Genomic DNA, 57,671 nt, shown 5'->3' with positions numbered 1-57,671 from the left:
TAGCGACCAGTCCGAATGCGGCGAGGTATGGAGCGATCGGCGGATACGAACCGCTGACGCTCCTGTCGGCACTTGCTGTGGTCACTAAGCGAATCGGTCTGATCGCGACTGTGTCCACGAGCTTCAACGAGCCATTCAATCTGGCCAGGCGGTTTGCTTCTCTCGACCATCTTAGCCGCGGTCGCGCTGGCTGGAACATCATTACGTCAGGAACGGATGCGGAAGCGCAAAATTTTAATTATGAGCAAATCCCGGAACACGCTGTACGCTATGAGCGAGCGCGGGAGTTTTTGGACGTAGCTACGAAGCTATGGGATAGCTGGGAAGACGATGCTCTTGTCCGAGACAAAGAAGCGGGCATTTTTGCGGATAGCTCCAAGGTTCACGAGCTTAATCATAAAGGGGACCACTTCTCCGTGAAGGGGCCCCTCAACATATCCCGTGGACCGCAGGGGCGGCCGCTTCTTGTTCAGGCCGGCTCATCGCAGAATGGCAGGCAGTTCGCTGCGGAGTACGCGGAAGCGATTTTTACGGCTCAGCAAACTTTTGAGGAAGCGGAGTCCTTCTATAGAGATATGAAGCAGCGCGCGGTTCAATTGAACCGGTTGCCGGAGCATATTGTCATCCTGCCAGGAATTTGCCCGATTATCGGGCGCACCGAGGAGGAAGCCAAAGAGAAGGAAGCGAAGCTCGTCGAGCTGTCCAACCCGGCCCACAGCTTGTTAATGCTGTCCAATCGAATCGGCTTTGATCTGACCGGTTATCCGCTGGACGGCCCGATGCCGCAGCTGCCCGTTCAAGAAGTGAGAGGCCATCAAAGTCGCACGAACTTGATCGTCGAGCTGGCTCATCGAGAGAATCTGACGCTGCGTCAGCTGCTAAAGCGTCTTGCCGGAGGACGCGGTCATCGGACGATAACAGGCACGCCTCAGCAGATTGCCGATGTGATGGAGCATTGGTTCCAGAACGGAGCCGCCGACGGGTTCAATATTATGCCGCAGCTGATGGCCGGAGGGCTAGAGGACTTCCTTGAGCTGATTGTTCCTGAGCTGCAGCGCCGAGGATTGTTCCGAACGGAGTACACGGGTACGACCCTTCGCGATCACTACGAGCTTCCCTATCCAGGCAGTCAGTTTGCCGAAGCTCCGCATTCGACGAATGAAATGAAGGGGTACAGCGCTGTAGCCGAATTCTAAATTTAATTTGAGGAAGTGCGTCCTAAAAATGGAGTCTGGGACCCGTATAGGGTTTACCTCAACAACAGCAGCAACATTAACCCTAGTGCTAAATACAGCAGACGGAACAAAAATCAAGATAGACGGAACAAGCTACGCCATAGCAAATGGCATTGTCAGTGTATCGTTTGCCCCTGGCGCACATACCGTTACAAAAGATGATGTTACAAATCTTTATTACATGAAGCTAGAGTAGATAGCTGTAATCACTACCAGGAACTATGACCCCTCATAGTTCCTTTTTTTTGTGTTAAAATATAGGCGAAGGAGTGATTGAAATGGCGCGTGTATTATTTATTAATGGTGGCTCAGAGGGACATATCAATCCAACTATTGGAGTGGTGCAAGAACTGATTTCGCGTTGAGAAGAAGTCGTGTACTTCTGTAGACAATCAGGTGGGTATCAGCAAGCTGTCGATGAGATTTTCAAATTCAAAAGCCAGTAGGCATATTCGAGGAACGTTAGTAAAAAACAAAACCAGAGGCTGCCGCGTGCAGCCTTTTGTGCGCAAAATATTGTATAATAGAAGCAGAATAGAAAACGCTTACAATCGGGGTGTGCGAAACGTGAACATCTTTAAGAAAATGTCTTACTTCAAAAAGCTGCTAATTTCCTATATTGCTGTCATTCTCGTGCCGGCTGTCATCTTAAGCGCTGTTTATTTTTACTATTATTCAGCCCAAGTAGAGGAAGGGATGAAGTCGGAGTCCCAGACTAATCTGCAGAATTATTCCAGTCTTATTCAAGCCATAACCTCGGAAATGGACCGTGCATCGCTTCAATTTTCTTTAATTCCACAGTTGTCATTGATTTTGAAAGACGCCAATTATAATGCTTACGATTACCGAATCCTACAGAATACAATGCAGACTTCTATTTCTTCTAATTCCCTATTTCATTCGGTATATCTATTTACCAAAATAAATAGCAGAGTCCTAACGACCGGGGAAGGGATTTATCCAATCAATGAATTTTATGATAAAACCGTTATAGACGAAGCTTCAAATAATGAGAATGTGGCCCAGTGGCATGAAATTCGCACTTTGAAAACAGGTGAAGAGGTCATTACATTCAGCAGGCGTGTACCAACTGCGTCTAAGGAATCTCTCGGTATTTTTATTTTTAACATCCGTAAAGACATTTTCTTTGAAACCGTTCAGTTGATTCAAAAGGACGAACCGCAGCCTATATTTGTTATGGATTCCTCGAAAAGAGTGGTGTTTCCCCTTGCCAATCAGCTATCCGATGATCTTGCCTCCTTTTACAAAAAGGGTGAGGTGAATCAGCAAGGTTGGACGAGGGTCCAGTTGAACGATAAGCGTTACTTCATGAGCTCAATGAAATCCCCAATGCTAGGTTGGACCTACATCCGACTAGTGCCAGTTGAGAAATATAACGAGCTTGTTAGCCGAAAATTAGTAGAGGTCCTAATCGTAATTCTTGCCGTTACTTTATTGTTCACAGGCATGGCGTATCTGCTCTCCCTGATGATGTATTTCCCCTTCAAACGTATTATATCTGGCATCAAAGAGCGACTGAAAAGCTCAGATCCGTATGATAAAAGAAATGAGTTTGATTTTGTGGAAAATGCACTCCATCAAATTTTAAGTGAAAATGAACAAATAAAAACCTCGGTTCTTCAGAATCAGCCGATCATCAAAGAACGGTGGGTGAATGCAATTTTTAACCGGATCATTCATCCTGACGATGTGATGTCGGCCGAGCATATGAGGGAAACAGGCATTGATTTCGCCAAAACGCATTTCATGGACTTGACGGTTATTATGGATCTGCGTTCTCACACGGAAATTGAGAGGAACAAAATCAGGCTTTTCATTTTCTCAATGATTGAAAATGCCTTCTCACTGGAGTTTGGTATCGCTGGCACGATTCTCAATGATGACAGTTTCGGTTTTATTATAAATACGAATCATGCCTGCGTGGACAATGAATTTCGTCAAGTACTACAAGAGATAAGCTATCCAATCATAGATCTTTCACAAACAGAGCTTAATATTAATTTACAATTTATTTATGGATCTCTGCACAGTTCACTCGAAGAATTAAGCTTGAAGAGAACATCAGCCAAAAATCTTCGATATAACGCCATTATCAATGAAGTTGATGTTGTCATTATGGAGGACCTGAAGCAAAGCGATACTGTGGGATACCCTGCACAATTTGTACAGCTATTGCTAATGTGTATCCGATCAGGTGATCAGCAGAAAGCCCAAGAGTCGGTCTCACAGCTTTTTCAAACTTATGTGTATCCGACTAAATCATCCCACGACAAGCTTGTGGAAATGCTAATGATGTTATTGAGTGTGATTGTCCACGAATTAAGGCAAGAGAATGAGTATTTTAATGAACTTGCGGATGAAAATTTGCTACATCTAAATGATGCCCACAGTAAGCAGGAGCTGGAGTCTTTAGTCTTGAGATTTGTTGACAAATTGGTATTTAGCCAAAGCACGGGACAAGATGATAACCGAAATGTACATATGATTCGTGCTTTTGAGTATATCAAGGGAAATTACCAGAAAAATATTTCAATAAGCGATATTGCGCATTACTTGCAGATAAGTCCAAGCTATTTAAGTAGAACCTTTAAGAACGAATGCGGCAAATCGCCATTGGAATATTTAACGGAGTTTCGGATGGAACGTGGAAAGGCTTATCTAGAAGATAATAAGTTATCTCTTCAGGAAATAAGTTCTTTGATTGGTTATAACGATTCTCACAGTTTTATTAGATACTTCAAGAAGTATACGGGAACAACACCGGGAGAATACCGGGTTAGGGTAATGAGACGTTTGTGAACTTCATGTTGTATATATGAACAAACAAGATCCTTGTTCAAGGATCATACAGAAACGGCAAAACTTTACCGTTTCTTTTTTTTGTGCTTCATGCCAATAATGGAGGCGGATACAAGAAAGCGAGGGCTGTGAAATGGCGTTATCGAGATCAAAACATACTTGGATGAAAGACTTTCAAAAGGCCAAATATTATTATCTGCTGCTTATACCAGGAATTCTATACTTCCTTGTTTTCAAGTACATTCCAATGGGCGGCGTTATTATGGCGTTCAAAGATTACAAGGTTAGCACAGGTATCTTGGGAAGCGAATGGGTGGGGTTGAGATGGTTCGACATGCTCTTTCAACGAGCTGACTTCTGGCAAGTTCTAAGGAACACGATCCTCATTTCGTTCTATAAAATAATATTTAATTTCCCTGCGCCAATTATCCTTGCCATTCTAATTAATGAAGTCAGGCATCAGGTGTTCAAAAGAAGCGTTCAGACGATCATTTATTTCCCGCATTTTGTGTCCTGGATTGTTATTGGCGGGATTCTAATTACCGTATTGTCACCTTCAAGCGGTTTAATAACGGCCCTCGGATTCGAACAATCTCCACTCATTGTTCCTGAACATTTCCGAAGCATGCTTGTACTTTCTCAGATGTGGAAGGAGACCGGCTGGGGAACCGTTATTTATTTGGCAGCCATTATCGGTATTGATCCAGGATTGTACGAGTCAGCAAAAATTGACGGAGCGAATCGCTTTAAACAGATTCTACATATAACAATCCCTGGTATATCCCAGACGATTGTTTTGCTGCTGATCTTAAGGATGGGTTTCATTCTAAGTGCCGGTTTCGATCAAGTATATATTCTGCTTACACCACTGGTAACAGGGGTAGGAGATATTCTGGATACCTATGTTTATCGGGTAGCGTTTAGTAATGGTCGTTATTCATTAGCGGCAGCGGCGGGGTTATTTCAATCCGTAGTGGGATTGTTGATGTTAGCTTTTACCAATTGGGTTGCGAAGAGGATTGGGAAAGAAGGCTTGTGGTAAAGAGAAGGAGAGCTTCTGCAATGCATTGTAGATTCCAAGGAGGAGCACCATGAACACGTTCATACAACCGATCTCAACACGGAAAACGAGGATATTCCCAAAAAACATAGGGACTTTCCAGATGCTAAACGGCTTATTTTTACTCCTTTTTTCTTTAGCCACCTTGTATCCGTTATGGTATGAAATTTCATTATCCTTCTCATCAGCGGATCAAGTGACCAAAGGAGGTGCGTTTCTTTGGCCGAAGGAGTTTACGTTAGATGCTTATCGAACGCTTGTGAGTACGAATATGATTTGGCATACCTATTTGAATACAGGATTCGTTACTTTAGTCGGAACGCTTCTAAGCGTTATACTTACAGCTTCGACCGCTTACCCTCTCACAAAGTCTCAGGTACCCGGCCGTAAATGGATGATCTTCGGTATTTTATTTACAATGTTGTTTAGCGGAGGAGTTATCCCGACTTATCTGGTGGTCAAGCAATTGGGACTATTAAATTCGCTCTGGTCTCTTATCTTGCCAGGAATGATTTCAGCTTACAACACCCTGGTAATGATGAGCTTTTTTCAGACGATTCCAGCAGAAATAGAGGAATCAGCAGAAATGGACGGCGCTAACCCAGTGCACATTTTTGTGAGATTAATACTGCCACTCTCCATGCCAGTTCTGGCAACAATCTCATTGTGGGTCGCTGTAGCTCATTGGAATGAATTCTTCACAGCACTCCTGTATATCAACGAGAGATCAAGTTATACGTTGTCCTTATTGCTAAGGGACTTGATTAGTGGTCAAGACTACGCCCGTTTCACAGGTGAAATCTCAAACACTTCAACAGAATCTGTGATTGGCGCGACGATTGTTGCCACGATTCTACCGATTTTGTGTGTCTATCCTTTTCTACAGAAATATTTTGTGCAAGGGGTTATGATTGGCTCTATAAAAGGGTAATTTCATGCGTTCGAGGCATGTTGTTATAGGTTACAATGATAATAAGGAGGGTTTCTATGTCACCGAAAAGATTAGGACGTACTCTTATCTGTTGCAGCGCGTTAAGTATGGTGTTAATTTCCGCTGGATGCACAAAAACCGGGAGTGAAAGCGAGGGGAATAAGTCTACTGGAGGTCCTGTTACGTATAATATGTTTCGAAATGCCGCTTATATCGTGGGTTATCCGGATGATGGAGGGCCTTATAAGAAGACCATTCTGGAAGCTGCAGCGAAAGCAGGCGTTACTGATGTTGATTACAAAGTGAGCATTTCTGGCGGAGCTGAGTATTTCACTAAATTAAATGTCCTGTCAGCATCCGATAATCTTCCGGATTATTTCTCTGTGGATATTCAGACTATGATCAAATATGCGGACGAGGGGCTGATCCTGCCGCTCGATGATCTCATGAAGAAAAACGCTCCGAACTTGACCAAACTTCAGAATCAAGGCGAGTTGGATGCGCTTCGCTATAAAGGGAAGACTTGGGCGGTATTTCCGGGTTACAGACCAGAGGCTTTCAATGGTCCATCTGTTGTTGGCTATAATATCCGAACGGACTGGCTGGATGCGTTGGGAATGAAAATGCCAGAAAATCTTAGTGATCTCCACAACTTGTTGAAAGCGTTTACCGAAGGAGATCCAGATAAGAATGGTAAAAAAGATACCATCGGACTTACAAGTTCCAAAACGGATTCTTCTGGCAGACAGGAGATATTCAGCAATATTTTTGGCGCATTCGGTATTCAGCCGACGTTCTGGATAGAGAAAAACGGTAGGTTGCAAAAAGGTTTCACTGTACCTGAAACAAAGGAAGCCTTGAGGGTTTTAAGTGATTGGTATAAAGAAGGAATTATTGATCCGGATTTCCCTGTTAATGAAGCAAAGCAAGTAGATGAGAAGGTTGCCAATTCCAAGGTCGGCGTATGGCTGGGCAGCGCTTTGGATGTCAATCCAACAACGCCACGAGCATCTGCACTTGCCAAAACAAATCCGAATGGGAAAATTGGCTTTTTGCCTCCACCAACTGGACCACAAGGACTCCGAGGCGGGGCCGAGACTTCTCCCGGTTACGGTGATTTAAGAGCCATTTCAGCAAAAGCGAAAGACCCGGACCGCCTAGTTAAACTGATTGATTGGTCTGCGGATCAGAGTGATACCGGTGGCTTTGCACTTGTTACCTATGGAAAAGAAGGCGAACATTACACCTATGATAAACAGTCAAACGTTCTCACGCAGAAAGCCAATATCTTAGACTTGTATAAGCAGGGTTTAGGTAACCCCGTGCGCTTCGTTCAAGTTGTTGATCGTCGTTGGGTACCTTCCGAAGATGCACGAAAAGCAATCAGTGTGAGCAATCAATACATCACGAAAAATGCTTACTGGAAAACAACGCCAACCATGTTTGATTATCCGGATCTAGAGTCGAAGCTTTGGCCAGAATACGCATTGAAAATCATTTTAGGCCAATTGCCCGTAGATGCGTGGGATGAATTCGTTAAGAAGTATTACGAGCAAGGCGGCAAAGTGATTGAAGATGAAGTAAACAAGACATGGAAAGCTGAGAAATCTGAGAAATCTGCGAAATAAGAAACAACTAAGGCTAGGGAGTGAGTTGCTTTTATGAGCAAAAAAAGAGATGGTCAACCCAATGTCATCGTGTTTTTCACTGATCAGCAGCGCTGGGATACGACTGGTGTGCATGGTAATCCTTTAGAATTGACCCCTAACTTCGACAGAATGGCAGGATTCGGAACGCATGTTTATAACTCTTTTACATGTCAGCCTGTGTGCGGTCCTGCACGTTCCTGCTTCCAGACGGGGAAATACGCAACGACAACAGGATGTGTAACCAACTACAACCCATTACCTGAGAATTCTAGAACATTAGGGCATTATTTCAAGGAAGCAGGGTATCAAACGGCCTATATAGGGAAGTGGCATTTGGCCGGTGAAGAACCAGTACCAGAGTCGAAGAGAGGCGGTTACACGCACTGGCTTGCTGCTGAACTTCTAGAATTTTCGTCAGATGCTTACAATGCGGTGTTATATAATAATGATAATCAGGCCGTCAAGCTTCCAGGGTATCGTGTAGACGCGCAGACCGATGCTGCTATTCGGTTTATTGATAACAACCAAGATAATCCCTTCTTTATGTTCCTTTCTTATCTAGAACCGCATCATCAGAATCATATTGATGATTATCCGGCTCCAGATGGCTATCGAGAACGTTACTCGGGGAGGTGGACGCCTGCGGATTTAGCCGCACTCGGCGGAACGGCTTCTCAGCATTTAGGAGGTTATTATGGCATGGTGCGCCGCTTGGATGAAGCGTTAGGGAGGCTTCAGGATGCTCTGAAGAGCCTCGATTTATCCGAGAACACCATCATCCTGTTTAGCTCAGACCATGCCTGTCATTTTAAAACACGAAACAACGAATATAAGCGTTCATGTCACGAAAGCTCAATTCGCGTGCCAACAGCGATTACAGGACCGGGATTTGACGGTGGAGGACGAATTCAGTCATTAGTGAGCCTGATCGACCTTCCTCCAACCCTTTTGGATGCGGCCGGAATTCCCGTCCCTGAGCATATGCAGGGGAGATCCATTATGCCGCTGCTGCAAGGTGGGAAGCCGAGTTGGCCATCTGAAGTGTTCATTCAAATCAGTGAGAGCCAAGTGGCGAGGGCAATACGCACCAAACGTTGGAAATACAGTGTTCATGCTCCTGATAAAAATCCTGTTCTTGATACTTGTTCAGATGTATACGTAGAGCAATTTCTGTATGATATACAAGCAGATCCGCATGAACTCACGAATTTAGCAGGATACGAATCACACAAGGAAATATCCGCTGTATTACGCGAGCGTTTAATTGAACGAATGGTCGAAGCGGGGGAAGAGCCGCCGTTGATTACACCAGCAGTACCAATCCCAAGTGGGCAGCGAATTGTCCATAAGCATGAGTACACATTATAAGATCATAGAAACCTAAAGAAGTTGTCCCCAAAAGTTCAAAAGAGAGGCTGTCCGCGGTCATTGGAAGACTTGGGACAGCCTCTTCTTTTATGGAGTTGCTTTGATTAGCGGGAAAAATTCCCGTTATTTCAAGTAATTTCGGTTTAGAAAAACAAATAACTGGAAATAGTACCTTTAATTCACTTAAATTCCCCTGCTTCCTGGCTCAATCGTCCCCATTAACAGGAGAAATTCCATTTATTCACTTAGTAGCAGTGTTATTCAATTAAATAACGGTAGTATTTCCCGTAAATCTAAGGAGGCGCTCCCAAACGTTCAAAAAAAGCCTCATCCTCGGCCATTTGATGACTTTTAGGACAACCACTTCCACAAAACAGCAGTGGTCTCACGAATCGAATGGATTTAGTCTTCTTCCGGTTCTCCAGGGTTTGTCGGTGTAGTCGGAGCACCGCCTTCAAGGCCATCTTCCCCAATAACAAAGCCAATGCGACCACCCGCAGCAACACTCCAATAAGAGGTATGGTTATCAAAGCTAATGTTAGCCGCTAATTCCGGGCTGTCGTATCCGCTAACGAATCCGTTCGTAAAGGTCAGCTTGCCTGTTGCATTTACTTCGACATATTTGAATTCATCGCTCATTACGTTTTTAATGACAACTTTGGAGTCCGCTTCTTGTTGAAAAACGCCGCCTTGTGAGCAGTCTTTTGCCTGAATCTTCATTTTGACTGAACCTTTACGGACTAAATTAATGGATCCTTTATCAATACGTACTTCCATTTCTCCAGTGAGGTTTCTTGGAAGCTGCGGCGTTTTTTCAATAAATGCAACCGTACGTTTACCTCCAGTAATATCGCCAGGGCCTGCTACACCCGTAAGCGTGTAGTTTTTCACCGAAAACGTGTCCACATTAAGAATGAACTCATTGTATTTACCGATTACTTGAATATCTTTTGTCACAAAGGAGTTTATTTTGATTGTTTGGTCGCCCTTGTACGTTTTACCGTTAATGACAACCGAATAACCACCATTAACACAATACGCTGAGGACGCCGCCTGTGCAGAGTTACCACTACCAAGTGCTGAGAATAAAACGAAAACTACTGCGAACAAAATAGCTGCTAATCTTTTCATGATTTGATTACCTCCATGTATCTTTTTTTGACAGTACAATTTAGGAAACGTTGCTAGAGTGCAATCGGTTTGCTCAATTTTCATTTTTAAACGACGTACTTCTACATGTTTCGTCTAACCCTAGCAGTATAAGCCGAAATATTTCTTGAGCGCAGGATAGAAACGGGGCCAAAATGCGCTTCGTCTTTTGTATTTAGGGAGCGAAAAAGCAGCTTCTTTTTCGGGAGCAGTTGTTCTCTTTTGGCAAACGTTCATGTACAATTATTGGTAGAGAGTACCCTACTCAAAAAATGGAAGGACGGCCGAAATCGTATGAAAATGAGCGGTAATACGGTTCTTATTACAGGAGGTACATCCGGCATTGGCTTTGAATTTGCAGCTCAGCTGCTTAAGCTGGGGAATACCGTCATTATTACGGGACGGGATCAAGGGAGGCTGGATGCAGCGAAGAGAAAGCTGCCAACGGTACATACGATTCAAAGCGATGCGGGGGATCCTCAGGCGATTGCGGCTTTGTTCGAAACCGTAGTGAAGCAATATCCCATGCTTAATGTCCTGATCAACAATGCAGGATTCATGCGCAAGATTAATTTACATGATCAGGACACTGATCTGGAAGATCTGAACCGCGAGATCGAAACGAATTTGAGCGGCCCGATCCGCATGGTGAAACAATTTCTTTCGCATCTGAAAATGCAAGAGTCGGCTGCGATCATGAATGTCTCGTCAGGCCTTGCCTTCGTCCCGCTGCCGATCTCACCTGTGTATTGCGCAGCAAAAGCAGGGATTCACTCTTTTACGCAGTCGCTAAGAGTACAGCTCAAAAATACAAAAGTAAAAGTGTTTGAACTTGCGCCTCCTTTGACAGATACTCCGCTGGTAGGCTCGTTCGACCCAGCAGATCTAGCGGGATCGAAAGCAATGAGCGTGTCCGTCATGGTCGGGTCTGCCATTCGGGGGATGGAGCAGGATAACTTCGAGATCCGGCCTGGGCAAAGTAACGCTTTGAAGCTCATGAACCGGATTGCACCGGCGTTTATTTTCAGCCAGCTCAGCAAGTCTGCGAACAACATGCTGAAAGAGTCGAAGTAAATCTGCTACGATGTTCACAACGACCGGCCCCTTCAATGGGAGCCGGTCGTTAATTTTACCACTACTTCACTTGCAGTAGGTAAAGCGTTTTCACAGAATACAGGCATCTGAACTTAGTATGAAAGTTATAAGTTAATTATATTATTTTAAATTAATTACCTGGAAATTTTAGAGTATGATTTATAGTCATAATGTAACGTCTAACTTGATATAACTATTTTCATTAGTTATAATGCAATAATAAGGATTGGAGAGTTGCAATCAGACTAACAGCTTTTCATTTAATTACCCATAGGCATGGGGATCATGGAGGCGCCTTGGATGCGCAGAAACTGATTCCTATTTTGGTCAACCACGTTTAACAAAGGAGTAACAATTATGGCACCAAGAAACAGTATTAACTTGACTAACATTTTGAAAGCGGCAACGGAAATTGTCGATACGAGCGGTGTGGAAGAATTGACATTAACGGCGCTTGCTCAAAAGCTGGATATTCGATCACCTTCCCTTTACAACCATTTCAATGGCCTGGTAGGCATTCGAAAACTGCTCTCTGTCTATGGATTGGAGCAACTTCTCAACGTTCTGATACGCGCTGCGATTGGTCGTTCCGGTGACGAAGCGATCCATGAAATGGCAAAAGCATACGTTAAATTTGCAAGGTCGCATCCTGGTCTATATGAAGTGACTCTACACGCCCCGGGTCCGCATGACGCTGAGGTGGTTAAGGTCGGACAAGAGATCGTCGATCTCGTAACACAAGTATTGAAAGCGTATCAACTTGAGGAGCAGGCCGCAATCCATATGGCACGAGCATTGCGGAGCATATTGCACGGTTTTGCTTCGCTGGAGCAGAAGGGCGGCTTCGGTCTTCCTTATGATCTTGACGATAGCTTACAAATGATTATTGATACGTTCTTGGCCGGTTTGCATGCGCGTTATCCAAGTGCTGCTCTGAAAACCAATTAATTAACAGAACAACCCCTGCATCCACCCTCTCGGAGTGGTGCGGGGGTTGTTCTGTTACGAGATGCTGAGTTTAATGAACAACTGCAGATGCCTTGGCATTTACTTCAGGATCGGCTTCCAGCTTTTCTTTGCTCATCGCTACCGCAGACATAACCGTAAGCAGTGCAGGAACTAGAGCCCAACCAAATGTAAGCACAATGGAAGAAGACAATGCTTGGGTGATTACATCTAGTACCGATGCAGGAATGTTCATACGTACGGCAGGATCAAGAAGGGCGTGCGGATCGTTGAGCGCCATCCCTTGCGGGAGTTGGTCTTTAACGGCAGCATTGGATGCCAGCTTGTTCATGAAAGCATGACTTTGAATAATCCCGAAAATAGTAATGCCTACCGTCATTCCGAGTGAACGAAGAAAAGTTAGCGTTGAACTGGCTGAACCGCGTTGATTGGCATCGATTCCATGAATCGAAGCATTCCCTAGGACCGAGAATGAAAATCCGATTCCTAGGCCAACAATGATCATGTACATCGTAACGATGAGCTGGGAGGAACCCGAAGATAGAGTAGTTAATAAATAGATCCCAGCTGCAAACATAATCGAAGCGGGTATCATGATGGCTCGGTAACTGAATTTACTCATTAAAAATCCGCCGACGGTTGCTGTAACAACAGTACCTAACATCATAGGAAGAAGAACCAGGCCCGAATTTGTGGCGGAACCACCAAGTACTCCCTGAATGAAGATTGGCGTATACACCGATGTAATGACGAAGGCTGCTCCACCGAATATCGCAGTTGCATTACTCATGGCATACAATCTCTTTCTAAACATGGCGAATGGAATAATTGGCTCTGCGGCGCGCGCTTCGGCAATAAGGAACAAGACGGTCATGATGCCGAAACCTCCAAATAAACCAATAATCAGGCCCGAATTCGAAGCAAGCGGCCTACCGCTAAGTTCTAAGCCGAACATCAGGCAAACGATAGCACCGACTAAGGTCAATGCTCCCCAATAGTCGATTTTTTGTTTAGAATGCTCATGTGATTCTTTATAGAAGAAAGCAACAAAGATAAGAGCAAGGAAGCCGATCGGGAGATTGATGTAAAATACCCAATGCCAGTTAATATGATCCGTAATGAAGGCACCAATCAAAGGGCCAAAGATGCTGGCAATCCCGAATACAGCGCCAAATAAGCCACCAAGCTTGCCACGGTTTTCTGCAGGTACGACATCATACATAATGGTGAAAGCAATGGGGATGATAGCGCCTCCGCTGATTCCTTGAATGGCGCGATAAATGCTTAGCTCAACCATGGATTGTGCCGTTCCGCAGAGAATAGAACCGAGCATAAAGACTAAAATGCCGAATACAAAAAACTTCTTGCGTCCGTACATGTCGGATAGCTTACCGAAAATGGGCATTCCGGCCATTTCGGAAATCATATACGCGGATGACACCCAAACGAATTTGTCTAATCCCCCTAGGTCCCCGACAATGGTTCCCATAGCGGTGGTAACGATTGTATTATCCATCGATGCCATCAGAATGCCTAATAAAAGGCCGGCGAACACTATACCCAATTTATTGTTTTTTTGTTGTAGCATGCCATATACCTCGCTTTAAACAGTAGTTTTCAGCCATTACTTTTGCTAGTGGCGACTTTTTCTAAATAAACTCACTGCCATCCACAAACATCCAATCGCCACGAGCACGCCATGAGCTACCCTGATCGGCTGAGTTCCCACAAACTGTGGAATGTAAAGCAGAAATCCTACAGCAAGGGGAATACCACTCCACTTCGGCAGGGTACGAGATTTCCAAATTCCAATGGCAGATAAGATACATCCAATTGCAAGAAAGATGAGCCCGATCAGGATCATCATGAATCCGGGGCCGAAACGGACGACATTAGCCATACTGATTAAGTCTGCGTTCTGCTGCTTGATTGCTTCCAGTCCAATTGCATGCAGGCCAAAAACTTCAGCGCCGTAAAAGGGCAGTGTCAAACCTGTACCCAGCAGGCTCAACGCAAATCCTAGGAATGCAAGGCGATCCGAGGTTGTTCCTTGGAGGAAAAGGTAATATCCTAATAAACCAAATGTTAAAAAAATGAATCCGAGTATTGCCATTACGTGCGCAATCATCCATTCCGTGGAAGCAAATGCCGCAGCTCCAGACAAGGATACTTCATCAGAGAAGGGGCGAATCGCTGGATAGAGGGCAAACAGGATGCCGGAAATACCTAGTGCGATGGTTGCAAGTTGAACCCGATAAACATTCGCAGATTTTGAAACATTGGAATAGACCTTATTTTCGTGAGTGATAGTCACTTTCCCCGCAGTCACGCTTGGTTTCATGCCGACAGACCTCCAGTAATGTAAGGATAGATTTCAACCCTTATGAATGGTATATGTTCTTTATCATAAAACTAATTAACTTAGTTAGTCAACTTATTATTTTATTATTAAATTACTTAAATTAATTGACAGACTAATTATATTAGTCTAAATTCAAAGTAGTTTCATACTAACGAGTACTTAAACTGTAACGTGAGAAATGGAGGGAAAACAAATGCGCATTCTGTTAACAGGCGGTTCAGGATTTATAGGGACAAACTTGACCAATCATTTGTTTCAAAAACATCCAGATTACACAATCATTAATTTTTCTCCTTGCAGAGCGGGAAGTCGGGCTATGAATGTAGCACGATTCCAAGCAAATCCAAATTACATTTATGTCGACGGAGTTATCGAAAATGAGCTGGCTTTGGTACGGGCTTTTGGTTTAGGCGTGGATGTTGTGGTTAATTTGGCCGGACAAACGCACATTGACCGAAGTTTGCAGACGCCCGGTTCATTAATTAGCGCCAATGTCCTAGGGTCGCAGATGGTCCTTGATATGGCACGGAAGTTTAGCGTCAAGCGAGTGATTCAAATATCTTCCGCCGAAGTGTACGGTCCGATGCATAAAGGGAGTGAAGTTACGGAAACGTTTCGCCTTGCCCCAGTCAACCCATATGGCGCAAGTAAAGTCGCAACCGAATTGATTACTCAGTCTTACCACCAGACGTTTGGTATGGATACGATCATTACCAGGTGCTCGAACAATTATGGTCAGTATCAGACACCAGAGAAATTGATGCCTCTTGTGATTACCAATGCACTTCTTAACAAGCCGATTCCGCTATATGGCGATGGAGGACAAATGCGAGATTGGCTGCATATTGAAGATCATTGCTCTGCACTTGACGCAATTATCCATAACGGAGTACCCGGTTCCGTTTACAATATCTCGGGAAATCAAGTTGCAACCACGAAGGAAATTGTTGAAACTGTGCTTCAATATCTAGACCGTCCATGGTCGCTGGTACAATCGGTAGCTGATCGGCCAGGTAACTTTGACAGATACCCGCTTAATTGCGATAAACTCACCACGGATACTGGGTGGAAACCGACCTACCTTCTCGAGGATGGCATCCGAGAGACAGCTTCGTGGTATCAAAGCAATGCGGAGTGGTGGACTGCTCAAGAGGAAGTAACTACGATCTGATAGAAGGAGGATACAAATGAAAGGAATTATTCTAGCTGGTGGACAGGGGACACGGCTATACCCGCTCACGATTTCAGTGACGAAACATTTGCTGCCTATTTACGACAAACCCATGATTTATTATCCGCTTTCTGTCCTGATGCTTGCGGGTATTCGCGATATTCTAATTATCGGTACACAGCAAGATACCCCGCGTTACCAAGGCTTGTTCGGGGACGGGAGTACCCTCGGTCTTACGATTTCTTACGCGGTGCAAGAGCATCCGGGTGGTTTGGCAGAAGCTTTTCTAATTGGAGAATCTTTTATTGGCAACGATGATGTTGCGCTCATTCTGGGGGACAACATTTTCTACGGTCAAGGGTTTACGGCGATGTTACAGGAGACCGTTAAAAATAAGAATGGAGCTACCGTATTCGGGTACCGGGTCAAGGATCCATCCCGATTCGGCGTTGTCGAATTTGATGAGCGCAATCGCGTATTATCGGTTGAAGAGAAACCGAAGTATCCGAAATCGGACTATGCAGTGACGGGGCTATATTTCTACGATAATGACGTCGTTCGAATTGCCAAGTCGCTCAAACCTTCTGCGCGAGGAGAACTTGAAATTACAGATTTGAACGCTGTTTATTTGGCGCAGAACAAGCTGCGTGTAACGCTTCTCGGTCGCGGTCTAGCCTGGCTCGATGCAGGTACCCATGATTCATTAATGCAAGCTTCACAGTTTATCGAGACATTGGAGAAACGCCAAGGATTCAAAATAGCCTGTATCGAGGAAATTGCGTTTCATTTAAACTATATTAATCAAGACCAGCTTGTTCACATTGCCAAACGATTAAAGAACGAATACGGTCAGTATTTACTGGACATCGTTGAAAGAGGTCACAGTAAGCACACGACTACTTCCAACAACATGGAGGTGCATTTGGCATGAAACTCCGTCATTCGATGAACCAGAATGCCATTCTCGTAACAGGAGGTTCCGGATTCATCGGCTCCAATTTTATCCTTCATATGCTGTCCAAGTATCCAGATTACGAGATTGTTAATTTGGACAAGCTGACATACGCCGCATCAGAAGACTTCAATGAGCAAGTGAGTAAATTCCCTAAATATACGTTCTTACATGGATCGATCGAGAATCAAGAGCTGGTTCATTTTATTTTTTCAGAATATGACATTCGTGGGATCATTCATTTTGCGGCTGAATCTCATGTGGACAATTCAATTTCAAACCCCGGGGTGTTCGTTCAGACGAATATCGTCGGCACATTCACGTTATTGAATGCGGCGATGAGACACTGGATGGATGGTCCTGGTGCTGTAAAGCCAGGTTATGAAGAATGCCGTTTCCATCACATCTCAACGGATGAGGTATATGGAGCCCTAGGGGAAACAGGAAAGTTCTCCGAAGAAAGCAAGTATGCCCCGAATAGCCCTTACAGCGCAAGCAAAGCGAGTTCAGATATGCTCGTTAGAAGCTTTAACCGCACCTATGGCCTTCATGCCGTGATAACCAATTGCTCCAACAATTATGGGCCACGGCAGCATGACGAAAAGCTTATTCCAACGGTCATTCGTTCTGCCCTTCATTTGAAGCCGATACCTATTTATGGCAACGGACGCAATGTACGAGACTGGCTCCATGTGCAAGATCACGTGGAGGCAATTGATCTTGTATTTCATAACGGTACAAATGGTGAGACCTATAATGTGGGCTCGGATAACGAACGTAATAACCTGAGCTTAGCAATGGAAATTTGCGCGATTTTGGATGAGTTGGCATCTGAACAGTTGAGGGAAGCGGGCTTGTCCAGCTACAGCGAACTGATTCAGTTTGTTAATGATCGGCCAGGGCATGATTGGCGATATGCGATCGATTGTAGCAAAATGTACAAGGAGTTGGGCTGGAAGGCACATATTTCTTTTGATTCGGGGCTGCGCCAAACAATTGAATGGTATCGGGAGCTATATCAGCCGAAACAGAAAGTAGGTGTATGAGGTTCTTCTCTCTTGATCAAGCCCAAAGAACAAAGGAGTAACAACTATGGCACCAAGAAATAGTATTAACTTGAACGTTATTTTGCAAGCGGCTACAGAAATTGTTGATACAGGCGGGGTCGAAGAATTATCGATTACTTCTCTTGCACAGAAGCTCGACATTCGTTCCCCTTCTCTTTACAATCATTTCAAAGGACTTCAAGCCATTCGCAAACTGCTCTCCATCTATGGTTTGGAGCAACTTCTTAACGTGCTTATACGTGCGGCAATCGGCCGCTCCGGTGATGAAGCGATTCGCGAAATGGCCAAAGCTTATGTCGCTTTCGCAAGGTCACATCCCGGACTCTACGAGGTAACACTTCTAACTACAGGACCTCAAGACTCAGATTCACAGGAGGTCGGGCAAGAAATTGTAGATCTCGTTACCCAAGTTCTGAAGGTGTATCAGCTTGAGGAAATGGACGCCATTCATATGGCCCGCGCTTTGAGGAGCATTTTGCACGGCTTTGCTTCGCTTGAACAAAAGGGTGGCTTTGGTCTTCCATTCGACCTGGACATAAGCCTACAGACCATTATCGATACGTTCTTGGCCGGGCTGCATGTCCGCTTATCCCATACAGCTCATTAATTCTAAACAACAAATCCCGCATCCTCCGTAGGAGAGAATGCGGGATTTTTCTTTGTCGTTTATCAGACGTAGCTAAAGGTTTTCTCGGTTGTATCTTCCGTGGCATTACCAGAAACATCCGCTGCCATGTATTCAAGACATTGAATAGAGAGTGAGTAGGCGTCTAGGGCTTCAATCTCTTCTTGTAACTTGGTAACCCTTTGCTTAAAACTAGGATTGGCAAATATTTGATCAACCGCTTGTCCTACTTCCTCTGACGTTACCCGATTCGATTTAAGGCTGATGCCGATTCCTGACCAATCGACACGGGCACTGACTTCACTTTTATCTTCCGATTTCCCCCAAACGATAAGCGGGACTCCGTGTTGAATCGCATAATGAACTCCGCCATACCCGGCATTGGTTACCATTGCATCTAGATGAGGCATTAGAAGAGAATAGGGAATAAATTTCTCTACCTTTACATTGTCTGGCAATTGAAACGGAAGGTTCGTTAGCGGTTTGTTTCCGGTTGTAGCTACAACCAGAACGTCTTTGTTAGCCAGTGCTTTAATCGCAGGAATCATTAATTGATTAAAATCTTCATTCGCTAGCGTTCCTTGCGTGACAAGCACAACGCGTTTGGCTGTCTGCAATTCCCCCCACCATGATGGCAGTGGGAAATCGTGTGCAGGAGTGGTCAAATTGAAAGGCCCGACGAATTGTACATTTGGAGGAAGATCACGATTAGGGTATTCAAATGAGGGGCATGTCCCTTGAAGGTACACATCTGAATAAAAGACTGCTGCGTCAAACACCCAGCGATCCAGTATAGGAAGTCCCATTTTCTTTAGAATGTTATTAAAATGCTGCTGCTCTTTGCGAAATAAAATTTTCTGAACAAGGAAATGCAGCATGCTGTTGCGCAGGCGGCCGAAAGAGGAATCGACAGGCTTGATGCCGAGTCCGAACGGCGCTATATCCTTACTCGTGACCGACAATGGCAGCATGCCGAGACAAACTGTCTTTATTGTATCCCCTCGTCTGCGAAGTGGAATAATACCTGTGTATGTAGGGCAGATAACGAGTACGTCTGGCTTGAATGTTTCGCGAATAGCCTTAACATCCTTATCAAACCCCTCCATTGTACCTCCAATGATGTTGCGGACTCCCCATTTGAACTGTTTGAGCCCCTTTAATTCCATATACTTGGGAAAATGCTCATTCAGAGTGGAACCGCTAAAATTCTTGAGGTTGGTGAAAGGAATGAAAGTGACACCGGTAGCCTGAATTTTCTCTTTAAATAGCGAACTGCAATACCAGATGACCTCATGACCTCGTTCAACAAGTTTTCTGGCCAATGGGATTGTAGGATTTACGTGCCCATCCGAAGGCCATACTGCGATTAGAAAGCGTGCCAATTTGTCTCCTCCTAATTACTTTTGATTTGGAATCATATATGGTGTGTCAGTGAAGCAATTATGCTAATCTTAATAATTTATTTACTTCATGTTGTTATTGACAAACTAAAGTAATTAGTTTAATTTTTATGTGTATTAGCTTATCATAAAGGCCAGTATCAGTCAACAGAGGTTGGAATGCTTCGGCACCCTGTCGGGGACTAATCTATCTTCCTTTTTTTGTTAAGGACAGTGGATTGGCTATGGAACTTATGTACCCAAACTAAAGGAGGATTTGTTATGAATCAAGTCATTCAGGCTGATGTGTGTATTGTTGGAGCTGGTCCCGCAGGTGCTATGTTAGGGTTATTGCTTGCAAAGCAAAGTAATCTTGAAGTGGTGGTGCTAGAACAGCATCAAGCATTTTCACGGGAGTTTCGTGGGGAGTCTATTTCTCAGGGGTCGGTTGTTATCTTGAACGAATTGGACATTCTCGCTAATCTCAAAAAGCACGGGTATTTGCAGGTGGAAGGCCTGGAGATGTATGACCAAGGGGAAAAAATATTTGCGGTCAATTTCCATGAGTTTCCCTATGAACAGAAGTTTATTATCGATTTGCCGCAGCCGGTTTTGATTGGGGCAATATTGGACAAAGCCAGCGATTATCCTAATTTTCATTTGAAAATGGGAGCTACAGGTATTGAACTAATTGAACAGGAAGGACAGTTCAGGGGTGTTGTGTACCGTGAGAAGTCCGGGGAATTCGTGACAGTGAATAGTTCGGTCGTTGTTGATGCGAGTGGACGGTACACACGTATTCGCGAAATGGCTGGTATTCATGCCAAAATTGAACATTTCAAACGGGATGCCGTTTGGTTCCGTGTACCGCGCCCTGACGGGTGGGAAAGTGCAACCCGTATTAAAGTCGATGGGCATCAGCACTTGATTATTTTGCCTACTTATCCGGATCAACTTCGTGTTGGTATTAACATTGCCAAAGGTGCCTATCAGGATTTTAGAAAACAAGATATTAGTGTTTTCTATGACACAGTTTGCAAATTGGAACCTCAGTTGGATGGCATCGTACAGGAGCATATTCAAAGTTGGAAAGATACGGTTCTCCTTGATATTTTCACAGCAGAGGTATCCCAGTGGTCCCGTGACGGACTTATCTTGATTGGAGACTCGGCTCACACCGTTTCCCCAATATTGGGACAAGGGGTCAACTTAGCTATTCAAGATGCCTATGAATTGGCACCTGTGATCTCAGACTATCTTGCGGTAAATCCGAAATCTGTCATTCCACAAGAAGCCTTTCAGTCGTTCCAGTTGAGACGCCAAGAACATGTGGGCTTTATTCAAGCGTTTCAGGCGGATCAAGAGAAGGACCTTATGGCGGAAAGTGATGAAGACATGATGAAAAGACGTATGAAGATGCAGATGCTTAATCAGTCTCCTATGAAAGTAGAACTCGCAACAAAGATGGCCTATGGAATTATTAGAGAGAATCTCTTACATGTCCACTAAAATGATAGGTAGGAGCTCGATTCCTGTGAACAAGTCAAACCTAATTGACAATCGTTTAAGTGGAGCAGATGGGTTTAGGGCGATAGCATGTCTTGCAGTCATCTTTCATCACCTGTCACAATTCTTGGCCATGCAGTCGCAGTTGCCTTGGATGCAGGAGCTGCAATCCTTCTTGCTTATGGGTAATGCGGGAGTAAGTGTGTTTTTTGTATTAAGCGGGTATTTATTAGCTTCACCGTATTGGCAAAAGTACCTTGACGGAAGCGCATATCCGGATATTAAGCAGTATGTGGTTCGGCGCGCTGCTAGAATTATGCCGGGCTATTACATAGCTGTCATAGTTGCAACGCTGATTACGGTTCTATTTCATGTACCGACGGAGCACTTCTGGGCACGCTTGATGGCGGCACTAACGTTTACTGCGGGATTTCACTACATAACATTGTTCCCTAACGAAGTAAACGGACCTTTATGGTCTATTAGCTTTGAAGTATTTTGTTATGTACTGATGCCTCTGTTTATGATGGGATTATATCGCTGGACGTTCAAACAACGATCTATACGGAATGGTCTGTTGTATTGGGTGGGTGTATTTATCCTAATCATAGGGCTAAACCAACTTGTCCATTTATTTTTTTCTACGAGCAATGAAGGGAAAGGCTGGGACTATGGGTGGATTGGCGGTGCGAAGTACTGGATGCCGAACTACAATCCTATTGGTTTTTTTGGTCAATTCACCATTGGGATACTCGCTGCAGGCGTTTCCGCAGGACTGCGCCAAAGTTCCCAGAGCCTCAGCAGAATTAAATACATCGGTGTATTCGATTTTGTAAGCTTAGGAGGCTTGTTTTGCTCATTTGCACTCCTGTGGTTCGTACGCCACATGCCTGAATTCAGTTTGAGTTTGCAAAAACAGCCCTTCTTCTTCCCGTTCTATCCCTTACTTATAGCGATCAGTTTGTGCGCTGCTTCACAATCGAGATGGGCTGCCAAAATACTAGATAATCGCCTATTTAAGTTTACGTCCAAAGTGTCATTTGGGCTGTATCTTTGGCATTTTGTGATTATTGGTGTTTCCTCGGTCACTTGGGCGAAAGACTTCCAGTACATGGGGACGAAGAGTCTGAGCACTTGGCTCAGTGTATCTGGTGTCGTTCTAGTCGTCTCATTCCTATTCGCAACGCTTTCCTTTTATTTTGTTGAAAAACCGGTACTTAATTGGTCTCACGGGAAAAGAAAATTAATAAGCAATACGCCTCAACCCCTATTGAAGGCGTAATAAGTGTAATTAGTTTCCATGCTTTTATACTGGCTGTTAGGGCTGCCCCTGCAGCTATTTTTTATTTTATTGATTTTTATAATATTTTTATTTTATCTTTAACTAATTTAATTAGTATAATTTATACACATGCACATGAGCTGTGGAATGGTGGTGTGGATATCCATGTTGATCTTAAGTTGGGTTAACTTAGCGTTCAGAGGGCTCATGGAGCTAGGCATTGTGATTGCTTTAGCTTACTGGGGGTATCATAGCGGTAAAAACACAATGCAGAGTACTCTGTTAAGCATCGGTGCACCCTTATTGATTTTCGGATTTTGGAGCCTGTTTGATTTTCGAAAAGTGGTTGCTACGCCAGAACCTTTTCGTCTTGTTCAAGAGTTGCTCCTATCCGGTTTAGCAGCTGTAGCATGGTATACAGCAGGGCAGCGAAGCCTAGGTGTAGCTCTCGGTTTAATTTCGATCGTCCATCATGTCTTGGTCTATTTGTTGGGAGAAAGGCTACTGAAATAACGAGCATGGGAAAGGATCGCGTCATTAGATTATTGAATAAAAATACAAATATAGGGAATTTGTTTATTCATATTCACAATAATTTGATTAGTTATTTAAATAACAATGTTAATTAACTATAATATCGATTAGTATTATCTTTAACCATTGTAATAATATATCTTAACCATTTTTTAACTTGCCTAATAGTTTTTATCTTGATATCTTGAGAATCAATGGAAATATTTGAGTGGAGTGTGAAAAGTAAGGGATAATTGATTTTATGTAAATCTAAAATTAGGGTGGAGGACTTTATGAAACTGAGACCAAAAAAGCGTGTAGTTGTTACTGGAATAGGCATCATTTGTTCGCTCGGTTCGGACAAGTCTCAAGTTCTTGCCAAAATGATGAAAAATGAAACTGGCATTGGGACGATTACCCGATTCAACACTGAAAAATTTATTAGTCGAATCGGTGCCGAAGTGAAGGACTATCACCCAGAGAACTATTTCTCGGCAGAGGAAGAAGAACGTTACGACTACTGCAGCCAATTCGGAATTATCGCTGCTAAAGAAGCGATGGAAGAGAGCGGTATTGCGATTACCGAAGAGAATGCGGCTCGTTTCGGAGTAGCTTTCGGCACCTGCAACGGGGGGATTAACTCCTTGGAGGAGCAAGCAACGGTTACAGAGCTCGATGTTGATCGGACTTCCCGTTATCCGTTCTTTCAGCAAGGAGACAATATCGCGATGTATTTCGGTATGCAGGGTCCGGTAAATACTTTGAATACGGCATGCGCTGCAAGCGGTAATGCGATTGGTTATGCCTACGATATGATCACTGCGGGCTACGCTGATAAGATGCTGGCTGGTGGTTCGGATTCTATGTCATCCTCGGTCTATGCGGGATTCAACGTCCTGCAGGCACTGAACACAGTACCTTGTTCACCTTATAATAACAAGTTCGGTTTAAGCTTGGGGGAAGGTGCAGCTTTCGTTGTATTGGAATCCTTGGAAAGCGCGCTGGCACGGAATGCCAAGATTTATTCCGAAATTTGCGGATACGGTTTGAGTAGTGACGCTTATCATGAGACAGCCCCTGAGCCCGAAGGAAAAGGTATCCAGTTGGCCGTTGAGTTTGCCTTAAGCAACGCTGGCATATCGAAGGATCAGATCGACTATATTAATACGCATGGCACAGGGACCAAGGCTAACGATTCAGCAGAGCTATATGGCTTGCGTCAGCTGTTTGGCGAAGAGCAATTCAACCAAATTCTGATCAGTTCAAGCAAGGCGTACTTCGGTCATAACTTAGGCGCAGCTGCTTCGATCGAATACGTAACGACGCTTCTCGCGCTGCAGGAAGGATTGCTGCCGGCCACCCTTCATTTTGAAACACCACGTGATGGTGTGAATCCTACGAATCTTGTTGTGAACGAGATGAGAGAAAGTAGTGTGAAATACTTCTTATGCAACAACTCCGCATTCGGAGGTCATAACTGTTCCATCGTTTCTTATAACTGGGCTGATAGGGGGGAAATCGCAGAAGAGTCTAATACACAGGAACCCAAACGAGTAGCCGTTGTTGGACTTGGAACGGTTTCCCGATTCGGACACCGCTCCGGAAGTATTCTTCCTTGGCTTGCTGAAGAGGGGATGACAGTAACGGCAGCGGAATCCACCTTCTCTCTGAAGGAATATAACAAAGATTTATATGAACGCAGAATGAATCCACTCTCGCAATACAGCATTGGAGCCGCACATCTGGCCCTTCAAGATGCAAAGCTTTCGACAAGCGAGAATAGCTGTGAAATCGGCTTATTCTATGGGACGTCTCGAGGAAGCCTGGAAAGCGCGCATAAATATTTATCAGCTATTTTTGAAAAAGGTCCCGATCATGCGAGTGGTGTCTATTTTCCAGATATGGTGCTCAATTCGACAGCCGGAAAAATTGCCAAGAAATTGGGTCTTAGGGGCTATGGTACTTCGATGAGTACGGGCGGCAACGATGGATTAAACAGTGCGTTATACGGATATGAGACGATTCGCGCAGGTATTCAAACATATAGTCTAATTGGCGCAGGGGATGAGCGTTCCACCTTCTCGGCACAAGTAGATACAGCATTAGGACTGGACAATATTCCCTATGAGATGGGCGAAGGCAGCGCGTTCCTCGTACTTATGGATATGGAGCAGGCCAAGTTGGAAGGTAAAGAAATATACGCAGAGCTGATAGGTTTTGGAACTGCTTTTAGTGGAACGAAAGGCGGTTCTGACGGCAGCGTAGTGAAGCGGGTTATACAGATGGCTTTGGAACGTTCCGGTGTTGAAGCTTCCGCCATAGGTTTTGTGCTATTTAATAGTTTCCTTGGCATGGACGAGCCTTCAGCTGAACGAGATGCGCTTTATGAAGTATTTTCTGATCAAGAGTTGCCTGTGGTATGTCTGAATGATCGGTTCGGCTATTGCGAGTCAACAGGGTCTTTATTCCATTTAAGCACCGCCGTTGATTATTTACACGCTAACAAGCAGATTTCTGTCAACGGTTTGGATGTTGCCGCAGGAGCAGCTTTTGTAAGTAAAGAGATGAAAGGAAACTACGGACTTGTAGTGAGTTCTTCTATTAACGGTAATTATACAGCTGCCGTCGTTGCACCTGAAGAGCAATAAGATCTTTGAGGAGCGGTTCCAAGGAACGATTCCTAATCCGGAGTCGATTCATGAACATATAAAAAAAGATCTGATGGGAGAGAAAAATGATGAAAAATGTAGAAGAAATCAAGCTTGCTATTAAACAAAATATTTTGATTGACCGACTTGAACTGGAGGACATTACGGCAGAGGAAATTGAAGATAATGCTCCGCTGTTCGGTGAAGGACTTGGCCTAGACTCTGTTGAGGCGCTTGATGTCGTTGCCGGGTTAGAAGCAGAGTTTGGCGTCAAATTGCACGGTATGGATCAAGAGGCAATCAGAAAGCATTTCTATTCGGTAGAGACATTATCCCAATTTGTTTCCGAGCAATTGTCCGCTGTGGCGAACTAACAATCAGCTCCCACCCTGCTGTGCAGCCGACGATGTCAGAAGCAATTGTCTGATCGCCGGCTGCCAGAACTTTGGAGGTATATCGGAAATGAAGGAAGTTACGATAATCGGTGCAGGTCTAGGCGGTTTGGTTTGCGGAGCAATGCTTGCTAAAGCCGGAATGAAGGTTCGAGTTCTAGAGCGTCATTTTATCCCAGGCGGTTATGCGACTTCTTTTACCCGGAAAGTTCGGGGCATAGTCCGTCCGGTAGAATTCGAAGTATCGCTGCATCTGATGGGAGACCTTGGTGAGAAGGGTGCTCTTCGAGAAGTACTAACGGATATAGGTCTAATGGATCATGTTGAATTCCTTCGTGCCAAAACACTTTATCGAGCTGTATTTCCTGGGGACGAAATCCGGGTGGAGGATTATGACACCTATATGTATGACCTGGGAATTAAATATCCCGATGAACGGAACGGCATCAAGCTATTATTTGAACAATTTTGTAAACTTCGCAATGAAATACTCTTCATGATGAACAAAACCAATCAAGGGGAAGCGAACGATTTATTTCAAGATGGGCCAACGGTGTTAGCCTACAACAATTTATCTCTTCAGCAGGTGCTTGATCAGTACTTAAATACCGCAGAACTCAAGTCCATTATTGCTCAGCAGTGGCAGTATTACGGACTTCCCCCTTCCCAGATATCCGCCGTTTATTACGCTTACGCATGGACGGAATATATGTTGAATGGCGGTTATTATCCCAAAGGACGTTCCCAACAAATTTCCAATGCCCTTTCCCAAATGATCAAGAGTCACGGGGGAGAAGTTCTTACAAGGCAGCAAGTCACGCAGATTCAGGTCGAGAATGGATCCGTGAAAGGCGTTAAAACGCTGAAAGGAGAATTTGCGTCAGAGATTGTTATCTCAAATGTTGACCCCATGCAGACGTTTGGCAAGATGATCGGTTACGATCAGTTGCCACGCCGATATGTCAAAAAGATTGAATCGCTCAAGCCGAGCCTCGCGTGTGTTCAGGCTTATTTGCTGCTGGACATCGATTTCCCTAACGTTTACGGGGAGACGGATCATGAAATATTCGTTAATGAGTACTACGATCTTGAGCAAGCCTACGAGGAAATGCGGAATGAAAGCTACGAGACAATGCCGTTCAGTATTACGATCTACGAAAATCTCAATCCCTCCTATCAAGTAAGCGGTAAAACGACGATGTCATTGTTCGTGTTAAGTGAGTATGATTGCTGGAATGAAATCAATGAAGAGACTTATCAGCAGAAAAAAGAGGCAGTCACCCGCATCCTGATCAATAGGCTGGAGCGTCTGTACCCGAACGTGAGTGAGCATATCGCTTATGCGGAGCTCTCAACCCCGCGAACGAATCATGGCTATACCAGTAACATGCACGGCGCAATTTATGGGGCACAACAATCGGTTGATCAGTGCCTGCATCGCAGGCTGCCCCAAACGACCCCCATCCAAGGCTTGTATTTAGCAGGTGCATGGACACAGCCGGGGGGAGGGTACAGCGGAGTTATTTGGAGCGGATATAATTTGGCTAAACAACTCATTCTTCAAAACAAAGAGGTGGTGCTGACATGATGATGAAGGATCGGGTAGCGATCATAACAGGCGCTACTCGTGGAATTGGGAAAGCAATTTTGTACAGGTTCGCAGAGGAAGGCGCAACGGTTGTAGGCGTTTATGCCAGTAGTGACCAAATGGCACAAACGATCCAAGAGGACCTTCGTTCGAAGGGAGTCAAGGTTACCTTTTTCAAAGGCTCAATAACAGACCAGGCATTCATCCGTGTAATGATGGAGCAAATCATGACGGAGTACGGCAGCATTGATATTTTGATCAATAATGCTGGCATTGTAGCCGACAATTTCTCCTCACAGATGCTGCTGGACGAATGGAATCGGGTGTTCCGCACGAACTTCGAAGGCACCTATTGTTGTTCGAATGAAGTTATCCCGTATATGGCGCGCAAGGGGAGCGGGAAGATCGTCAACGTGATTTCTGTTACCGGTGTTCTGGGTCGAGAGGCTCAAGCGAATTATGGAGCATCCAAAGGTGCCATCATCGGCTTGACGCGTATGTTGGCCCGACGTTATGCGTCCAAGGGCATATATGTTAACGCGATAGCTCCGGGAATGATCAATACCGAAATGATCGGTCACGTCCCTCAGGACAAGTTGGCTAATTTTCTCTTGCATACGAATATGAAGAGATTAGGGGAACCACGGGAAATTGCGGATTCGGTCCTCTTCCTAGCGAGCCCCATGTCGGATTATATCGCAGGCAGCGTGTTGAAGGTGGACGGCGGCTTTATCAGATAGGAGGAGACAGGATGAACAAGTCGATCTTTATTACAAATGGGCAGCAAGCGTTCAATCAATTGATTGCGACTCGCATGCTGTCAATCGGGCATCGGGTTGTGCTGCACGTAGAAGATTTGGAGCAAGGGATGTCCTACATTCGTTCATTGGAGAGTGAAGCTGCTCAAAGACTACATATAGTGAATGGCATGCCTGCTGTAGAAACAGAGTACGAAGCCATGATGGAAGAGGCTATCTCTGTCATGGGTGGGCTTGATGTTATGATTCACGGCAATGAAATGCTCGATGAAGAGAAGCTGTTCGATGATAGGCCTGATGAGTTGGGAGAACGAATCCCTGCTATATTTGAGCGAATTTTTTTGTGGAACAAGATGGCAGTCAGCCATATGATCAAGCGTAAGACAGGAAAAATTGTATTCCCAATCATATATGACACGCTCTATTACGATCAATATCCAAGTTCTCCGATCATTAACCACGGCAAAATTTCTATGATGAAATGCTTGTCTCGGGAATGCAGTGCATTTCGCATTGACGTCAATGTGATGACATTCGGTTACCATGATGCCGATTTGGAGAAGAGTGAGAAGAAAGAAAAACAGCGAATGCTGGAGATATACGGGTTGAAGCCAGTAATGAAACCGATGAGCGAAATGCTGACCATGCTGGATTTCATCATTCACGCGCCAAACAGCTTGATAGGAGGTCAAAATTTCGAAATTGGCATCGGAGTGGAAACAAATCTGTAAGGTGAAATTCGACAAATGAATCCAGAGGAGGAAAATCATTTGAAATCCGTGAAGCTCATTGGAGTTGCCACCGCGCTTCCAGGGAATCCGGTTCCTAATTCCAAGATGGAAGAAGTATTTGGATTGCGCGAAGATTGGATCGACCTCATGATCGGTACAAAAACACGGCATTTTGCAGTCGATCTGGACGAGAAGGCCATCAAATTTCAATTGCAAGATCTCTCCTATGAAGCGGCACAAAAGGCGATAACAAGGGCAGGCTTAACCAACGATGAGATTGATTTGATTGTGATGTCGACGGCAACACCGGATCATTTGATGCCCGCAACTGTGAATCTAGTAGCTGATCGGCTCGGGATGAATCAAATACCTACTTATGAAATTCAGGCAGGTTGCTCTGGAGCCATTCAAGGCTTAGAGGTCGCGTATCGCTTCTTGCTTACGGGAGCCTTCACGAATGCGCTTGTCATCGGTGGAGATGTATGTAACAAATACATGAGCTTCCGTCGTGATTTTAAAAAGCTGCGCTCTTCGGAACTGATCAATCTAGCTTTGTTCGGAGATGGAGCGGGAGCGGCCGTGTTATCTACGGGTTCGGGTCACGAGGGGATCACAATTGAGCATATCGTTAACCGTTTTGAAGGTTTGAATCGGGAGCCCGGTCAAATGATGAACTGGTTCGGTCTGCAAGAAAGTCCAGAAGAGGGCAAGAAGGTCCAGTCCGCGAAGGAGGATTACAAAGCGATCGAACGGGATGTTCCTGTCATGGCCAAAGAAATGCTGGAGGAACTCTTGGCGAAGCTGCATTGCTCTGCCGAGTCTGTTGCGCATTATTTGCCTCCGCAATTAGGCGGACATATGACAGATAGAATCGTGCAATCCCTCGAGCTCGACGCAGCCAAAACAATCAATTGCGTCGCCGAGACAGGTAATAATGGTAATGCGCTCCCGTATCTGCAGTTGGAGCAGCTGATTGATAGAATGAAAGCCGGAGAAAAGGCGGTATGCATCGCCATTGAATCTTCCAAATGGATTAAGACAGGCATGGCTTTAGTGAAAGAGGAAGACAAATGATGACGAATAAAGAATTAATTGCTAGCATTCGTCAAATGAAGAACGATGGCTCACTCGGTCTGAATCGGCAAAAGGTTGTCCGTGCAATCCAAGCAAACCGTGATGCGATGTTTTGTGAAAAAATCGGTTATATGCTTAAAAGTGTTGCTCATGAAGCTTGGCATGCAGCAGATGCGCAGCCTTTGAAGCCGTTGAAGGTTGCGGTTCTCAGCAGTTTTACAAGTGATTCTTTTCCTCTCATGCTCAGGCCACTTATGTTGTGCGAAGGTATTTGGCCCGAAGTGTACGTAGCAGGCTTCAATCAATATGTATATGAGCTTATGAATGCGGGCAGCGGCTTATACGCAATGTCTCCACAATTGACGGTTTGCCTGCTGGATGAACATGCCGTAACGGAAGAACTGCCTCGTGATTGGGATGTCGCTGATCTGGAGCTTGCCTGCGAAAGAAAGCTGGAGCAGCTGAAGCAGCTCGTAGGTATTTATCATGAGCATTGCAAAGGCTTGCTGGTGCTAAATACGATTCCGCTGACTGCCGTAACGTATAATGTCAAAATCGATTATAAGACGAAGGCCAAGATCAGCCGGATATGGCGTTCCTTCAACATCGGGCTTTTGGATTTGGCTAATGCTTGGAGCCAGGTCATCATCATGGAAACGGAGATTCTGCTGCAAGAGCATCAAGTGGCCAAACTTTCCGACCCCCGATTAATGCAGTACGGAAGCTTTCATTTAAGTCAGGATGTTTTGTTTGCTTACGCTTCAGAAAGCGTGAAAGCAGCAAGAGGCATCTTGGGCTTGACCAAGAAGTGCCTTGTCCTTGATTTGGATAACACGTTATGGGGCGGTATCGTCGGCGATGACGGAATAAACGGTGTGCATTTGGGTGATTCAGCACCGGGCAAAATCTTTGTGGATTTGCAGAAGGCAATCCGGCAGCTGAAGAATCAAGGTGTACTGTTGGCGGTGAGCAGCAAGAACGAAGAGTCCGTGGTGCGCGAGATGTTCGAAACACATCCGCATATGCAGCTTGGATTGGAAGATATCGTAATCATCCGTGCAAATTGGGATCCTAAGCACGAAAATATTAAAACCATTGCCAGCTCACTGAATATCGGACTCGATAGCCTGGTATTCATGGATGACAATCCATTCGAACGGAATCTAGTACGTGAATCATTATTTGATGTGACAGTGCCCGAACTGCCCCAAGACCCTTCCTATTATGTGGAGTCTCTGTTATCTGCTGGTTGGTTCAACTTGAACAAGCTGACGTCTACGGATTTGGACCGAACGAATCAATATAAGCTTGAGGTGGAAAGAGAGCAGTTGAAGCAGTCTAGTGGTTCTGTAGAAGACTATTTGCATTCTTTGGATATTCAAGTAAATCTTTTACCCGCAAATGCCTTTAACCTTCCCAGGCTCGCTCAACTAACGGTGAGAACGAATCAGTTTAACATGACGTCTAGACGCTATCAGGAATCAGAGATCGAGCAACTAGAAAATAGTGGCGACTATTGGGTGTTCGGATTCCAGACTAAGGATCGTTTTGGTGACTACGGCTTAATCGGGTGCGTTCTTGTGGAAAAGTCAGAGACCACATGGCGGATTGATAATTTCATGATGAGTTGCCGAGTATTTTCCAGAAAAATCGAAACAGCAATTATACGTCATGTATTATGGAAGGCGAAAGAGGAAGGCGTTCAGGAAGTGTACGGGGAGTACATACCTACGGCGAAGAATGTGATTGTGAAAGACTTCTACGTGCTGCACGGGTTTGAACGCGTAGAATCTAATCAAGTGAACCCTATGGATGAAGCGAAGCAGCAATTTGTCCAACGATTGCAGAACATACCTGATGAAGTAGCATGGATAAGCCTGTTAACCGGAGAGGAGATTGCTGCTCAATGATTGAGATGAAAGAACTCAAGGAAGTTGTTGCTGACGTATTGGATATGGACGAGAATGACCTGCACGACGAAAGCAGAATGGAAGATCTACCGGATTGGGATTCTGTAAATGCGGTGCGTTTAATGGTGCATTTGGAGTCAGCCTTAGGCATTCGCCTGCCAGTGGAACAAGTCATGAAAGCACAAAGTCTGAAGGATTTGCTTCATGCTGCAACCGAGGAGGTTGTTTAATGGTTCGTGCCAGGGGCAAGACGAGCATTTTTCCTATGCCGCAGGCAAGAAGACATACCTATCACTTTTTGGACTATGCGAAGGAATTCAAAGCGGTCTATTTAGATACAGAGATTGATATGACAGTCGTCAAGCAGCGCAGAGCTGAAAGTGCAGCAGACGGAGAGCGGATCAGCTATCTTGTATATTTAATCGAAGCCATATCCCGTATCCTCCAGAGCTATCCTGAGGCTAATGCTTCCGTCAAGCATGGACTGATTCCGAAAGTGGCTGTTTATTCGAGCGTGTCTGCCAAGTTTACCATGGATAAGTCGATGGACGGGAGACGAGTTGTCTTATCAGGACTCATCGCAGATTCGGATCAAAAGTCAGTGAAAGAGATGCAGAAGGTGATCGAATACTACCGTGACAGGGATGTTGAAGATATTGCTGAGTTTAAAGGTGTGCGTAAACTTCAATCTCTGCCGATATGGCTGGGTAGAATCGCTTACCGCTTAGCCATGGGGAATCTGGAAAGCCGAGATAAGCTGCAAGGGACATTCACCATCACGTCTCTTGGGCACCGACCGATCCAAGCGTTTTACCCAATTATTTCAAATACACTATGTTTTGGGGTAGGAACCATTGAAGACAAGCCTGTAGCGAAAGCAAGTCAAATTGTGATCCGCCCGATGATGAAACTAAGCCTTGCTTTCGACCATCGGGCAATTGATGGAGCCCTCGCCGCCGACATCCTCGCTGAAGTAAAGGAATTCCTGGAGTTTGATGCTTCATCCATTCAAAAAAACAATGAGGAAAAAGAGGTGAGTTTCATTGGGTCGTAAACCTAAAAAAGACAAGTATGATGTCATTGTTATCGGTGCAGGTATGGGAGGCTTAGGAGCCGCTGCTTACTTAGCTCAGCAAGGTTATTCTGTGCTAGTGGCCGAGCGCCATTATTTTGCCGGTGGATATGCGCACTCGTTTGGAAGGCATAAGTATACTTTTGATGCTGCTGTTCGCATTGTTGCTGGTGCGGAGAAACATGGATTGCTGCATGACCTGCTCAGCAAAGCGGGACTTGCGGATAAACTGCCTTTCATTCAGCTGCCTGAAATCTTTACTGCCATCTATCCCGAACACCGCTTTACGGTGCCAAGGCAAGTTGAGGGACTAATTGAAACCTACTCTCGCCTCTTTCCAAGTCAGAGAAACGGTATTGTGAATCTCGTACATGATATGCAGCAAATCTATAACGCAACAATGGAGCTGCTTAATGCTCGTGATCCGTTTCATGTAATGTCCAACCAAGTTATCATGAAATACCGCTATATGACGTTCCATGAATTGCTGTTTAAGCATTTGACGGATGAAAAAGCTGCCTATACATTTGCCGCTTTATGGAGCTATTACGGGGCACCACCTACCCGAGGCAGCGCGCTATATTTTGCTTATGCCATCATGAGTTATTTTAATGAAGATATTTATTATTTAAAAGGAAGCTTTCAAGAGCTGGCTAATGCCTTCGTAGAACGCATTGAGGAATGTGGTGGCGAAGTCTGCCTGCGGAACGAAGTGAAGCGGATTGTTGTTGAAGATAAGCAAGCGAAAGGGATCGTTTTGCAAACCGGAGAGTATGTGGAGGCGCCTATTGTTATCTGCAACGGGGATTTGAAAAAAATGGTGCACGGACTCGTCGGCGAAGAATATTTCCCAGCCAGATATGTGAAACGCCTAGCCGAAATGACCGTTTCTATGTCCGCGTTCGAAGTTTTTATTGGAACAGATTTGCCTTTGGAATCGTACGGCTTGGCTCATGAAACATTCATTTATAACCACTATGATTACTCCAAAACATATGATCAGCATTTGAATCTGAAACAATCAGGTGTTGACGGTTTGTGTGGTCTGGCTATTTCATGCCCGACGCTAGCTGATACGAGTTTGGCTCCACAAGGAAAGCACACGGCAATTCTGACGACGCTTGTTCCTTATGATGTCGGTGCAGATTGGAAAACGGAGAAGCCTAAGTATCAAGAAGCCTTGATACGCATGGCGGAAAAGGCAATACCGAATTTGGGCAGTCATCTTGATTTTGTTGAATCTGGCTCGCCTCTCACGATGGAGCGATATACAAACAATAGCCAAGGCGCTACTTACGGCTGGGAACAGAATATGAAGCAGATGACTTCGCGTCCACAGCACGGTACTCCGATTTCTGGCCTTTATTTATCCGGTCATTGGACAGATCCAGGCGGAGGTGTTGTATCCGCATTGCTCTCAGGATATAAGCTGTATCATAAAATCATAAATGAAACATCTTCCTCCGCAAGTGATTTGAAGTTGTTGGTTCAGGCAGGTGAAGGATTATGAACTCGATACAAGTCGACAATAAAGAAGGGATTTATTACATCTTAATGAACAATCCCGAAACGAAAAATAGCTTGGATCTGGAAATGGCGACTGAACTATATGAAGCCGTGCGGGAAGCGAATGAGAACCCGAGCTGCAATGCGATTGTGTTCCTTTCTAAGGCACGAGCGTTCTTTTCCTCTGGTCCTGCACTTGATGAGCTTATTGAACTATCCACGCTTCAGAATGGGGCAGCTTTGTTGTCCGAAGTAGTGGAGAAATTGAATCAAGTGATTTTGGAAATTTATCATTCTCCTAAACTGACAATTGCCGGGGTTCACGGTTATGCCTACGGTGGCGGTCTAAATATTATGCTTGCTTGCGATTACCGGATCGCTGAAGAGAAAGCGAAATTCATAGAGAACTTTCATTACATGGGATTTACTCCGGACTTGAGCGCGAGTTATTTCCTGCCTCGCTATATCGGGCTTTCGCATACGATGGACTTGCTGCTGACTGGGCGCATGTTTACTGCGAAGGAAGTGGCTGATTGGGGGCTGTTTCATGATGTAGTAGAGAAAAGGGCTGTCATGCTAGAGCGCATTGACACGTTATGCCGCCAGTTTGTACAAGGTGAGGCTAGAAATCTGCAACGGATGAAGGAGCTGCTGCGCACGTCGTTTTATTCCACGTTGGAAGAGCATTTGGATAAGGAAAAAAGGTATCTGACGGATTGCTTGAAATATCCAGAGCTTACAGGCCGATTAAAAAAAGTAGCAGGGATAACAATGGTTAATTGACAGGGGGTTAATAACGAATGAGCGTATTGGAACAAAAGCGCATGGACGTGCTGAACAGACCACCGCATCAAATATTGAAGCAAGCGCCTCCGTTCCTATTTATCGACCGAGTGATTCGTTTGGAAGGCAATACAATCGAATGCGTGAAGAATGTTGCTTATAATGAACCGTATTTCGCCGGTCATTTCCCCGGGGAACCGATCGTTCCAGGCGTTCTAATGATTGAGATGGCAGCACAGGCGAGTATGCTGTTATCGATTGCACTGGAAGAAACGGATACTACGGAATCGCGCATCGGATATTTGGTCCGGACGCAAGACTTCCGATTTATTAATCCAAGTCGTCCTGGTGACACTTTGCACATCACCGTGGAAATGAAGGAGAAGCTCGGCAATTATCATACAACCAAGGTGCGGATTACCAATGGCAATACGCAAGCCAAAGTAGCAAAAGGCGAACTAATCTTTTTCCTCCCCGAGGGATAGCCGCTATGTTGATCGGAATTGGACTTGATTTGGTTGATATTGAACGGATTCAGAGAATCGTGGCAAGAGAAGAAAACTCCTTCATCCGGTTATTGCTATCAGAACGGGAGCTCCATTTGTACGAACAGTTGCGGGCTCCGAGGCGGAAAACGGAATGGCTCTCTGGACGTTTTGCCGCTAAGGAAGCTGCTTCTAAAGCTTTTGGTACGGGGCTTTCGAGTGTTGTTACCCCCAAAAGTCTTGAGATTCTGCCCGATAGCCTGGGCAAACCGGAATTGATGATTCCAGCTGTATTGGTGAATCAGTACAAGGAGCCAATTCGCTCTTATGTAACCATCACGCACACCAAACATACCGCAGCAGCGGTAGTGATGATCGAAAGGATAGAGGCAGTTATAAACCATTGAAAGGAGCGGATACTGTGAATCCGAATATCGCATTTGTATTTCCGGGACAAGGAGCGCAAAGCATAGGGATGGGCAAAGAATTCGTAGATCGATTCTCGGTGTCACGCGCCATCTTTGAGGAAGCGGATCGGGTGCTCGGCTACCCGCTAAGTGATCTGATTTTTCATGGTCCTGCAGATGAACTGAAGAAGACTTATCATACACAACCTGCGCTTCTTACAACCAGTGTTGCTTACCTGGAAGCGTTCCGGGAAGCAGGTATTACGCCTCATTATGTGTTGGGGCACAGCCTTGGTGAATATAGCGCACTCGTGGCTTCCGGCGTATTGCGTTTTGCGGATGCGGTAAGAATCGTTCACGCCCGCGGGAGGTTGATGGATGAAACGGTCCCTTTCGGTGAAGGCGGGATGGCTGCTGTGATCGGGTTCGACCGAGAAGAATTAGCGCTTCTTTGTGAGGAAGTAACCCGCGAAACGGGACTAGTGGAGTTGGCGAACATAAATGCTGGAAGCCAAATTGTCATCTCTGGGACCATGGAGGGTGTGCGCGAAGCATCAGCACGGGCGGAAGAGCGTGGTGCCAAACGGGTACTGGCGCTTGAGGTCAGCGGACCGTTTCACTCATCTCTGATGCGGCCGGCAGGGGATAAGCTTGCTCCACTGCTAGCTAATGTGCCCTTCAAAGTTGCACAGATTCCAGTTATCGCTAACGTTTCGGCGGAGCCGCTAACCGATCCTGAGGCGATTCGCCAATCCCTCATCCAGCAAGTATCTGCTCCCGTCCTTTGGGAAGATAGCATCAAATGGCTGCTCGCGCGTGGCGTGGATACGTTCTATGAAATTGGTCCGGGGACCGTATTGGCTGGTCTTATCAAAAAAATAAACCGTTCGGTAACGGTGCGTTCCATTAATCACCCGGATGCGTTACTGCAATGCGAGGTGTAACCATGCTATTTCAAAGAAAAAAAACGTATGCCACAATTACCTCGGCATCAGACCGTACTCCGCCAGAAATCCCTGACGGACTGTTAAGCAAATGCCCGCAGTGCACAGCGATTCAATACTTTAAGGAGCTGGACAAAAACTCCAAGGTTTGCTCGAAATGCGATCACCATTTCAAGCTAAGTGTGCATGAGCGGATTAAAGAAACGTTCGATGAGGGCAGCTTTAAGGAATATGACGCGGACATGATTTCCAAGGATCCGCTCGAATTTCCAGGGTATCCAGACAAATTGGCGGTACAGAAGGAGAAGTCTGGTCTTAAGGAAGCCGTTGTTACGGGAGAAGGTAAAATTAACGGGATGCCCCTTGTTGGTGTGATCATGAGCTTTGACTTCTTCGCAGGTACGATGGGCTCTGTTGTCGGCGAGAAGGTGACGAGGGCGATCGAGTCTGCAATGGCGCAGGAGCTGCCGCTCCTTATTTTCTCCACATCCGGCGGAGCCCGCATGCAGGAGAGCATCCTTTGTCTGATGCAGATGGCCAAAACCAGTGGAGCGATCGCCAAGTTTCAGGAACAGGGTGGATTATACATTTCCGTAATAACCAATCCGACTTACGGTGGCGTTTCCGCAAGCTTTGCCATGCTTGGCGACATTATCTTGGCTGAGCCCGGCGCGGCATTCGGTTTTGCCGGACGTATCGTCATCGAACAAACGATTAAGCAAAAGCTGCCGGATAACTTCCAAAAGTCGGAATTTCATTTAGATCATGGACAACTGGATCGAGTCGTTCACCGGAAAGAAATGAGAGCATCGCTTGCTCAATTGCTGGAGCTTCATCCATCCCATAAGGAGGTTGTTTAGTATGCGCAATGATCTGCCTTTTGAACAAACGCTTACGGAGCTTCGCGGTAAAATCGAAGATTTGCGTTCCTTTTCGACGGATAAGAAAATGGATTTTCAACATGAAATCTCAATCCTTGAAGAGCGTTTCGACACATTGAAGGATGAAATCTACAATAACTTGACTGCGGCTCAAAAGATGCAGATCGCCAGGCATCCGGGGCGTCCCACAACACTGGATTATATCCGGCACATGTTTACAGATTTTTTCGAAATGCAAGGAGACCGATTGTTTGGAGATGACCAAGCCATTGTAGGCGGAATTGCCAAATTAAACGGGACTCCTGTGACTGTCATTGGTCACCAAAAGGGAAGGAACACAAAGGAGAATCTGTGCCGAAATTTCGGAATGCCCCATCCGGAAGGCTTCCGTAAGGCGTTACGCCTTATGCACCAGGCCAATCGGTTTAACCGGCCGCTGATTACTTTTATCGATACCCCCGGTGCTTTCCCGGGTCAAGCAGCCGAGGAACGGGGGCAATCTGAAGCGATCGCCCGTAATCTGTATGAGATGTCCAAGCTGGATATCCCAGTGATCTGTATTGTCATTGGGGAGGGAGGCAGCGGCGGGGCTTTGGCTCTAGGTGTAGGGAACAGGGTCATGATGCTGGAACATGCGATTTATTCTGTTGCTTCGCCGAATGCGGCTGCGGCCATTTTGTGGAAAGATGCGTCTAAGGCGGAACAAGCTGCTGGAGCAATGAAAATTACAGCTCAGGATTTACTGGATCTTGGCATCATTGATGACATCATCCCTGAACCGTCTCCTACCAGTATGGAAGTACAGGCGGCGCTATTAAAAAATGCCGTCCTTCGACATCTGCGGGTGCTGCAGGTAATGGACAAAAAACAATTGCGTGAAGACCGCTATAAGAAATTCCGGAAGATGGGAACCTTCACTTTCGATGCCAGTGAACCCAAAATTCATAAGAAAAGTGCCCAAGTAATGCATACCGAGATTTTAATCAACGTGTAATCCTTATGATGGCATAAGGATACGTCGGATGAAGGAGACTGCAGCATGCTGAGCTTTAAAGAAATTAACGAATTGATTAAGACGATCGATGCTAGTTCCATTGAGGAGCTGGAGCTCGAAAATGAAGGCTTGCGATTAATGATCTGCAAACATAATAACACGAGAGCCAGCGCTACGGCACAACCGGATTACCGCCCCGTTTCTCCCGCGATTCTGATCGATCAACCGATTCAGCCGTCTTCTCTGAAGCAGGAACCTTCCTATATGCAAACGGCCGTTTCCGTTGAAGAGGTTAGTCCTGCACGCCTACTAGTGGACCCGAAAGCGGAACTCAAACCGATTGTATCACCCATGGTTGGAACCTTCTATCACGCCCCCTCTCCTGATAAACCCGTATTCGTAAAAGTAGGCGATCAGGTAAAAGAAAGGACCGTCGTTTGCATCCTGGAAGCCATGAAGCTGATGAATGAAATCGAAGCGGAATGTGCAGGCGAAATTGTGCAGATTCTGGTGGAAAACGGCCAACTCGTGGAATATGGGCAGCCGATGTTTCTGGTGAAGCCGATATGAGCGATGTTGGGCAGTTCAGAAAGGTGGTTATCGCCAATCGCGGGGAAATCGCCGTACGTATTATCCGGGCTTGCAAAGAGCTTGGCATTCAATCGGTGGCTGTTTATTCGGAAGCGGATCGCGACGCGCTGCATGTACAATTGGCTGATGAAGCCTATTGTATCGGTCCGTTCGCTTCGAAGGACAGTTATCTTCGCTTCGACAACTTAATCAGTGTGGCGATGTTAACAGGAGCAGACGCTATCCATCCAGGTTATGGCTTCCTAGCGGAGAACGCTGATTTCGCAGAGTTGTGCTCGAGCGTCAACATTAAGTTTATCGGACCCTCCGCATCTGCCATCGCCAGGATGGGGGATAAGTCATCAGCTAAGCAGACGATGAAAGAGGCGCAAGTCCCTGTTATTCCGGGGTCGGACGGCATCGTCGATTCCACCGAGGAAGCCATCCGAATTGCACGGGACATCGGCTATCCCGTCATCATTAAAGCGACTGCCGGCGGTGGCGGCAAGGGAATTCGCGTCGTTCACGATGAAGATGAACTTGTCCGCCAGGTAACGGCCGCCAAGCAGGAAGCTCAGATGGCTTTCGGCAATGCGGGTGTGTATCTGGAGAAATTTTTGACGGGCATGAAGCATGTGGAGATTCAAATCATTGCGGACCATCATGGCAACGTGGTGCATTTGGGCGAAAGAGATTGCTCCATCCAGCGCAGGCGCCAGAAGCTTGTAGAAGAATCCCCGTGTCCAACGTTGACTACGGAAATACGAAGACTAATGGGCGAAGCGGCAGTACGTGCTGCCAAATCGGTCGACTATGTCGGGGCGGGGACATTGGAATTTCTGCTAAGTACGGACGGAAGCTTTTATTTCATGGAGATGAATACGAGAATTCAAGTGGAGCATCCCGTAACCGAAATGGTTACCGGCGTCGACATCGTGCAAGAAATGATTCGTGTAGCGGAAGGACATCAGCTTTCATTTCGCCAGGAGGATGTCGAGATCAGGGGCTGCGCCATCGAGTGCCGCATTAATGCGGAAGATCCTGAAAGGAATTTCATGCCATCGCCGGGTAGAATTCAATTTTATTTGCCGCCAGGTGGCTTTGGGGTTCGTGTCGATAGCGCTGTCTATGTTGATTACACGATTCCTCCGCACTACGATTCCATGATTGCCAAGTTAATTGTGTGGGGCAAGAATCGGGATAATGCTATCGCAAGGATGCAACGTGCGCTTGGTGAGTTCTTTATAGAAGGCGTACGTACGACAATTCCTTTTCATCAAAGTCTTCTGCAGCATCCGGTATTTGTTGGCGGAAGCTTTGATATCAAGTTTTTGGAAGAATACGATGTGAACACACCGAATGATGCGCCGGCGTCGTAACCGTAATTGGGGGAGAGATTAGATAAAGGGATCATTATGATGATCCCTTTATCGCCATCTACGAAGGGGAATGAGGCTGCTAATCAAGATGGAGTGGTGCAGATATGGAAGTATACGGATTGTATGGCAAAAGTGGTACCGGCAAGAGCTATAAATCCAGTGAGATTATTGCTCTCTATCAGATTGATGCTGTAGTGGATGACGGCATTCTAATCATGGACAAACAGCGAGTAGCAGGGAAATCCGCAAAAAATGAACGCACCGCGTATGCGGCTACGAAAACAGCTATTTTTTTCGCAGACTCCCATCGCCAGCAAGTATATAACTATATGATGAGGTCCGGGATCAAGAAGATATTGGTGATTGGTACTTCCAAGAAGATGGTGGAGAAGATTGCGCAGCGTCTGGATTTGCCGAATGCCATTGCATGGTTGTCTATTGAATCCTTCCAAACGGAGGAAGAGTTGAAGTTGGCCGGAGAACGTCGCCGTATCGGCTATCATGTGATTCCAATTCTTCCTGATGAAGTCGAGAAAACGTATGTCGGCTGGTTTAGTAAGCAAATCATCCATTTCGGCAAGCAGAGAGAAGAAGTTATTCTGGTGAAGCCGGCGTTCTCGAGGGATAAAATAACCATATACCCGCAATGCATACGGGATATCGTATCCCTCTCGGCAGATTCCATGTTGCAGATTCATTCCGTAAAAGTTGATAGGAATAAAGTGTTCATTAAGTTGTCTCTGCAGCGAGGATGCACGATTGAAACACTTCAAAATTGGAAGGAACATGTCACGGCAGTCTTGCGTTATTGCTTGAATATTACGTATGAAGTCAACATGGAGTGGGTATCTGTCCATAAAGAAAAAATAAACAAGCCTGAACACGCTAGAAGGAGATTGAAATAGCTTTGATAATAACGGAAGCAGGGTGTTCTGTGTATCCGATTGTCGTTCCGACTTCACGCAGCTTGCGTACCTTTAACTTTTATTTATTACAGGAAGCCGGTTCGCTCACTTTGATTGATGCGGGGGTCGATTCAGAAGAATGCTGGAGGGCATTTCTGACAACGATGGCCGTTAATAGATTTGCCATTCAAGATTTGGATCGGATTATCGTCACACATAGTCACCCCGATCATATCGGTATTATCAATAGAATTACTTGCAATCATGACATTCCGATCTACGCCCATCGCGAATCGCTTTACAGGCTAAAGAGAAACAGCGATTTTTTGAAATTAAGGGTTCAATTTTTTCGAGAACTGTATCAATCCATGGGATGTGGCGGCTTAGGTTTACAGCACGTGAAGAAATTAATGGAAGCTGCATCAGCGAATGAGCATAGAATTGTCGGAGAAATTGTCCCAATAAAGGATGGAGATACCGTCGCGGGGGTGCAGGTCATAGAAACCGTGGGCCATTCGCCTGATCACATTGCTCTGCGTGTTCTACATCGTAAATGGCTATTTGCCGGAGATCTGATGATTAGCCATATGCCGAGCAGCGCTCTCATTGAACCTGATCAAACGGGACGGCGCTTGCCGTCTCTTATCGAACATGTGGCTTCGCTCCAGAGGTGCCTGCCGTTTCATATGGTGACGACATTTTCCGGACATGGTGAACCGATTTATCAATATAAACAGCTTATCTCGAAGAGATTACAGCAGATTCATCGAAGGGTGAACAGGATCTGGCAGCTGGTTGCTAGCGGAATCTCGATGCCTAGCGAGCTTGGCGTTGCTTTATACAAAGACCTGTACATAAGCGAGTTCCCTTTTGTAATGTCAGAGATCATCGGTTGTCTGGATTACTTGGAAATGCATAAGAAAGTAGGTAAAAAGCGGGTTGGTCAAGTATGGCACTATTACGTTTGTTAAAAATAAATATCTAATGAGATCCGCGCTTAGCGCGTTGAGCGGTACCGCCCGGAATAAAAGGGAATGAAAGAGAGAATCTTAACAATAAAAATAGGCAAGCAGTGTGTGGATGATAAAGGCATCAAACATGAGGAGGTCACAAGGTGGCGGGTATTTCATTAAAGAAAGAGACTTTCAGGGGACAGATCAACCATGGAATCACGCTCGTTAACTTTTATACGCCTGGGAGCGAGCCTTGTCAAGAACAACTTCTTATTACCGACAAACTAGCTCAAGAAGTAAGACATCAAGCTACCGTTGCTAATGTTGATATCGATCAGGAAAAAGAACTTGCAACGGAATACGGCGTATTGAGCGTGCCAACTTTGATGCTGTTTAAAGATGGTTATCAAGTGGAAACATTGGTTGGGCAACAAAGTAAAGAAGTTTTGCTGCAGACTATCGATCGATATGCAACAATGGGCGATTCATGCGTGTGATTTTCCTATCATCATGCTAAGGTCTACATAACTTATGTAGACCTTATTTGTTTTCAATCGATCATGCTGGGAGCCAGCCCGATTAGACGGTGTGAGCCGCTAGAAGTGTAATGAACGCTCCGACGGCAAATGCTGTGCGGACAATATGCAAGGTGAACCAGCGCTGCCGCACCTGTTCCCAATCGGTGGGTAGTTGGTCGGGGTTCCAAGCGTCGGCGATTCGGTTAAGCGGTTCCATTTTTCTCGATTTGCCACCTCTGACATATAGCCAGGTAAACAATCAAACAACGGTAATTAACTTAATGATTGCTATGGTACGAGAGATTCATTATCATACAGGGCAAATTGTGTACATAGCCAAGCTGAGAAAAGGGCAGCTTGTGTTGAATTAAGAATGGTGCAATTAATCCTTATTATAATTTGTTTGAGTGTTTCTGGATGTAAAAGCAAGACAGTAGAAGAAGCATTTTATAAAAGTCATAAAAAAGAAAGCCGCGAAATCGTATATCAAGGCACTGTTCTGGAAAGGCCCTTTATTCTATACAAAGCTCCTTTTGATAATGGAAATGTTGGTATAGGTGTGGCTGTTTGTTTCATTGATGAAGCTGTGTCGATGCCTTCAGGGAACTATAGTCCGTTATTTCTGTGAAAAGGCACATTCTCCAGATGAAAGGGACACTACGTTCCGCTATATTGCCAATTTCACCTGAGAAACATGCCATGGAGGCTAGATAAGGCCCTGTAGTTCCTCTCAGAGAGGAAACAGCTTGTTTTTCTTTGAATAGAGGACTCTAGTTCCCGTGAAAATACAACGAAAAAGCGTAAGGGACGTTTCAGTCCTTTACGCTTTTTGGCGTTATATGCGGCCCAATCGAACCATCCGTTCCCGGTTATGGTCATGGGCGCTTTTGACGATGCGGCGAACTTCTGCCCAATCCTTAGCAGCAATGGCGTCATAGAGCGCCTGATTCACCCGGTTGCCGGAGTAGTGTGGTTCATGCGGTGTGATTTTAAAATTAATGGTCGCATAGAGCACAATTTTATCCATGTAAAGCTCCATAATCTTAAGCATGGCACTATTGTTCAGGATGCTGATGAAATAGTACGCAAATTGCAGCGTGTATTTGACATAGAGGTAGTAAGCGTCTCGTCCTGTCGCTTCCAGCTGCAGATCGAGGCATTCCTTGAGCTTCTTGAGGTCCGGCACCTCGCCGTGGGTTTCAATATGCTCCAAGGCCAGCTGCTGAAACGCATACAGAATCTCCATGATATCCATCGCTTCTTTCAGGGAGGGCTCCTTGACCAGGACGCCGCGGTTCTTCAGAGAAACAACCAGTCCGTCGTGCTCCAGCTGCGTTATAGCGCTGCGCACCGGCGTTCGGCTCATGTTAAGTGAGTCGGCAAGTTCATTTTCAGATAAGAGTGTGCCGGGCATGAACTCTCCCAGCATGATTTGTCTATGAATATATTCATATGCAGTTTGAATTAAGGATACGGAAGCCATATGCTTGCTAGTCCTCTCGCACGATGTTTTGGGGGTGGACCCGCGTGTCTACCTTGTATCATATGCCATGAAAAGACGTTTTCGCAAGTTAAGGTTTCTTTACAAAATCATCATGTTACGAAAATATTCCGCAAACATTATGCAGATAGAATTCTAGTTGTATACAAGTTGAATCTAACTATCAAGCGTTTCAACCATTTGAGGAGGACATTATGAAAAAGTCGATTGTTTTACTACTTACTGCTCTATTCTTGCTTACTATCCTTGCCGGCTGCAGCACGAGCGGCTCCCCGAAGAAGTTCGTTATTGCCTATTTGCCGCAAGAAAATGACGCGAAACGGGCTGAAATTAACAAGGATTTCGAGACTAAGCTTTCTCAGAAACTGGGTGTTCCCGTAGAGTCCTTTAAAGCAACGAGCTATAACGCTGCAATTGAAGCGATGAAAAATAATAAAGCGGACCTCGCACTGTTCGGTCCTTTCTCCTATATTGTAGCCGTTGAACGGGCTAAGGTTGAGCCGATCGCAGAGCTTACGCTGCCAAGCATGGCGGGTAAACCAGCTTCCATCTTTATCGTGAAAAAGGATTCCCCGATCAAAACGCTCGCTGATCTGAAAGGCAAAACATTCGGCTTCGTCGATCCGGTTTCTACAACGGGGCATTTGTTACCGAAGTCCGTGCTGGTCAAGCAATTAGGCGTGACGCCAAAGGAACTAGAGAGCGGCTTCTTTAAAGAAGTTTCCTTTGCAGGCGGTCACGACAAAGCGGTGCTTGGCGTCATTCGCGGCCAGTACGATGCGGCTGCAACAGCATCCATCATGCCAGCTACGCTGGAAGCGAAAGGTTTGATCGAAAAAGACGCGTATCGCGTTATCGGTGAATCCGGTTCTCTGCCAGGTACAGCGCTCGGAATCAGAAGCAGTATCCCGCAAGATATGAAAACGAAGGTCAAAGAATTCTTGCTCGGCTACAATAATCCGGATTACTTCCTGAACGCCGTCGGTTCTGCGGATGCTAAATTTGTTGAAGCGAACGACAAGAACTATGACAATATTCGGGATACAGCGAAAATGCTTAATTTGAGCCCGGAAGATTTGCTGAAATAATCATCAGCCAGGCTTAGCCGAGAGGAGTAGTACTTACATGCAAGCAGAGATCATGGTCAGGCAGAAGAAGGCAAAACGACGTTTGTCGCTATTCCTCTTTGCAGCTGCTCTTATCTTTTCGATCTGGTATATCAAGTTTGATCTCATTGAATTTCTAATCGGTATCCCGCTGTTCATCCGCTTTCTCGTGGTTGATTTCATGCCGCCGAATGTCTCGGATGTGGCGCAATATGTAAAGCCCATCTTCGATACGTTGGCATTCGGTGTCGTGGCTACGGCGATTTCCTCGCTAGTTGCGATTCTGATCGCCTTCCTAATGGCGCACAACACAACGCCGCATCCTGCATTCCGCGTGGTGCTTCGCGGGATCATCTCGTTTTTCCGCAACGTGCCGTTTCTGGTTTGGACCTCGTTCCTCGTCGTCATATTCGGCGTAGGTGCGGTGCCGGGCATTTTATCCTTGATCTTGTTCGGCGTTGCGTTTCTAGCGAGAGTGTATGCAGAGGCCATTGAAGAGGTTGACAAGCATACGCTCGAAGCAATCAATGCAACCGGGGCCACATACTTGCAGCGCTTGAAGCATGCGGTCATTCCCCAGTTAATTCCTGGGTATATCTCTTGGACGCTGTTTATGTTCGAGATCACGATCCGAGCTTCCGCGGTGCTTGGCTTAGTCGGCGGCGGGGGAATTGGCAGCCAGATTAAGCTGACGATGGATCTGTTTCAATACAGTAAAACAGCGACGGTTATCACCATTATGATTCTCATGATTCTAGCGGTCGAATATGTCACGCAGCGTATAAGGGAGCGGTTGATATGAAAATAGCTATCTCACATAAACCGACGAAACGCAACCAGCAGTTGTTCTTTTGGGGGATGCTCGTACTGTTCGTACCCAGCCTTTTTTATCTCAATCTGAGCTTCGATCAATTTATGGAGGGTGTGCGGCGCGTCCCAGACATTGCCAGCAAATTCGCCAAATTGTCCCTGGATGAGCTGCCAATGCTTCTCGCCGAACTCGTGACTTCTGTCGTCGTCGCTTTCTTGTGTGTTGTGATCTCTGTCATTATTTCTTTGTGTCTAGCTTTTATCATCGCGGATGTGACGCGTCCTAGCAAAATCGTGTCCGTTATTCTCCGTTCGATTATTGTTGTCATTCGGACAATACCGACGACGGTCTGGGTGCTTCTGGCGGTTGCTTCGATGGGCTTCGGGCCGATGGCGGGTGTGCTTGGATTGATCTTCCCGACGGTTTCGTTCCTCGTCAAAGCGTTCGCGGCACAAATTGATGAAGGCGGCCGGGAAACAGTGGAGGCAATCCGGGCAACAGGCGGAACTTGGTGGCATGTCGTTTTCAACGGCGTACTGCCGAGCTTGCTAACTTCGCTGCTGGCGCTTATCGCTTTCAACTTCGAAATGACCGTAGCGGAAACCGTCATTCTTGGGATGGTCGGTGCAGGCGGCATCGGCGTACTTTTGCAGGAATACATCTCGTTCTACGAATTTGCTCCACTGATGATGGGCGTGCTGGTCGTATTCCTTACGTTATTTTTACTTGAAATGGTCACCAATCTCATTCGAATTCGCCTTGTCGGGCGTGGACGTTAACCTGCGGGAGGCTCACCCTATGTCAATCCTATTAACCATTAACGATTTGAAAAAACAATATAATGAAACCTCGACGGCGCTGGATATTACGCATCTGCAGGTACGGGAGAAAGAATTTATTGCCGTTATTGGACCGAGCGGCGCAGGCAAGTCAACACTGCTGCGTTCGATCAACCGGCTCATAGAGCCAACCTCCGGCGTCATTGATTTCCTTGGGCATCGTGTCGAGCAAGCGGGCAGCAAGGAGCTTCGTCAGGTGCGCTCGCAAATCGGCATGATTTTCCAACATTATAACTTGGTCAATCGGCTAAGCGTTCTTGAAAATGTGCTCCATGGACGCCTAGGCTATATGAGCTCGTTCGCTGGCGTGTTCAATCGATATAGTGAAGCCGATAAACAGGAAGCCATTGCGATGCTGCACAAGGTTGGCTTGGAAAATGAAGTATATAAGCGTGCGGACGAACTGTCCGGCGGTCAAAAGCAGCGCGTCGGTGTCTGCCGAGCGCTCGCACAGCAGCCAAAGCTCATACTGGCGGATGAGCCGATCGCTTCGCTCGATCCGAAGTCGTCCGAGGTGGTTATGGACGCCATTCACCGCAACTGCACGGATCAGGGCATCACCTGCCTGGTTAACCTTCACCAGGTGGAAGTGGCGAAGAAGTATGCAAGCCGCATCATTGGCATTAAAGCCGGCAAAATGGTTTTCGACGGCCCGCCGGAGGCACTGACGGAGTTTCATACGAAGATGATTTACGAAGGAAAAGAGAGCGAAATGTTCGAGCCTGTCCGCGAAGTTAAGTACGCTTAAGGCTGCCTGCCAATCTAAACCACAACATATAAAGCGAGGGAATCTCATGACAATCCATCTGACACAATATCCTAGTAACCGTGTACTGCCTTTTGAAGGTGTGCTAAACTTCCGCGATATGGGCGGTTATCCAGCTGCCGATGGGCGTAAAGTAAAGTACGGCATTCTGTTCCGAGCGGCGGAGCTGACAGGCATGACAGAAAGGGATAAGGCCCTTTTTCAGTCCCTGGGCATTAAGACGATTTTCGACTATCGCGGCAATCTGGAAGCGGAGCAAAAGCCCGACCCTGCATTCGAGGGCGTGACGAATATTCGTATCCCAGCGATGAAGAAAGAGGCGCCTGCTGACATGCGTGAGCTGCTGCGTTCCGGTGAGTTTAAGAATATGGAAAAGGACATGCTGGGGAACATGTATGTGGAAATGGCGATTAAGAACCCTTCCTATCACAAGCTGATGGAGATTCTGAAAAATCCGGATCAGCTGGGGCTGCTGCACCACTGTGCCGGCGGACGTGACCGCACGGGTGTTGGCGGCGCGATTATCCTGCTTGCGCTGGGCGTATCGGAAGAGACGATTATCGAGGATTACTTGATCTCAAATACAACATTGAAGCCGATGAACGAGAAGATGAAGGAGCAGCTTGCGGAGTTCTTGTCTGCGGAAGACGTGGAACAATTCATGGTTAATCTGGAGCTTCGAGCGGAGTTTTTACATATCGTGTTCGGAGCGATTAAGGAAAATTACGGCAGCGTAGAGTCATTTCTGGAGCAGGAGTTCGGCCTGACGCCTGAGAAGCTGGCGGAATTGCAAGCGTATTGCTTGGAGTAGTTGTAAGTAAAGAAAGAAGACACTCTCCGTGAGTGTCTTCTTTCTTTTACATTATTTTGTCGGTATAGATTGAATAACCTACTCCTGATCATTAATCAAAGCTTGAATACGCGTTTCGAGCTGCTCTGGCGAAAGGACATGTATCGCTTCCTTTAAATGCCCTCTTGTATCTATGAGAAAAGTGGTGGGCACGAATACGACCCGATAAGCCTTTACCGCCTCATTTTTTGAATCAAGCAGAACAGGGAAATTCAAATCATGATTCTTTAAAAAATTGCGAACCTCCGCCACGTCGTCTTTCATGGTAACGTTCACGGCATACAGATCGACTTCAGATTGATATTTGTTATATATCCGATTTAAAGCTGGAAGTTCTTCTTGACAAGGTACACACCATGTTGCCCAAAAGTTAACAATTAGAGGCTTCTCTCTACTACTGCCTAGCTGATATTCTCCCCCATTCAATCCTTGTAACGAGAGGGAGGGCGCTGTTCGAGTATTCCTCATATCGTTGCCCACTGTTAAAGGTTTTAGATTTTTTGTTTCCGTGTATGTTTGATAACCCTCATATAAAATCAATGTTAAAGCGATGACGATCACGAGTTTGAGGATCATTTTGTTCATTGGATATTTCCCCTTTGCGGTGAAACTGGTTTGCGTGTGGCATAAGCTCTATCATATCCAATTCAATGATTAATACAATATCGTTTCTATAAGAAAGCACAACTTAACATGATCTTAATATCTACTTAATGTTGCGATGACAAAACCCGCATAATATTAACACTGATATAGCAGGACTGATTGTTACAAAATGAATGGCATCCGTAACAACAGGATCGGTTAAACTGATCCTGTTTTTCTATATGCTGATCGAAATTAGAAGTCCAAGGAAATGGGAGGCGCGTAATTTTGAGAGTCTTAATCAGCAAGAGGAGCATGTTGTCTCTATTGGCCTTCGCATTGCTTATAGGTTTATGCGGATGCGGTCAAAAGAAAGCGGAGGAAACGGTTCCAAAGACGGCTAAATCTCCCGTACCTACAGCTGCTCATGTAAAAAAAGAATACCAGAAGCTGACTTTTGATGACCTGTATACGGATATAAACAATAAGACACCTTCTCAAAAATTATTAGATTTGTCGGGGAAGTCGGTGCGGATGGAAGGATATATGGCTCCTCCTCTTACTCCAGAAATCGAGTTCTTCGTATTAACCCGATACATGATGGAGCAGTGTCCTTTCTGCGCCGCACTTGCGCAGTGGCCAGCAGATATTGTCGTTGTCTACTTGCAAGAAGGTCAATTGATGGATGTAACGGATCATCCGCTTGCCATCAATGGAAGGCTAGAAGTTGGGGAATATAAAGATGAACAAACTGGCTTTGTAAGTCTAGTAAGGTTGTATGTAGATAAAATCGAGGTGCTAGAATAATGCTGGTGATTAAACAATTGATCAAGACATACGCTTCGCAACATCAGAGCATAACCGTTTTAACACTTCCTTATCTTGAAATAAACGCTCAGCAAAAGATTGCTCTGGTTGGTCCGAGTGGGTGCGGAAAAAGTACCTTACTCAACATCATTGCAGGAATTGATCGCCCTTCTTCTGGAGAGATAAAGTTACTAGGGACTGATATTCTGCAGTTAAGCGAATCACGGATGGACGCTTTTCGCGCTCTTCATATCGGCTATGTGTTTCAGAATTTCAATTTACTGCCAGGCTTCTCAGCCTTAGAAAATGTAATGATCGCTATGCATTCTGCTAAAGTGATTCCTCCGAAAGAACGGAAGATACGTGGACGGGAGCTGCTGGAGAGAGTAGGTCTTGACCATCGACTGCACCACAAAGTGAATCGACTTAGTCAAGGAGAGCAGCAGCGCGTTGCTATCGCCCGTGCTCTTGCCAATAAACCGTCCCTTGTATTGGCGGACGAGCCTACGGCAAGTCTGGACCGTGCAAATGCGGAAGCCGTGTTTTCACTCCTTGTCCAAATGTGTTCCCAGTTTAATTCTGCACTGATTTTCAGTACACATGATATGGAATTGGCAAGCCGAATGGATCATATCGTCCACTTGCGGAAACACCATGTGGCAGGAGATGTGGAGGCAAGTCGCGATGTTTCTGCTTAATATGCTCTGGCGTAATCTTATGAACCGGAAGCTGCAATCGATGGTAACGATTATCATTGTAGCTGTCGGGGTGTCACTTGCTCAAGGCATATTGCTAGTATCCGATGCCATGAAAGAAGGGATGAAGCGGACAAGCGGGCCGTACGGTATGTTGGTAGGGTCCAAAGGGAGCTCTACTCAACTGGTTATGAATACCATCTTTCTTTCGGATACACCTCTGAGCAATCTGGATTATTCTTATTTTGAAAAGCTGCGTAAAGACACGAGAGTCTCTCAGGCGGTGCCCATCGGCATGGGTGATAACTACAAAGGATTTCGCATTATCGGCACGAACGCAGACCTGTTTCAAATTAAGGAGAAGCCTAGCAGTCCTCCCTACTTTAGCTTGATAGAAGGACGTTCTTTTGAACAGCCTTTTGAAGCTGTATTGGGTTCCGAAGCGGCTCGACAGGAGCATCTCAGGATAGGGGATACTTTTATAGCAAGACATGGCGTTATTTCCGGTCATGATGAAGGAGAGCAGCATAAAGATAAACCGTATACCGTGGTTGGCATACTTGCGGGTACTCATAGTTCTGCTGACCTTGGAATTTACACACCGTTGGAAAGCTATTGGATTAACCACGATCATATGGATGCTTCTGATGCGGGCAATAATCATTCGGAAACGCAACGGGGTGTGACGGCGATTCTTGTGAAACCCGACAGTTATGTCAACTTGTTCGCTTTGTACCAAGAAATCAACCTTAGTAAGGAAGCTCAAGCTGTCTTCCCGGGCAAAGTATTGGCCCAATGGTTCGATATGATCGGAAGCAGCGAGAAAGTGCTCAGTTGGATCAGCTTCGCTGTATTGGGTATGGCAGGTTTATCGATCATGCTTTCGCTGTATAGTTCTATGATGGAAAGAAAACGGACCGTAGCGATATTAAGGGCTATAGGTATCAGCAAGATTATGATACTTATGTTGGTGTTTCTAGAATCGTTTGTTGTGATATTGTTCGGCACGCTGCTGGGAATAGCATCGGGATACGGTATCGCCACAGCCTTTGTAGCTTATATGACAAGTGGTCACGGAATCGGTATTGTTCCTGTCTTTCAATTTAAACTCTACGCGGTCGTTTTCATTGTCTGCTTCATCGGAATGGCAGGAAGCCTCATTCCAGCATTCAGCGCTTACCGGACCAAAGTATCCCAATATTTGAATCCGGTTTAACGAAAGGAAGATGGATAAGGATGAATAGCCGAAAAGCAAGTTTTGGAGTTGCCGTATTACTGTTAATTTCGATGTTTTTCTCCATATCTGTGAGTACCGTTCACGCTCATTTTCAAACGATCGCTTATTCGGATATATCTATTCGGGATAAAGTAATTCAATATGAGCTGTTCTTGGATCCATACGAAGTGCTTCAGGCATTTCCTGATTTGGATGCCAATCATAATATGTACGTCGAATCTGAGGAAGTTGCAGCTTTTCGCAGTCGTTTATGGGAATATGTGAAATCAAATTTAGCTGTTAAAAATGAGGGAATCGCTGGAGAAGTCGATTTGAAGGGGGTGAGGCTTGAAGATCGGAAGGAAATTCCGATGCTTCGTTTCGATCTGGTATACACGTTTGCGCAGCCGGTTGGTCGATATGAATTAGATTATAGCTTTTTTTTTAAGAGCGAAGATCCACTGCATCAAAACTTCGTCACCTTAAAAACGGAAGACCGCAATATAGAGACGGTCATTGACAAAGAGCATCATGTATTAACACCGGAGGTTTTTGGTATGAGTACCATCACGATTGCGGTCCCGGATTGGACGAGTATCTTGCTTCAGTATACGGGGCTTGGTATGGAACACATATGGTCTGGCATTGACCACTTGCTGTTTCTCGTCGCACTTATTATTGCCGGTGGAAGCAAACGGGATTATTTGAAAATTCTCACGGCCTTTACGATTGGCCACAGCATTACGCTAGCTTTGTCGGTTATGGAAGTTGTTGTGATCTCACCAAAGATTATCGAGCCTATGATCGCGTTGAGCATTGTTTATGTAGCTGTAGAAAACATCTTTTGGAAAAGGCTGCAATGGCGCTGGCTGGTTACCCTTGTTTTCGGATTAATTCATGGCTTTGGATTTTCCTACATCCTGCAGGGTATGTTGACTAGTCATTTCGCTTTATCATTATTCTCATTCAACCTGGGTGTTGAGGTGGGGCAAATCGTTGTTCTTGCCGTACTTTTGCCCGTTGTTTGGATGTTGACGAAAATGAAATGGCTGTTAAAAACGAGCTATGTAGTATCGGGTCTAGTCGGTGCAATAGGCATTTATTGGTTTATCGAACGAATTATATAAAGGACGCGATAAGCGGAGGAGATAGTCAAATCATGTTTGCTAAAACTCGTAAAAAATTAAAAAAGCTGTTGCCTGTGGTTCTTTCTACAGTTGTTTTGCTGCAGGTGATCCCGCAAGGGTTATCACTGGCGAGTGATGTAACGGCCGGTAAAAGCAATGATCTGCTGAATTTTACATATGGCCCGAATGGTAAGGATATTGCAGACGGTGAAGCGTATCACTATTTACAGAACAGCAAAGCTAAAGTAGTTATTTCCGGTAAGAACGCTGGTAACAATGCTGCTGGTTCATTCGGGGCGAAATATTTGCCTGTCGATTTCGTTTTGAATGATTCGGTTCATGATGAAAACCTGGACTGGACGCAGTTTTATTTAAGTGACCAGATGACGGATAAATGGAATGTAAACGGAAGTCTGCTTGATTTCAATTCGCTCGATGTGCAAAATGGAACCAAACTTGTTGCTACTGGCGCAGCCCAAGCGAATCCAAGTATTGAAGCTAAGGTAACCTATCAAATGCTTCCAGAAGCGCCGATCATGAGGATTTCCTTGCACCTGCAAAATAACGGCACTTCTGATTATAAAGGTTACATCAATTATCAGATGGACCCTGACCAGGGGCAGCAATTGGCCTATGCTCCGGGATTGGGTTTTTCCCCTGCAAGTGGCGCGAATGCTAATAAATTGTACCAGTCTGGATGGACGGGCAACTACTTGTATGACGGCGATAACTCAGCTACTGGTATTCCCGCTCACGGAATTGCCTGGTACGAGAATCAACCTACTGGACTAAACGCACAGGGCTACATTGCGGGTGCGTGGTTCGACGCCAGTGTTAATGCAGGCGGCAGTCGAGACATCATTGTTTATCACATTACCGACTACCCTGATGCTACAGCGCCATATGCCAAGATCGCCAATTGGGCAAATAAAATCCCTTCGCTCTTGGAGGATGAGGAACAGTTGGCTACAGTCACTGGTACGGTATACGATGCCAACGGCACCGGTGTTAACGGAGTGAAAGTAACGGCAAGAAATATTGGCGCAAATGCGGTTGCTTCCGCTACTTCGGATAGCAAGGGACAATATACGATGGAGCTCCCCATAGGCACTTATACGTTGACGGGCAATAAAATGGCTTATAGCGATTCCTCCAATTCGGTGGAAATCGCCAATATCAATTCTTCGTATAATGTTAACTTGTATATGGAAGCTATTGAAGTATTGGCCAGCACAGGCAAACAAATTCCAGGCAGCTTAACGGAAGGAACATTAAACGATATTGTTCTGGAAAATCAGAAGATGGCTATGACTGTGGCAAAGACTTTCAATGATTCTCAACTAAATGGAGCGACGCTTGGAAAGCCGATTGATATGGCTGTTCAGGGAGGGAATGATGGTCTTGACTGGATCAATCTCCCCTTAGTGAGCCGAGACCAGCCGTTAACCCAGGATTCGTGGAATGTTTTAACGGCAAAGAATCAAAGTGTGGAAATTGTGGAAAATTCAAATCTCCAATCCGTAGTCAAAACAAGTGGTGTTGTTGATGACGTATATACGCCTTTTCCCATCGAGACGACCTATACGATAAAACCAAACGAAGATTGGGTCTATGCGGAGAGCGTCATTACGAATCCGTCTGGCGAACCGCAAACCGTATGGATCGGTGACGCGATGGACGTTGATGGCAGCAGTAATACATCTTATGTGCCGGGAATTGGCGTTGTATCCAGCCTTCTCAATCCAGTCGCCGGAAGCAAGCCCAGCATGCCATGGATTTCGATGTACAACGGCGATGATCCTGAAGCATTTGGCATTATATATGATGGCGACTTTGCAGATGGCTTTAGTGCAATGGGCTACGCACAATGGTTGGGAAGCCAGAAGCAGGTGACGATTCCTGCAGGCGGAAATTACAAACTGAAGCGTTATTTGGTAGCTGCCAGCACCGTAGGTCTCACCAATAAATATGAAGCAGTGAGTGCTGTTTATGAAGAATTTCTGAAACAGAAAACGGGTGTCAAAACCGACTTTAAGTTGACCCCATCAGGTATTATAACTCCTGGAGCAGAAGTGACGGCACAGTTATCGGTGACCAACAGCTCTACGCAGCCGGTCGATGGATTGAAGGCAAGCTTGCTTCTATCGGCTAATCTGACGACAACCAAAGAACAAGAGCAGACAATCGGAACGATCGCTCCTAACAGCACGGTGACCGTGGAATGGCCTTTAAGTTCCTTGGAAGGGGGCCGGGGAACAGCAAGCGTTGATATTAAGCAACAAAATAATATCTTAACTTCCAAGTCGCAACGCGTTTTTGTTGAAGGCACAGGCTGGTACGCCGGGGATAATCATTCCCACAGCAAATGGAGTGACGGAAGCGGATCGATTCACGACAATTTCACATCGGCAAGAAACAAGGGTTTGGACTTTTTGACAGCGACGGACCACAATACGATCAATCAACGGAACGATGTCGCTTTAGAGAATCGTGATGATTTTGTGGCTTTATGGGGTGAGGAAATTTCGACATCTGGAGGTCACTCGCTGGCCTATAATATTAAAGATGTCATTGATTGGACTTTGCCGGCGCAGCAATATATTGATGCAACAAAAGCTAGTAACAACGGGAAAGGTATCCACTATATTGCCCATCCTTTTTACCCTGGTTTGGAGTGGGATAACTGGGATGTAGATAATTTCACCGGTATCGAAGTATGGAATGGCTTTTATCCACCGAAGCATCCCGTCAATGCCAAAGCTTTTGCCAAATGGGACGAGTTAAATAAACAAGGCAGGCATGTATACGGCATTTCGAACTCTGATGCGCATAATCCTGGTAAAGTCGGGGCCAATTATATCAGAGGCTACATGCCGGTACTTGAGAAACAAAACATCTTGCAAGTATTAACCAACGGAACATATTACGGAACCAACGGGCCTCATCTGACTTTTAACATGAATGGAAAGATGATGGGTGAAGATGTCGGAGTTCCCAAGAACGGCGGCAACGTTGACCTCGATTTCACTGGTTATTCGGAGCAAGGTCTGACGAATGTGCGTTTGATCAAAAATGGCATTGTTGCTCAGCAATGGACGCCAAGCGAAGATGATATTACTGAACAACTCACTGTTCAAGTAGTTCCTGGTGATTTCTTGCGTATGGAACTTGAGGCCAATAACGGACAATTCGCCTACACAAATCCGATTTTCGTCGTCGAGGATAGTAGTAACGATGATGCCACACTGAAAGATTTAAAACTTAGCACAACAGGCAGCATGAATCCTACTTTTAATGCTAATGTAACTAACTATACAGTAAGTGTTGGCAATGCAGAGAACAGCATCACAGTTAAGCCAGAGGTTAATAACAATAAAGCATCCTTGGCGGTTATCGCAAACAGCACGCCGGTGAACTCCAGTGGCGGGGAGTATGGTCCGATTAGTCTTAACGTCGGTAGTAACCTGATCACCATTGAAGTAACGGCTGAGAACCAGACGAAGAAAACATATACCGTTGTAGTAAATCGTGCGGTTGCTCCACAGTCTGATGACGCGACACTTAAAGACTTAATACTTAGCACAGGCGACCTGAACCCTACCTTCAATGCTAATGTAAATGACTATACTGTAAGTGTTGGCAATGCAGAGAACAGCATCACAGTTAAGCCAGAGGTTAATAACAATAAAGCATCCTTGGCGGTTATCGCAAACAGCACGCCGGTGAACTCCAGTGGCGGG

The 57,671-nt window shown here is 45.5% G+C and carries 56 protein-coding genes (1 of these 56 running past the window's edge); 49 read left to right on the top strand and 7 right to left on the bottom strand.

Annotation, left to right across the window (positions count from 1 at the left end; translation table 11 throughout):
• The 7 genes from AC58UW_RS14045 to AC58UW_RS14015 all read left to right on the top strand — a co-directional run.
• A protein-coding gene (locus AC58UW_RS14045; RefSeq protein ID WP_497421265.1) for an LLM class flavin-dependent oxidoreductase crosses the window boundary here: on the top strand, positions 1 to 1,196 show its 3' portion. 181 nt of this gene lie to the left of the window's left edge; the window shows 1,196 of its 1,377 coding nt (coding positions 182-1,377); the start codon falls outside the window, past its left edge; its stop codon occupies positions 1,194 to 1,196.
• 7 nt (positions 1,197 to 1,203) lie between these two features.
• Complete coding sequence (locus AC58UW_RS14040) at positions 1,204 to 1,431, top strand: hypothetical protein (RefSeq protein ID WP_497421264.1); 228 nt, start codon at positions 1,204 to 1,206, stop codon at positions 1,429 to 1,431.
• Between the two features lie 371 nt (positions 1,432 to 1,802).
• Complete coding sequence (locus AC58UW_RS14035) at positions 1,803 to 4,055, top strand: AraC family transcriptional regulator (protein WP_497421263.1); 2,253 nt, start codon at positions 1,803 to 1,805, stop codon at positions 4,053 to 4,055.
• A 163-nt stretch (positions 4,056 to 4,218) separates the two neighbouring features.
• The gene (locus AC58UW_RS14030; protein ID WP_497421262.1) at positions 4,219 to 5,097 is read left to right on the top strand and encodes an ABC transporter permease; all 879 of its coding nucleotides are present in this window, start codon (positions 4,219 to 4,221) and stop codon (positions 5,095 to 5,097) included.
• A gap of 49 nt (positions 5,098 to 5,146) precedes the next feature.
• Positions 5,147 to 6,046, top strand: a complete 900-nt coding sequence (locus AC58UW_RS14025; RefSeq protein ID WP_497421261.1) for a carbohydrate ABC transporter permease — start codon at positions 5,147 to 5,149, stop codon at positions 6,044 to 6,046.
• 56 nt (positions 6,047 to 6,102) lie between these two features.
• Positions 6,103 to 7,674, top strand: coding sequence for a type 2 periplasmic-binding domain-containing protein (locus AC58UW_RS14020; protein WP_497421260.1), 1,572 nt, complete (start codon positions 6,103 to 6,105; stop codon positions 7,672 to 7,674).
• A 33-nt stretch (positions 7,675 to 7,707) separates the two neighbouring features.
• Positions 7,708 to 9,063 (top strand): sulfatase family protein, encoded by a 1,356-nt coding sequence (locus AC58UW_RS14015; RefSeq protein WP_497421259.1) that lies wholly within the window; start codon positions 7,708 to 7,710, stop codon positions 9,061 to 9,063.
• Between the two features lie 402 nt (positions 9,064 to 9,465).
• Here the strand turns inward: AC58UW_RS14015 and AC58UW_RS14010 are convergent, their stop codons facing one another.
• A complete protein-coding gene (locus tag AC58UW_RS14010) occupies positions 9,466 to 10,194 on the bottom strand; it encodes a hypothetical protein (protein WP_497421258.1) in 729 nt (242 codons plus the stop codon).
• Positions 10,195 to 10,434: 240 nt separating this feature from the next.
• On the opposite strand from AC58UW_RS14010, the gene AC58UW_RS14005 reads away from it, so the two are divergent.
• Both AC58UW_RS14005 and AC58UW_RS14000 read left to right on the top strand, forming a co-directional pair.
• Positions 10,435 to 11,286 (top strand): SDR family oxidoreductase, encoded by an 852-nt coding sequence (locus AC58UW_RS14005; RefSeq protein WP_497421257.1) that lies wholly within the window; start codon positions 10,435 to 10,437, stop codon positions 11,284 to 11,286.
• A 378-nt stretch (positions 11,287 to 11,664) separates the two neighbouring features.
• Complete coding sequence (locus tag AC58UW_RS14000; RefSeq protein WP_497421256.1) at positions 11,665 to 12,255, top strand: TetR-like C-terminal domain-containing protein; 591 nt, start codon at positions 11,665 to 11,667, stop codon at positions 12,253 to 12,255.
• 70 nt (positions 12,256 to 12,325) lie between these two features.
• Here the strand turns inward: AC58UW_RS14000 and AC58UW_RS13995 are convergent, their stop codons facing one another.
• Both AC58UW_RS13995 and AC58UW_RS13990 read right to left on the bottom strand, forming a co-directional pair.
• Complete coding sequence (locus AC58UW_RS13995; RefSeq protein ID WP_497421255.1) at positions 12,326 to 13,861, bottom strand: MDR family MFS transporter; 1,536 nt, start codon at positions 13,859 to 13,861, stop codon at positions 12,326 to 12,328.
• 45 nt (positions 13,862 to 13,906) lie between these two features.
• Positions 13,907 to 14,614 carry a hypothetical protein gene (locus AC58UW_RS13990; RefSeq protein ID WP_497421254.1) on the bottom strand — a complete coding sequence of 236 codons (708 nt, stop codon included), beginning with the start codon at positions 14,612 to 14,614 and terminating at the stop codon, positions 13,907 to 13,909.
• 214 nt (positions 14,615 to 14,828) lie between these two features.
• Between AC58UW_RS13990 and AC58UW_RS13985 the strand changes: the two genes are divergently transcribed.
• From AC58UW_RS13985 to AC58UW_RS13970, 4 genes are read left to right on the top strand one after another with little or no spacing between them, the layout of a single operon-like run.
• Positions 14,829 to 15,806, top strand: a complete 978-nt coding sequence (locus tag AC58UW_RS13985; protein WP_497421253.1) for a dTDP-glucose 4,6-dehydratase — start codon at positions 14,829 to 14,831, stop codon at positions 15,804 to 15,806.
• Positions 15,807 to 15,822: 16 nt separating this feature from the next.
• Entirely contained in the window at positions 15,823 to 16,737 is a 915-nt protein-coding gene (gene rfbA, locus AC58UW_RS13980; RefSeq protein ID WP_497421252.1) for a glucose-1-phosphate thymidylyltransferase RfbA, read from the top strand.
• Entirely contained in the window at positions 16,734 to 17,804 is a 1,071-nt protein-coding gene (gene rfbB / locus AC58UW_RS13975; protein ID WP_497421251.1) for a dTDP-glucose 4,6-dehydratase, read from the top strand. Before rfbA ends, rfbB begins: the two co-directional genes overlap by 4 nt.
• A 46-nt stretch (positions 17,805 to 17,850) precedes the next feature.
• Entirely contained in the window at positions 17,851 to 18,432 is a 582-nt protein-coding gene (locus AC58UW_RS13970) for a TetR-like C-terminal domain-containing protein (RefSeq protein ID WP_497421250.1), read from the top strand.
• Between the two features lie 62 nt (positions 18,433 to 18,494).
• On the opposite strand, the gene AC58UW_RS13965 is transcribed toward AC58UW_RS13970, so the two are convergent.
• Complete coding sequence (locus AC58UW_RS13965) at positions 18,495 to 19,832, bottom strand: glycosyltransferase (protein ID WP_497421249.1); 1,338 nt, start codon at positions 19,830 to 19,832, stop codon at positions 18,495 to 18,497.
• A gap of 279 nt (positions 19,833 to 20,111) precedes the next feature.
• Between AC58UW_RS13965 and AC58UW_RS13960 the strand changes: the two genes are divergently transcribed.
• The 24 genes from AC58UW_RS13960 to AC58UW_RS13845 all read left to right on the top strand — a co-directional run bounded on the left by AC58UW_RS13960 (position 20,112) and on the right by AC58UW_RS13845 (position 43,607).
• Positions 20,112 to 21,338 carry an FAD-dependent monooxygenase gene (locus tag AC58UW_RS13960; protein ID WP_497421248.1) on the top strand — a complete coding sequence of 409 codons (1,227 nt, stop codon included), beginning with the start codon at positions 20,112 to 20,114 and terminating at the stop codon, positions 21,336 to 21,338.
• 25 nt (positions 21,339 to 21,363) lie between these two features.
• Positions 21,364 to 22,617 (top strand): acyltransferase family protein, encoded by a 1,254-nt coding sequence (locus tag AC58UW_RS13955; protein ID WP_497421247.1) that lies wholly within the window; start codon positions 21,364 to 21,366, stop codon positions 22,615 to 22,617.
• 165 nt (positions 22,618 to 22,782) lie between these two features.
• On the top strand, positions 22,783 to 23,130 hold the full coding sequence (locus tag AC58UW_RS13950) for a YrdB family protein (protein WP_497421246.1): 348 nt from the start codon (positions 22,783 to 22,785) through the stop codon (positions 23,128 to 23,130).
• A 293-nt stretch (positions 23,131 to 23,423) separates the two neighbouring features.
• Complete coding sequence (locus AC58UW_RS13945) at positions 23,424 to 25,778, top strand: beta-ketoacyl synthase N-terminal-like domain-containing protein (RefSeq protein WP_497421245.1); 2,355 nt, start codon at positions 23,424 to 23,426, stop codon at positions 25,776 to 25,778.
• Between the two features lie 89 nt (positions 25,779 to 25,867).
• Positions 25,868 to 26,152 carry a phosphopantetheine-binding protein gene (locus tag AC58UW_RS13940; protein ID WP_497421244.1) on the top strand — a complete coding sequence of 95 codons (285 nt, stop codon included), beginning with the start codon at positions 25,868 to 25,870 and terminating at the stop codon, positions 26,150 to 26,152.
• A gap of 88 nt (positions 26,153 to 26,240) precedes the next feature.
• Positions 26,241 to 27,758, top strand: a complete 1,518-nt coding sequence (locus tag AC58UW_RS13935) for a phytoene desaturase family protein (protein WP_497421243.1) — start codon at positions 26,241 to 26,243, stop codon at positions 27,756 to 27,758.
• Entirely contained in the window at positions 27,755 to 28,498 is a 744-nt protein-coding gene (locus AC58UW_RS13930; RefSeq protein WP_497421242.1) for a 3-oxoacyl-ACP reductase family protein, read from the top strand. Before AC58UW_RS13935 ends, AC58UW_RS13930 begins: the two co-directional genes overlap by 4 nt.
• An 11-nt stretch (positions 28,499 to 28,509) precedes the next feature.
• Positions 28,510 to 29,247 (top strand): SDR family NAD(P)-dependent oxidoreductase, encoded by a 738-nt coding sequence (locus AC58UW_RS13925; RefSeq protein WP_497421241.1) that lies wholly within the window; start codon positions 28,510 to 28,512, stop codon positions 29,245 to 29,247.
• Positions 29,248 to 29,295: 48 nt separating this feature from the next.
• Positions 29,296 to 30,321 carry a beta-ketoacyl-[acyl-carrier-protein] synthase family protein gene (locus AC58UW_RS13920; RefSeq protein WP_497421516.1) on the top strand — a complete coding sequence of 342 codons (1,026 nt, stop codon included), beginning with the start codon at positions 29,296 to 29,298 and terminating at the stop codon, positions 30,319 to 30,321.
• A complete protein-coding gene (locus AC58UW_RS13915; protein ID WP_497421240.1) occupies positions 30,318 to 32,231 on the top strand; it encodes an HAD-IIIC family phosphatase in 1,914 nt (637 codons plus the stop codon). Before AC58UW_RS13920 ends, AC58UW_RS13915 begins: the two co-directional genes overlap by 4 nt.
• The gene (locus AC58UW_RS13910; RefSeq protein WP_497421239.1) at positions 32,228 to 32,461 is read left to right on the top strand and encodes an acyl carrier protein; all 234 of its coding nucleotides are present in this window, start codon (positions 32,228 to 32,230) and stop codon (positions 32,459 to 32,461) included. The genes AC58UW_RS13915 and AC58UW_RS13910 overlap by 4 nt, the downstream gene beginning before the upstream one ends.
• The gene (locus AC58UW_RS13905; protein WP_497421238.1) at positions 32,461 to 33,285 is read left to right on the top strand and encodes a 2-oxo acid dehydrogenase subunit E2; all 825 of its coding nucleotides are present in this window, start codon (positions 32,461 to 32,463) and stop codon (positions 33,283 to 33,285) included. Before AC58UW_RS13910 ends, AC58UW_RS13905 begins: the two co-directional genes overlap by 1 nt.
• Entirely contained in the window at positions 33,275 to 34,813 is a 1,539-nt protein-coding gene (locus AC58UW_RS13900) for a phytoene desaturase family protein (RefSeq protein WP_497421237.1), read from the top strand. The genes AC58UW_RS13905 and AC58UW_RS13900 overlap by 11 nt, the downstream gene beginning before the upstream one ends.
• Complete coding sequence (locus tag AC58UW_RS13895; protein ID WP_497421236.1) at positions 34,810 to 35,592, top strand: enoyl-CoA hydratase/isomerase family protein; 783 nt, start codon at positions 34,810 to 34,812, stop codon at positions 35,590 to 35,592. Before AC58UW_RS13900 ends, AC58UW_RS13895 begins: the two co-directional genes overlap by 4 nt.
• Positions 35,593 to 35,609: 17 nt before the next feature.
• A complete protein-coding gene (locus AC58UW_RS13890) occupies positions 35,610 to 36,077 on the top strand; it encodes a 3-hydroxyacyl-ACP dehydratase FabZ family protein (RefSeq protein ID WP_497421235.1) in 468 nt (155 codons plus the stop codon).
• A 5-nt stretch (positions 36,078 to 36,082) separates the two neighbouring features.
• The gene (gene acpS / locus AC58UW_RS13885) at positions 36,083 to 36,484 is read left to right on the top strand and encodes a holo-ACP synthase (protein ID WP_497421234.1); all 402 of its coding nucleotides are present in this window, start codon (positions 36,083 to 36,085) and stop codon (positions 36,482 to 36,484) included.
• 14 nt (positions 36,485 to 36,498) lie between these two features.
• Positions 36,499 to 37,428 (top strand): ACP S-malonyltransferase, encoded by a 930-nt coding sequence (gene fabD / locus AC58UW_RS13880; RefSeq protein ID WP_497421233.1) that lies wholly within the window; start codon positions 36,499 to 36,501, stop codon positions 37,426 to 37,428.
• Positions 37,429 to 37,430: 2 nt separating this feature from the next.
• Entirely contained in the window at positions 37,431 to 38,288 is an 858-nt protein-coding gene (gene accD, locus AC58UW_RS13875) for an acetyl-CoA carboxylase, carboxyltransferase subunit beta (RefSeq protein WP_497421232.1), read from the top strand.
• Position 38,289: 1 nt separating this feature from the next.
• A complete protein-coding gene (gene accA / locus AC58UW_RS13870) occupies positions 38,290 to 39,303 on the top strand; it encodes an acetyl-CoA carboxylase carboxyl transferase subunit alpha (RefSeq protein WP_497421231.1) in 1,014 nt (337 codons plus the stop codon).
• Between the two features lie 45 nt (positions 39,304 to 39,348).
• On the top strand, positions 39,349 to 39,873 hold the full coding sequence (gene accB, locus AC58UW_RS13865; RefSeq protein WP_497421230.1) for an acetyl-CoA carboxylase biotin carboxyl carrier protein: 525 nt from the start codon (positions 39,349 to 39,351) through the stop codon (positions 39,871 to 39,873).
• On the top strand, positions 39,870 to 41,252 hold the full coding sequence (accC, locus tag AC58UW_RS13860; protein WP_497421229.1) for an acetyl-CoA carboxylase biotin carboxylase subunit: 1,383 nt from the start codon (positions 39,870 to 39,872) through the stop codon (positions 41,250 to 41,252). The genes accB and accC overlap by 4 nt, the downstream gene beginning before the upstream one ends.
• Positions 41,253 to 41,356: 104 nt before the next feature.
• Positions 41,357 to 42,157: a hypothetical protein gene (locus tag AC58UW_RS13855; protein WP_497421228.1), complete on the top strand. Its 801-nt coding sequence runs from the start codon at positions 41,357 to 41,359 to the stop codon at positions 42,155 to 42,157.
• A gap of 2 nt (positions 42,158 to 42,159) precedes the next feature.
• Complete coding sequence (locus AC58UW_RS13850; protein ID WP_497421227.1) at positions 42,160 to 43,128, top strand: MBL fold metallo-hydrolase; 969 nt, start codon at positions 42,160 to 42,162, stop codon at positions 43,126 to 43,128.
• 143 nt (positions 43,129 to 43,271) lie between these two features.
• Positions 43,272 to 43,607, top strand: coding sequence for a thioredoxin family protein (locus AC58UW_RS13845; RefSeq protein WP_497421226.1), 336 nt, complete (start codon positions 43,272 to 43,274; stop codon positions 43,605 to 43,607).
• 82 nt (positions 43,608 to 43,689) lie between these two features.
• Here AC58UW_RS13845 and AC58UW_RS13840 read toward each other — a convergent pair whose 3' ends face one another.
• On the bottom strand, positions 43,690 to 43,845 hold the full coding sequence (locus tag AC58UW_RS13840; RefSeq protein WP_497421515.1) for an anthrone oxygenase family protein: 156 nt from the start codon (positions 43,843 to 43,845) through the stop codon (positions 43,690 to 43,692).
• Between AC58UW_RS13840 and AC58UW_RS13835 the strand changes: the two genes are divergently transcribed.
• Both AC58UW_RS13835 and AC58UW_RS13830 read left to right on the top strand, forming a co-directional pair.
• Positions 43,793 to 43,999 carry a hypothetical protein gene (locus tag AC58UW_RS13835; protein ID WP_497421531.1) on the top strand — a complete coding sequence of 69 codons (207 nt, stop codon included), beginning with the start codon at positions 43,793 to 43,795 and terminating at the stop codon, positions 43,997 to 43,999. The genes AC58UW_RS13840 and AC58UW_RS13835 overlap by 53 nt on opposite strands.
• A 2-nt stretch (positions 44,000 to 44,001) precedes the next feature.
• Entirely contained in the window at positions 44,002 to 44,256 is a 255-nt protein-coding gene (locus tag AC58UW_RS13830) for an EexN family lipoprotein (RefSeq protein WP_497421225.1), read from the top strand.
• Between the two features lie 207 nt (positions 44,257 to 44,463).
• Here the strand turns inward: AC58UW_RS13830 and AC58UW_RS13825 are convergent, their stop codons facing one another.
• Complete coding sequence (locus AC58UW_RS13825) at positions 44,464 to 45,111, bottom strand: GntR family transcriptional regulator (protein WP_497421224.1); 648 nt, start codon at positions 45,109 to 45,111, stop codon at positions 44,464 to 44,466.
• Positions 45,112 to 45,323: 212 nt separating this feature from the next.
• On the opposite strand from AC58UW_RS13825, the gene AC58UW_RS13820 reads away from it, so the two are divergent.
• The 5 genes from AC58UW_RS13820 to AC58UW_RS13800 are packed head-to-tail and all read left to right on the top strand — an operon-like array spanning position 45,324 to position 49,462.
• A complete protein-coding gene (locus AC58UW_RS13820) occupies positions 45,324 to 46,217 on the top strand; it encodes a phosphate/phosphite/phosphonate ABC transporter substrate-binding protein (RefSeq protein ID WP_497421223.1) in 894 nt (297 codons plus the stop codon).
• A 37-nt stretch (positions 46,218 to 46,254) separates the two neighbouring features.
• Positions 46,255 to 47,037 (top strand): phosphonate ABC transporter, permease protein PhnE, encoded by a 783-nt coding sequence (gene phnE, locus AC58UW_RS13815; RefSeq protein WP_497421222.1) that lies wholly within the window; start codon positions 46,255 to 46,257, stop codon positions 47,035 to 47,037.
• Positions 47,034 to 47,825 (top strand): PhnE/PtxC family ABC transporter permease, encoded by a 792-nt coding sequence (locus AC58UW_RS13810; RefSeq protein ID WP_497421221.1) that lies wholly within the window; start codon positions 47,034 to 47,036, stop codon positions 47,823 to 47,825. The genes phnE and AC58UW_RS13810 overlap by 4 nt, the downstream gene beginning before the upstream one ends.
• A 19-nt stretch (positions 47,826 to 47,844) precedes the next feature.
• On the top strand, positions 47,845 to 48,633 hold the full coding sequence (phnC, locus tag AC58UW_RS13805; protein ID WP_497421220.1) for a phosphonate ABC transporter ATP-binding protein: 789 nt from the start codon (positions 47,845 to 47,847) through the stop codon (positions 48,631 to 48,633).
• A gap of 46 nt (positions 48,634 to 48,679) precedes the next feature.
• Positions 48,680 to 49,462: a tyrosine-protein phosphatase gene (locus AC58UW_RS13800; protein WP_497421219.1), complete on the top strand. Its 783-nt coding sequence runs from the start codon at positions 48,680 to 48,682 to the stop codon at positions 49,460 to 49,462.
• 78 nt (positions 49,463 to 49,540) lie between these two features.
• On the opposite strand, the gene AC58UW_RS13795 is transcribed toward AC58UW_RS13800, so the two are convergent.
• On the bottom strand, positions 49,541 to 50,086 hold the full coding sequence (locus AC58UW_RS13795) for a TlpA family protein disulfide reductase (RefSeq protein WP_497421218.1): 546 nt from the start codon (positions 50,084 to 50,086) through the stop codon (positions 49,541 to 49,543).
• Positions 50,087 to 50,374: 288 nt separating this feature from the next.
• On the opposite strand from AC58UW_RS13795, the gene AC58UW_RS13790 reads away from it, so the two are divergent.
• From AC58UW_RS13790 to AC58UW_RS13770, 5 genes are all read left to right on the top strand, one after another.
• The gene (locus AC58UW_RS13790; RefSeq protein ID WP_497421217.1) at positions 50,375 to 50,893 is read left to right on the top strand and encodes a hypothetical protein; all 519 of its coding nucleotides are present in this window, start codon (positions 50,375 to 50,377) and stop codon (positions 50,891 to 50,893) included.
• Positions 50,893 to 51,591: an ABC transporter ATP-binding protein gene (locus AC58UW_RS13785; protein WP_497421216.1), complete on the top strand. Its 699-nt coding sequence runs from the start codon at positions 50,893 to 50,895 to the stop codon at positions 51,589 to 51,591. The genes AC58UW_RS13790 and AC58UW_RS13785 overlap by 1 nt, the downstream gene beginning before the upstream one ends.
• On the top strand, positions 51,578 to 52,804 hold the full coding sequence (locus AC58UW_RS13780; protein WP_497421215.1) for an ABC transporter permease: 1,227 nt from the start codon (positions 51,578 to 51,580) through the stop codon (positions 52,802 to 52,804). The genes AC58UW_RS13785 and AC58UW_RS13780 overlap by 14 nt, the downstream gene beginning before the upstream one ends.
• Before the next feature lie 20 nt (positions 52,805 to 52,824).
• Positions 52,825 to 53,931: a HupE/UreJ family protein gene (locus tag AC58UW_RS13775; RefSeq protein WP_497421214.1), complete on the top strand. Its 1,107-nt coding sequence runs from the start codon at positions 52,825 to 52,827 to the stop codon at positions 53,929 to 53,931.
• Positions 53,932 to 53,963: 32 nt separating this feature from the next.
• On the top strand, positions 53,964 to 57,671 hold a 3,708-nt coding region (locus AC58UW_RS13770), incomplete at its 3' end, for a CehA/McbA family metallohydrolase (RefSeq protein ID WP_497421213.1).

The sequence above is a fragment of the Paenibacillus sp. J22R160 genome, assembly GCF_059692135.1.
This window is presented reverse-complemented; position numbering and strand designations above follow the sequence as displayed.

Coding starts and splice junctions, on each gene's coding strand:
- AC58UW_RS14000 (WP_497421256.1), top strand. CDS start 11,665: ATGGCACCAAGAAACAGTATTAACTTGACTAACATTTTGAAAGCGGCA.
- AC58UW_RS13935 (WP_497421243.1), top strand. CDS start 26,241: ATGAAGGAAGTTACGATAATCGGTGCAGGTCTAGGCGGTTTGGTTTGC.
- AC58UW_RS13915 (WP_497421240.1), top strand. CDS start 30,318: ATGATGACGAATAAAGAATTAATTGCTAGCATTCGTCAAATGAAGAAC.
- AC58UW_RS13910 (WP_497421239.1), top strand. CDS start 32,228: ATGATTGAGATGAAAGAACTCAAGGAAGTTGTTGCTGACGTATTGGAT.
- AC58UW_RS13960 (WP_497421248.1), top strand. CDS start 20,112: ATGAATCAAGTCATTCAGGCTGATGTGTGTATTGTTGGAGCTGGTCCC.
- AC58UW_RS13895 (WP_497421236.1), top strand. CDS start 34,810: ATGAACTCGATACAAGTCGACAATAAAGAAGGGATTTATTACATCTTA.
- AC58UW_RS13940 (WP_497421244.1), top strand. CDS start 25,868: ATGAAAAATGTAGAAGAAATCAAGCTTGCTATTAAACAAAATATTTTG.
- AC58UW_RS13970 (WP_497421250.1), top strand. CDS start 17,851: ATGGCACCAAGAAATAGTATTAACTTGAACGTTATTTTGCAAGCGGCT.
- AC58UW_RS14020 (WP_497421260.1), top strand. CDS start 6,103: ATGTCACCGAAAAGATTAGGACGTACTCTTATCTGTTGCAGCGCGTTA.
- AC58UW_RS14025 (WP_497421261.1), top strand. CDS start 5,147: ATGAACACGTTCATACAACCGATCTCAACACGGAAAACGAGGATATTC.
- AC58UW_RS13810 (WP_497421221.1), top strand. CDS start 47,034: ATGAAAATAGCTATCTCACATAAACCGACGAAACGCAACCAGCAGTTG.
- AC58UW_RS13800 (WP_497421219.1), top strand. CDS start 48,680: ATGACAATCCATCTGACACAATATCCTAGTAACCGTGTACTGCCTTTT.
- AC58UW_RS13930 (WP_497421242.1), top strand. CDS start 27,755: ATGATGATGAAGGATCGGGTAGCGATCATAACAGGCGCTACTCGTGGA.
- accD (WP_497421232.1), top strand. CDS start 37,431: ATGCTATTTCAAAGAAAAAAAACGTATGCCACAATTACCTCGGCATCA.
- AC58UW_RS14030 (WP_497421262.1), top strand. CDS start 4,219: ATGAAAGACTTTCAAAAGGCCAAATATTATTATCTGCTGCTTATACCA.
- AC58UW_RS13985 (WP_497421253.1), top strand. CDS start 14,829: ATGCGCATTCTGTTAACAGGCGGTTCAGGATTTATAGGGACAAACTTG.
- AC58UW_RS13945 (WP_497421245.1), top strand. CDS start 23,424: ATGAAACTGAGACCAAAAAAGCGTGTAGTTGTTACTGGAATAGGCATC.
- AC58UW_RS13890 (WP_497421235.1), top strand. CDS start 35,610: ATGAGCGTATTGGAACAAAAGCGCATGGACGTGCTGAACAGACCACCG.
- AC58UW_RS13830 (WP_497421225.1), top strand. CDS start 44,002: ATGGTGCAATTAATCCTTATTATAATTTGTTTGAGTGTTTCTGGATGT.
- phnC (WP_497421220.1), top strand. CDS start 47,845: ATGTCAATCCTATTAACCATTAACGATTTGAAAAAACAATATAATGAA.
- AC58UW_RS13855 (WP_497421228.1), top strand. CDS start 41,357: ATGGAAGTATACGGATTGTATGGCAAAAGTGGTACCGGCAAGAGCTAT.
- AC58UW_RS13775 (WP_497421214.1), top strand. CDS start 52,825: ATGAATAGCCGAAAAGCAAGTTTTGGAGTTGCCGTATTACTGTTAATT.
- AC58UW_RS13825 (WP_497421224.1), bottom strand. CDS start 45,111: ATGGCTTCCGTATCCTTAATTCAAACTGCATATGAATATATTCATAGA.
- AC58UW_RS13780 (WP_497421215.1), top strand. CDS start 51,578: ATGTTTCTGCTTAATATGCTCTGGCGTAATCTTATGAACCGGAAGCTG.
- rfbA (WP_497421252.1), top strand. CDS start 15,823: ATGAAAGGAATTATTCTAGCTGGTGGACAGGGGACACGGCTATACCCG.
- rfbB (WP_497421251.1), top strand. CDS start 16,734: ATGAAACTCCGTCATTCGATGAACCAGAATGCCATTCTCGTAACAGGA.
- AC58UW_RS14010 (WP_497421258.1), bottom strand. CDS start 10,194: ATGAAAAGATTAGCAGCTATTTTGTTCGCAGTAGTTTTCGTTTTATTC.
- accB (WP_497421230.1), top strand. CDS start 39,349: ATGCTGAGCTTTAAAGAAATTAACGAATTGATTAAGACGATCGATGCT.
- AC58UW_RS13840 (WP_497421515.1), bottom strand. CDS start 43,845: ATGGAACCGCTTAACCGAATCGCCGACGCTTGGAACCCCGACCAACTA.
- AC58UW_RS13820 (WP_497421223.1), top strand. CDS start 45,324: ATGAAAAAGTCGATTGTTTTACTACTTACTGCTCTATTCTTGCTTACT.
- AC58UW_RS13905 (WP_497421238.1), top strand. CDS start 32,461: ATGGTTCGTGCCAGGGGCAAGACGAGCATTTTTCCTATGCCGCAGGCA.
- AC58UW_RS14015 (WP_497421259.1), top strand. CDS start 7,708: ATGAGCAAAAAAAGAGATGGTCAACCCAATGTCATCGTGTTTTTCACT.
- phnE (WP_497421222.1), top strand. CDS start 46,255: ATGCAAGCAGAGATCATGGTCAGGCAGAAGAAGGCAAAACGACGTTTG.
- AC58UW_RS13925 (WP_497421241.1), top strand. CDS start 28,510: ATGAACAAGTCGATCTTTATTACAAATGGGCAGCAAGCGTTCAATCAA.
- AC58UW_RS13995 (WP_497421255.1), bottom strand. CDS start 13,861: ATGCTACAACAAAAAAACAATAAATTGGGTATAGTGTTCGCCGGCCTT.
- acpS (WP_497421234.1), top strand. CDS start 36,083: ATGTTGATCGGAATTGGACTTGATTTGGTTGATATTGAACGGATTCAG.
- AC58UW_RS13990 (WP_497421254.1), bottom strand. CDS start 14,614: ATGAAACCAAGCGTGACTGCGGGGAAAGTGACTATCACTCACGAAAAT.
- accC (WP_497421229.1), top strand. CDS start 39,870: ATGAGCGATGTTGGGCAGTTCAGAAAGGTGGTTATCGCCAATCGCGGG.
- AC58UW_RS13785 (WP_497421216.1), top strand. CDS start 50,893: ATGCTGGTGATTAAACAATTGATCAAGACATACGCTTCGCAACATCAG.
- AC58UW_RS13795 (WP_497421218.1), bottom strand. CDS start 50,086: ATGAACAAAATGATCCTCAAACTCGTGATCGTCATCGCTTTAACATTG.
- AC58UW_RS13950 (WP_497421246.1), top strand. CDS start 22,783: ATGTTGATCTTAAGTTGGGTTAACTTAGCGTTCAGAGGGCTCATGGAG.
- accA (WP_497421231.1), top strand. CDS start 38,290: ATGCGCAATGATCTGCCTTTTGAACAAACGCTTACGGAGCTTCGCGGT.